The sequence below is a fragment of the Seohaeicola nanhaiensis genome, from assembly GCF_042654245.1.
Lineage (GTDB): Bacteria > Pseudomonadota > Alphaproteobacteria > Rhodobacterales > Rhodobacteraceae > Seohaeicola_A > Seohaeicola_A nanhaiensis.
Genome location: NZ_JBHSGI010000016.1, coordinates 1 through 56,410, shown reverse-complemented (window position 1 = coordinate 56,410; position 56,410 = coordinate 1). Strand labels below are relative to the sequence as shown.

Here is a 56,410-nt window from a genome sequence, read left to right as displayed (position 1 = left end):
TGCCGGAAATCCCCCGACCTGCCGCGGCTCCGTCCTCTCGCACTTCGCGGCGCAGTTTTATCGTCGCATTTACCGCCGCTAGATAGTTCTTCTCGGCAAACTCCAGAAGAACATCCAGATCCCTTTCGGAGTAGCGCGCCAATTCCCGCATCCAGGAATGAAACGCCCGACGGTTAATCGCGCGGATTTCCTCGATCCGGTCGGCCACCGGCTCGAGGAAGAGACGACGGCGGTCATTGGTATCGCGCACGCGCCGGATGTAGCCGGCGCGCTCGATACGGTCGACCACGCCGGTGATCGCGCCCGAGGTCAGCCCGGTTTCCTGCGCCAGCCTGCCCGGCGTCACCTTTTCGCCCAGCGTGATGATGAACAGGCATTCAAGGTCGGTCTGGTGCAGACCCAGCTTGCTGGCAAGCACGCCGGAATACAGCGTGCGCTGCGCGCTGGCGGCCCGGATCGTGCGATCCAGCCGTTCCAGCCGGGCCACCCGGTCTTCGGTCTGGGTCGGCGTGCTTTGCGGCTTGACAGACACTGCGCCCATTCTCTTAACTGCTGGTTATCTTAGTTGCTAAGATAAATTCCGGCGCCGAGCAAGCGCCAAGGCCGGGGGGCTGACCGGGACGGGCATGACCAAGCGCATCATCATCGACACCGATCCGGGCCAGGACGACGCTCTGGCGATCCTTCTGGCGCTGAGCGTGCCGGACCGCCTGAATGTCGTCGGCGTCACGGCGGTGGCTGGCAATGTCGGCGTGGCCCAGACCTGTGCCAATGCCCTGAAGATCTGCCAGTTGGCCGGGCGCGGTGACATCCCTGTCTATGCCGGCGCAGCGCAGCCGATCCTGCGCCCGTTGCACACCGCCGAGTTCATCTGCGGTGCCGACGGTCTGGCCGGAATGGCCCTGCCCGAGCCGACCGAGACGGCGCGGGGGCTTCATGCGGTGACCTACCTGGCCGAATACCTGAGCGCCAGTTCCACTCCCACGACCATTTGCGCTCTGGGGCCGCTTACCAATATCGCGCTCGCGCTGCGCCTCGCGCCGGAAATCGCCGGCAAGATCGAGCGGCTGGTGATCATGGGCGGCGCGCGCGATCTCGGCAACATGACCGCCGCCGCCGAATTCAACTTCTTCGTTGATCCCCACGCGGCCGCCATCATCTTCGGCTCGGGCATCCCGATCACGCTTTTCCCTCTGAATGCGACCTATCAGGCCGTGGCCTCGCCCGCGCGTCTGACCCGGTTCGATGCGACCGGACCGGTTCAGGCGCAGATCCTGTCTATGCTGCGCCGCGAACGGCCGGGCGGGGCGTCGCTCGGCGGTGGCGAGGGGCATCCGATGCACGACCCCTGCACAGTCGCGTGGCTGCTCTGGCCCGAACTGTTCGAAGGGCGCGACTGCCATATCGATATCGAAACCGCCGAAGGACCGACCGTCGGGCGGTCGACCATCGACTGGTGGGGCCGGGGTGGGCAGCCTGCAAACGCCCACGTGATTGGCACGCTGGACGCCGATGCGATGTTCGAAAGGATCGCGGACTGCGTGGGAAGTCTCGACAATTTCAACGCAGTAGGAAAGAAGGCGGCGTCATGACTCATATGCTCGCGGAATTCAACGCCCAGGCCGACCGCTCGATCGAAGCGATGAAATCGGCTGCGGAACAGGCCCGGCGCGATCATGCCGCGGCCGAGCTGACGCGGCACATGCTGCTGACCACCGCCCGTTTCGCCGATCTGGGTCGCGCGGGCGCCATCGAGGCGGTGGTGGCCGACTGGCTGGGCGCCTGGCATCTCAAGCGCGACGAATGGCCCGAAATCGCCGCCGAGATGGAGGCCCTGACCGGCGCCTTCTTCGACTATATCGCGACGCCCAGCGACGCGACCGACAAGGCGGTCCGCACCGCCTGGGCCGCGCTGAAGGCGGCGCATGACACGCCCGAACGCACGCTCGAGGATCAGATGGCCTGGCGGAGCATGTGCGCCCACGGCTGGTGGGGCGAGGTGAACCCTGCCCCTGCCGGCTATCGCGATCATGACACCACCCGCCCCACCGAACCATTCTGGACCAAGAGCTGCCCGCCGCAATGCCTCGGATGACGTCCACGCCGGAACAGATGAGATGACCCTGAAGAAACTCGTCGAAGTCTACGGAACCTTCGTGGCCGGGATCGTGCTGTTCCTGTTCCTGCTGTCCTTTGCGCCCAACTTCGCCTCGACCGCCAACCTGCTGAACGTGCTCAAACAAGTCAGCTTCCTGTCGATCCTGTCCTTCGGCTTCACCTTCGCGCTGATCTCGTCCGAGCTTGATCTGTCCTTTGCCAACGTCTGCAGCCTGTCGGCGGTCGTGATCGGCAGCCTGATCTCGACCGAGGTCGCCTGGCCCCTGGCCGTCGCCGCCGGGATCGCCTGCGGCATCGCGGCGGGCCTGTTGAACGGCTTTCTCGTGACCATCCTCAAGGTGCCCTCGCTGATCTCGACGCTCGGCACCGCCTCGATTGCCAACGGGCTGGCCTTCATGATCACCGGCGGCGTTGCCTTCGTGGGGCGCTGGGACGCCAACTTCCTGTTCCTGGGGCGCGGCAAGCTGGGCGTCGTACCCGTCATCATCCTGTTCACCCTCGTCATCCTGGCGGCCGCGCTGATCCTGTCGACGCAGACCCGCACCGGCGTCCACATCCAGGCCACAGGCGAGAACGAGGAGGCCGCGCGCCGCTCGGGCATCAATACGCGCAACTGCAAGATTCTGGCACTGACGATCTCGGGTCTGGCCGCCGGCGTGACGGCGGTTTTCCTGGTGGCCAACCTGTCGTCCGCCGCGCCGCAGATGGCGGGCGACTTCATGCTGAACGGCATTGCCGCGACGCTGCTCGGCATGACCATGTTCACCCCGGCCAAGCCCAATATCCTCGGCTCTTTCGTCGGCGCGCTGATCATCGTCATGCTGTCCAACGGGCTGGTACTGCTGGGCGCCCAATACTACATCCAGGACATCATGCTTGGCATCATCATCATTGCTTCGGTCGCCGTCTCGGCGTCCGTCTTGAAAAGAGCGGCCTTCGCTCTCTAACAAAAACAGGGAGACTCACCATGAAGACATTCAATGCCCTCCTCGCCGCCGCCGGTCTTGCCGGGGCGCTTGCCGCCACTCAGGCCACTGCCTTCGAACTGGGCGTCGTCGCCTTCCAGATGTCGGCCGAGACCCAGGCCCGCTGCGCCAATACCGTCGGCGCCGAGGCCGAGAAGCTGGGCTGGACCACGCAGGTCCTGAACTCGAACGGCGCGCTGGAAACCCACGCCTCGCAGCTCGACAACCTGATCCAGAAGGGCGTCGACGGCATGATCCTGTGCATGTCGAAGCCGGTGCAGTTCGACGCGCAGTTCCTTGCCGCGAAAGAGGCCGGGATCCCGGTCATCACCATTTCGTCCGGCGCCAGCCCGCATACGCTGTTCGACGTGACGCCCAACGAATACGTGATGGCGTCCGAAGCGGCGATCTATCTGCTGGGTACGATGAACTTTGAGGGCAGCGTTCTGCTGCAGAAATTCGAATCCAACACCGGCGCGCGGATTCGCGGCGAGGTGACAGATGTGGTTCTCAAGGAAAACCCGCAGGTCACGGTGCTGGGCGAGCATTCCATGGCGCGCACCAAGTCCTGGCAGGATGACGTGCGCAACGGGATGAGCGCGCTGATCCTTCAGAATGCAGGGAAGTTTCAGGGCATCTGGGCCAGCTTCGACGGTCAGGCGCTGATCATCGACGACCTGCTGAAGGAATCGGGGCTGAACAAAGGCGACGTCTCGCTGGTGTCCATCGACGGTGGGCAGGAAGTCTTCCGCCGGATCAAGGACCCCGAGTCGATGATGACCGCCACCGTCGCCATTCCCTTCGAGGACATGGCCGCCAAGGCGGTGGACATGATGAAGCAGATCGCCGTCGACGGTAAGGCCAAGGCCGATCTCGTCCCCGGACCCTATCTGTTCATCCCGGCCACGCTCGTCGACAAGAACAACGTCGACCAGTTCATCAAGTAACCGGCCGCCTGCGCCGCCCTGCCCCCGCGAGACCCGCATGATCAAGATCTCGGCCCGCAACATCTTCAAGAATTACGGCGCAGTCGAAGCCCTGCGCGGTGTCAGCCTTGATGTGGCCGAGGGCGAAATCCATGCGATCTGCGGAGACAACGGCGCAGGCAAGTCCACCCTGATCAAGATCCTGGCCGGGGTGGAACAGCCCGACCGGGGCGACCTGCTGGTCGACGGCGAGGCGCGGCGGTTCGAGTCGCCGACCGCCTCGCTGAAGGCCGGGCTGGCGACGATCCATCAGGATCTGGCCGTTGCGCCCGACATGGCGATTTATCAGAACATCTTCATGGGGGCCGAGCTGACGCGCAACGTGCTGGGGCTGCGCCTGCTCGACAAGGCGCGGATGCGGCGCGAGTCGCTGGGCTACATGGCACAGCTGAACGACACGATCACCGACATGAACGCCAAGGTGAACGCGCTATCGGGCGGCCAGCGGCAGGCGGTGGCGATCTGCCGGGCGCTGCGTTGGAACGCCAATGTGGTGATCCTCGACGAACCCACAGCCGCGCTTGGCGTGCGCGAGACCGAGCAGGTGCTGCACCTCGTCCGATCGCTCAAGAAGGCCGGAAAGACGGTGATCCTGATCAGCCACGCGATGAAGGATGTGGCCGCCCTGGCCGATCGCGTGACCATCCTGCGCACGGGCGAGAACCAGATCACGCTCGACGGCGGCGACCTGACAGCCGACAACCTCGCGCATTATATCCTGAGCGGCGAGGTCAACCGGGTCCACTGAGACCCGAATTGCCCCGCGCCCGTCCATGCCCTATTCCATCAGCCAAAGCAGAATGGGGCCAACCGACATGCCACAGATACTCGCCTTCGATCTTGGCGGCAGCAGTCTGCGGCTGGCCCTGGTCGGCGATGACGGCGTGTTTCACGTCTCGGTCCGCAAACCGCTGAGGATCGCCGGCGACGGCAAGGCGCGGTTCGAGGCTGATCCGATGGCCTGGTGGCAGGCCTTTCAGATCGCCTGCCGCGATCTGGTGTCCCAGGGCGCGGACTTCAGCCGCGTGATCGCCGTCGCGGGCTGCGGATTCACCCGCAGTCAGGTGTTTCTGGGTACGGGCAACACCGTCCTGCGCTCTGCCATCACCTTTCAGGATTCCCGGGCAGCCGAGGTGCTGGCCACACTCCGCGCCACGACGACGGGGCTGGACACCGTCGGCCCCTTCGACCCGCTGGCCCGCCTGCTTTGGGTGCGGCACCACCAGCCAGAGGTCTGGGCCGGCCTGCGGAAGGTCGTCGAACCCAAGGATTTCCTCAACCTGATGCTGACCGGCGTGGCGGTGTCCGACAGCATCTCGCAGACGCCGATGTCCCGCGTATTGGACGCCGACGAGACCCTGCTGTCGCGGCTGGAGATCAACCCCGCCATCCTGCCCGAAACGCGCGCGCCCTTCGACGAGGTCGGGCGCGTTCAGCCCGGGTTGCCCGGCCCGCTGGGCCAGATGGCGGGCATTCCGGTCTATTGCGGATCGATCGACACCTGGGCCTGCGTGCTCGGCTCGGGCGCGCTGACGCCGGGCGTTGCCTATTCGATCTCGGGCACCAGCGACGTCTCCGGGGCGATCTCGGCCTGTCGGCACAAAGCCGAGGGATTGCTGACCGTCGAATGGGGACCAAACCTTTGGCAGCTCGGTGGCCCGAGTCAGGGCGCCGCGACCCGGCTGAACTGGGCGCTGGAGCGGCTGGTGCCCCGGTCGACCCGACACAGCGCCCTCGCAGCAGCCCTTGTCGACAACCGCCCAGCGCCGCTGTTCCTGCCCTATCTCGATGGCGAACGGACGCCCTTCTGGGACGCCGACCTGCGAGGCGCCTTCCTGGGCCTCAGCGCGGCGCATGACAGCCGCGACATGCTGCGCGCGGTGGCCGAGGGCATGAACTATCTGGCGCGCGACATCCTCGATCGGGCGGAGACGGCAATTGGCACGCCGGTCTCGCATGTCTGCTTCTCCGGCGGCCTGGCTGCCACACCCGCCCTGTGCCAGTTGAAGGCTGACGTGCTGAACCGACCGGTGCTGGTGCCCGACAACCACGAGACCGGCCTGATGGGCGCGGCGCGGGTGGCACAGGGGCGCACCGCCGGGGCACAGCCGCCCGCTGCGCGCCGATACGACCCCGATCCGCTGCGACGCGCCCGGCACGACGACCGCTTTGCCCTGTTCCGGAAGGCGACGGCCGCGCTGCGCACGGTCTCGCACGCTCTGGCCGGTCTGGATCGCTGACCGACAACACAGCTTTCAGATACCTGCCGCCCGTGCGATCAAGAGCAGACTGACAGGGAGACTTCAGATGGACGATGGACACCGCAGATTTACCAAGGTCACCTCCAGCCACTGGGGCGCCTTCGAGGTCGAGGTCGAGGGCGATACCATCGTCGCCACGCATCCCTTCGCGCCAGACCCGAGCCCGTCGGCCATTCCCCGGATCATCCCCCAAGCCGTCCACCACCGCAGCCGCATCGCGCGCCCGGCGATCCGGCGCGCGTGGCTGGCGACGCGCGACAGCAGCGGCCGGGGAGACGGCGACTATGTCGACCTGCCCTGGGACGAGGCGTTGGACATCGCCGCGGCCGAGATCGACCGCATCCGCAAGACTCATGGCAACGAGGCGATCTTCGGCGGTTCGTACGGATGGTCGTCGGCCGGGCGCTTCCATCACGCGCAAAGCCAGGTGCACCGCTTCCTGAACGCCGCCGGAGGCTATGTCGCCTCGTTCGGCAGCTATTCCACAGGTTGCGCGCAGGCGATCATGCCGCATGTCTTCGGCAAGGAATTCCTCGCCTTCCTGTACGAACATCAGGACAGCTACCAGACGATTCACGACAACACCCAGACGCTGGTGATGTTCGGCGGGATCAACCCGAAGAACTCGCAGGTCAGCATGGGCGGCGTCAGCGAGCATGTCACCGCACCCTGGTTCGAACGCTTCCACGCCAAGGGCATCACCTGTCTGAACGTCTCGCCCCAGCGGGTCGATGCGCCACCCGGCTGCGACTGGCTGGCAATCCGACCGGCCTCGGACACCGCTCTGATGCTGGCGCTGGCCCATGTGCTGGAAACCGAGGGGCTGGCCGACCGGGCCTTCCTGAACCGCTGCACCGTCGGTTACGACCGCTTCCGCCCTTACCTGCTGGGAGAGGGCGACGGCACGCCGAAGTCGCCGGAATGGGCCGCGCCGCTCTGCGGCACCGACGCCGACACCATCCGCGACCTTGCCCGCAGGATGGCCTCGACCCGCACGCTGATCACCGTGGCCTGGTCCCTGCAACGCGGCGAGCATGGCGAGCAGCCCTACTGGATGGCCTCGGTGCTGGCGGCGATGCTGGGCCAGATCGGTCTGCCGGGCGGCGGTGTAGGCTTTGGCTATGGCGCCATCGGCGGCATAGGCAAATCCTTCCGCGGCATGCGCGGCATGACCTTCTCGCAACTGTCGAATCCGGTGAAGCGGGTCATTCCCGTGGCCCGGATCGCCGACATGCTGCGCAACCCCGGACAGCTTTACGATTTCAACGGCCGGCGTGAACCTTACCCCGATATCCGACTGATCTACTGGGCCGGCGGCAACCCCTTCCACCACCATCAGGATCTGAACCGCCTGCACGAGGCCTGGACAAAGCCCGAGACGATCATCGTCAACGAACCCTGGTGGACCCCGACCGCCAAGCGCGCCGATATCGTCTTTCCCGCCACCACGCCTTACGAGCGTGAGGATATCGGCCGCTCGCCGCTCGACGACTATCTGTTCCACATGCCGCGCCTGATCCCGCCAGTGGGAGAGGCGCGCGATGACTATGCCATCTTTGCGGGTCTCGCCGGGCGAATGGGTATTGGCGAGACATATACCGAAGGTCGCACGGTCGATGACTGGCTGCCGCTGCTCTACGCCGAATATCGCAGCAACGCCGCCGAACAGGGCATCGAGTTGCCGGACTATGAGGGGCTAAAAGAGCAGAACTGGCTGAAGCTGCCGATTGGTGCGGACGACATCCAGCGGTCCATTTTCCGACCCTTCCGCGATGATCCGGCCGCCGCGCCGCTCGGCACGCCCTCGGGCAAGATCGAGATCTTTTCCGAGCGTATCGCCGGTTTCGGCTATGACGACTGCCCCGGCCACCCTGTCTGGCTTCCGCCGCAGGAATGGCTGGGGGCAGCCACGCCAGCCGCGCCGCTGCACATGGTCTCGCCCCAGCCGTCGGACAAGCTGCACAGCCAGCTCGAGGCGGCGCTCGCCGATGTCGAAGGCGCGCGGCCCGAGAAACTGGTGATCCACCCCAGGGACGCCGCCGCGCGGGGCATAGCCACCGGCGACCTGCTGCGCGTATTCAACGCGCGAGGCGCGGCTCGGGCGCGGGCCGTGGTGTCGGAGGATATCCGCGAAGGCGTGGTCGCCCTGCCGACCGGCGCCTGGTTCGGCGATCCCGGCGGCAACATAGACCCGCACGGCAACCCGAACGTGCTGACGATGGACGTCGGCACCTCGCGCCTCGGGCAGGGGTGCAGCGCCCATACCGCGCTAGTCGAGGTCGCGCGGGACGAGCCCTAGGTACGCGTCGCGATGAACAGCACCTGACCGCGCGGCAGCATGCGCTCCTGCCGCGCGACATGCCAGCCATGCCGGGCCGCCAGATCAGCGACCTCGCTTTCCAGCACGTGGTAGGGCGCGCGTGAGCGGTGGGTCACAACCCCGTCCGGCTGGCGCACCGGCCCGGCCGCGGCCTCGGCCGAGGGCGCGAGGAAGACAGTGAAGAGGAAGCACTCCAGCCTTGGGAATCGCTTGAGGCTGTCGAGCGCCTGCTCCAACCGTTCCAGGCGCAGATGCGGGAAGACCGCGAAGGCGATGGCGTGGGTGATATCCTCGGACACGCCCGGAAAGGCGAAATCGGCATCCTGCACCAGCTGCGACGGATCGAGCCGCGACGGGTTATCCAATTCCGCGCGATGCCCCGCTAGCAGAATCTCTCGCGAAGCATCCGTCGCCCAATAGTGGCCCGGATCGAGATAGGACACCGCCTTGCAGCCCAGCCGCAGCGACCCCGCGCCGACGTCGAGCAGCACGTGATGTGGTTGCAGCCCCGCGTCCAACAGCGCCGCCATCTGCACCCGCCCGGTTTCGTCCCAGCGGCCGCCGACGATCTCGCGATGCCGTCCGGCGGCAATCGCGGCGTCATAGAAACCTGGGGCTTCGTAGGGGGACTCGGGCAAACGTTCGGCCTTTCGCGCGCATCGGCGGCGACCAATCGGACGCGCCGCCCCGCAAGTCAAGCCGCCATCTGGCGGCTGGCAGAATCGGCGCGATCCATGCTAGGTCTGGGGCCATGTCCCGCACCAACCCCAATATCCGCGACTCTCGGCCTGTCATCCGGCAACTGGATGACTCCGCGATCAATCGTATCGCGGCGGGCGAGGTGGTCGAACGTCCGGCCTCGGCCGTCAAGGAGCTGGTGGAAAACGCCATCGATGCCGGGGCCACCCGGATCACCGTGGATGTCGCGGATGGCGGCAAGACCCTGATCCGGGTCAGCGACGACGGCTGCGGCATCGGCGCCGACGACCTTCCGCTGGCCCTGGCCCGCCACGCGACCTCCAAGATCGACGGGTCGGACCTTCTCGACATCCACACCTTCGGCTTTCGGGGCGAGGCTCTGCCCTCGCTTGGCGCCGTCGGCCGCCTGACGCTGACCAGCCGGGTCGCCGGGGAAACCGCCGCCTCGATCCGCGTCGCCGGCGGCGCGATGGAGCCGGTCCGGCCGGCCGCGCTGCGCGCCGGTACCGTGGCCGAGCTGCGCGACCTGTTCTATGCCACGCCCGCCCGGCTCAAGTTCCTGCGCAGCGACCGCTCCGAGATGCAGGCGATCACCGATGTGATCAAGCGGCTGGCCATGGCCGAGCCCGCCATCGCCTTTAGCCTCCGTGACGTCTCGGGCGGCGGCGAGGGGCGCGAGGTCTTCCGGGCCGACGCCGAAACCGGCGACCTGTTCGACGCGCTGTCCGGGCGTCTGTCCACCATCCTCGGGCGCGAGTTCACCGAGAACGCCCTGCGCATCGACGCGACCCGCGAGGGGCTGCGGCTGTTCGGATTGGCCGCCCTGCCGACTTATTCGCGCGGAGCGGCGGTGGCACAGTTCCTGTTCGTCAACACGCGTCCGGTAAAAGACAAGATGCTCTACGGTGCGCTGCGCGCCGCCTATATGGACGTGCTGGCGCGCGACCGCCACCCGGCGGCGGCGCTGTTCATCGATTGCGCCCCGGAACTGGTCGACGTGAACGTGCACCCGGCGAAGTCCGAGGTGCGCTTTCGCGATCCCGGGCTGGCGCGCGGTCTGATCGTATCGACCCTGCGCCATGCGCTGGCCGAAGGCGGGCACCGCGCCTCTTCGACCGTGGCCGCCGGAGTCCTTGGTGCGGTGCGGCCCGAACCGCAGGGCGCGCGCATCTATCAGATGGATCGCCCTTCGATGGGCGCGCGCACCGCCGCCTATGCCGCGCAGGCGCCCGCCCCTGCGCCGGGCTTTGCCGAGATCGCCCGCGACTGGTCGGCCCGCACCGTGGAACCGGCACCCGAACCGGAACCGGCGGCGGAAGCCCTGCCGCTGGGCGCCGCACGGGGGCAGGTGCACGAGAACTACATCATCGCCCAGACCGCTACGGGCATGGTCATCGTCGACCAGCACGCGGCGCACGAACGGCTTGTCTACGAGAAGCTCAAGCGCCAGATGGCCGAGAATGGCGTCGCGGCGCAGGCCCTGCTGATTCCGGAAATCGTCGATCTGTCGCCCGCCGACTCTGCCCGCCTGATGGAGGTCGCCGACGACCTTGCCCGGCTGGGCCTGACCATCGAACCCTTTGGCGGCGGCGCCGTGGCCGTGCGCGAGACGCCGGCGATCCTGGGAGAGGTCAATGCCGAGGCGATGCTGCGGGACATTCTGGACGAGTTGGACGACATGGGCTCCAGCCAGATGGTGCAGGCCCGGATCGAGGCGATCCTTTCCCGCGTCGCCTGCCACGGCTCGATCCGCTCGGGCCGCCGGATGCGCGCGGAAGAGATGAATGCGCTGCTGCGCGAGATGGAGGCGACGCCCCATTCCGGCCAGTGCAACCACGGCCGGCCCACCTATGTGGAACTGAAGCTGGCGGACATCGAACGCCTTTTCGGCCGCACATGATACGCCTGGCCGGGCAGGACTATGCGCTGGACGATCCCGCCGTGATCGCGGCGCTGGCGGGCGGGGCTTTTGCCCTGCTCCTCCTGCTCCTTCTGATCCTCGCCATCCGCGCCGCAGGCCGCTCGGCCCGCGCAACAGAACCGCTGGCCCGGCAGATGGCGGCGCTCGCCGCCCATACCCAGCAGCTGGGACTCGGACAGGAACAGCTGCGCGGCGGCCTGCAGACGGTGTCGGACACCCAGGCCAATGCCCAGGCGGCGATGATCCAGACGATGGAGCGCCGCCTTGCCTCGGTGCAGCAGCAGATGGCCGACCGGCTCGCCGAAAACGCCCTGAAATCTTCCACCATGCTCTCGGAGATGCAGGAGCGCATGCGGGAAACGCTGCACGGCAGCTCCAAGGCCACCACCGCCTCGCTCACCCAGTTGCAGGAGCGGCTGGCCACTATCGACAAGGCGCAGGGCAATATCGAAAAGCTGTCGGGCGATGTGCTGTCGCTGCAGGATATCCTGTCGAACAAGCAGACCCGCGGCGCCTTTGGCGAGATTCAGCTGAACGACATCGTGTCCAAGGCGCTACCGCGCGACAGCTATGCGCTGCAGGCGACTCTCTCGAACGGCAAGCGGGCCGATTGCCTGATCCACCTGCCCAATCCGCCTGGACCCATTGCGATCGACTCGAAATTCCCGCTCGAAGCCTATGAGGCGCTACGCCGCGCAGCCAACCCGGCCGAGGTGAAAGAGGCCCAGGGCCTGCTGCGCGCATCGGTGCGCGCGCATATCCGCGCGATCTCCGAGCGGTATATCATCGAGGGCGAAACCGCAGACGGAGCGCTGATGTTCCTGCCCTCGGAAGCGGTCTATGCCGAGTTGCACGCCAACTTCCCGGAACTGGTGCGCGAGGGCTTTGCCGCGCGGGTCTGGATCGTCTCTCCCACAACCTGCATGGCGACGCTGAACACGATGCGCGCGATCCTCAAGGACGCGCGGATGCGGGAACAGGCGGGCGCGATCCGCACCACCCTGCGCCAGTTGCATCGCGACGTGGAACTCGTCGTGCAACGAGTCGACCGGCTGAACAGCCATTTCCATCAGGCGCGCGGCGATCTGGATCAGATCACCACGGCCGCCGAACGCGCCGGCAAGCGCGCCGCGCGGCTCGACGCTTTCGATTTCGAGGAACTCGCGCCCGAGGCTGACAATGTCGTCCCGCTGGGTCAGAACGAGGGCTGACGCGCACCGGGCATCATGTCAAGAAAGCCCAACCGCATAGCCCCGTTCGAGGTCGATCAACCTCTGCTTGCGCCACAGCCCGCCGCCATAGCCGGTCAGCGACCCATCCGCGCCGATCACCCTGTGACAGGGGATCAGCACCGCAATCGGATTGGCGCCGTTAGCGCGCGCCACCGCGCGCACCGCGTCCGGCCGCCCGATCTGTGCGGCCACTTCGGTATAACTTCGCGTCTCGCCGGCCGGGATGTCTCTCAGCGCCTGCCAGACCCGCTGCGCAAAGTCTGCACCTGAGGGTGCCAGCGGAACCGTGAACCGAGCCGACCGCCCTGCAAAGAACGCCCCCAGTTCCTCCGCCGCCAGCGCCACCACGTCGGGCCGCCCCAGACCGATCCCGCCGAAACTTGCCTCCAGCCGTTTCAGTTCGGCGGGCAGGATTTTCCGCTCAACGAACTCCAACAGATGCAGCGCCCTGTCGTCCGCCACCGCCACCATCGGTCCAAGCGACGTGTCGATCCAGTCGGCCATCAGCCGCGCCCCGGCAGGAAAGCTATCGGGCCCGACCCCCATCAACCGGGCAAGAGTCCGGCGAAAAGCGCCGGGCGAATCAAATTCCTCATATCGCGGCTTATCGTTCATGGGCACCCTCTCCTGCCGCACCCTCTTCGGCATGATACCTCCGTAGCGCCGGCGCGACGGATCGAATTTTTCGCCCACCAGCGCGGAAATCCGCGTCGAACCCTTCGCCTTGCGCCAAAAGGTTTGTCTCAGATCAAGGTTCAGACCGTCTGGTCATGCTGAGTGCAGGGGAAGGACAGCATCAGGGACACGCAGATGATCGAACTTTCCCCCCGCACAGCGGCACAGGTGGCGCTGATGGCACGCGAACTCGACCGGGCTGAGCCCGAGCTGCGCGCCTTCATCGACCGTCTGAGCGAGGACGAACAGGCCGAACTGGTCGCCGTCATGTGGATCGGCCGCGAGGTCTTCGAGCCCGAGGACCTGGCAGAAGCCATCGCCACCGCGCGGGCCGAAGCCACGACGCCCTGCGCCGACTATCTCATCGGCACCCCGCATCTGTCGGATCATCTGGAAACCGGGCTCGAGGCGCTGGGGATCGACGTCGCCGATGCGGAAGACGGCCTGCTCTGACCCTCAGATCATCCCGTCGGCGCGGGCCTTCGCGACCGAAGGCCGCGCCTCCATCGCCGCCACGAAACCAGTGAGCTTGGGGAAGGCGGTCATATCGACCTGATCGCCGGGCAGCCAGGTGCAGACCACATACAGATAGACATCGGCCAGGCTGATCCGCTCGCCCAGAACGAAGGGGCCTGCCAGCACCTTGTTTTCCAGATAGGCGGCAGAGGCGGTCATCGTCTCGGGCACCTTGGCGGCCATGTCGGCGAAGGACGTTTCCTGCGTCGCCCAGCGCGCGCCGCGCATCTTGTGGGCGTGGTTCACATGGGCAGTCGAGGCCAGATAATACATCGCCTCGCGCATCCGTGCCGCCTGCAGGGCGTCCGCAGGTACCAGCCCCGCCTCGGGTGCCAGCGCCGCGATATATTCCAGGATCGCCCCTGTTTCCGTCACCACGCCCTGGTCCGTCACCAGCGCCGGCACCCGGCCCTTGGGGTTGATCGCGTGATAGTGCGGGCCGGCCTGCTCGGCCTTGGAGAAATCGACCTTCACCGCCTCGAACTCCACGCCTGCTTCATGCAGCGCGAGGACAGCGGCGATCGAGATGGTCTTGGGAAAGTAATAGAGCTTCATGTCGGGCCTCTTACAGATGAGTCTGGGCAAAACGGCGGTCTGGCGTTTCAAGATGCGGAACGGCGTTGAACAGGGTCGGGGTCAGCTGCTCGCCGATCGGAAACAGGCGGTGGACCGAGGTATTGAGGATCGCCAGCGCCAGCCGCGCTGTCGCGGCCATGTCGAGGTTTAGGAACCGGCGCATCGCCATCGCGATCAGCCCGCCCGAGGTCACAACAAGGGCCGAGCCTGTCCCGGCCGCGATCTCGTGCAGCACATCCTCAATCCGCTTCTCGAAGGCGGCAAACCGTTCCGGCGCGCCTTCGATCCGATCCTCCGCCCAGGCGGTGAAGACCTGGGGCAGATGGCGGATGAACCCCTCGCGATCCGCCGGCACTGGCACGCCATGCTGGATGTCCAGCAGATGGGCGAGAGTAAAATACTCCAGCTCGTTCAGCCGGGCATCGCGGGTCGCCTCGGCAAAGCCCATGCTTGCGGCGGTCTCGACATGGCGGTTCAGCGTGCCGCAGAACAGGCGCGGCACATGGCCGCCGGTCTCGCGCAGATGGGCGCCCAGCCATTCCGCCTGGCGGTGGCCGAGTGGCGACAGCCGGTCATAGCCGACTTCGTCGCGCGCGCCCGAATTGGCCTGTCCATGACGGATGAGCGTGATTTCGGTCATGCATGGCCCTTTCGCGCGGCGGTCTGCCACAGCCCTCTAGCGTGACTCGCGGCCAGAGGCCATGCCACTGTGTGGCGAAAGTGCGCCCCACCTATCGGCTGCGTTCGTCCAGCCAGCGCGCGGCGCCCAGCCCCGCCTGCCGCCCGGTCGCGAGGCAGGCGGTCAACAGATAGCCCCCGGTCGGCGCTTCCCAGTCCAGCATCTCTCCCGCGCAGAAGGTTCCGGGCATCGCCTGCAGCATCAGTTGCGCATTCAGCGCCGCCGCCGGCACGCCACCGGCGGTCGATATTGGTTCGTCAAGGGGCCGCAGTCCGGCGTGGCGGATGGTCAGCTCCTTGACCTTCGCCGCCAGCAGTTCGGGCGCGAGCGGCAGAGGACGGCCGAATTCGTTCAGCAGCGCTGCCGCCGCAGGCCCCGGCTTCAGCGTCTTTCGCAGGTGGTTGCTCAATGTGTCCCGGCCGCGCGGCCGGGCAAGACGCTGCGCCACCTCGTCCAGCGGGAGATCGGGCATCAAATCGACATTCAGCGAATGCCCCTCGCGCACCCCCCGGCTGACGGCATAGATCCCGCTGCCCTCCAGCCCCTTGGCCGAAATCACTGCTTCGCCGCGCGAGGTGTAAGGCCCTGCGCGAAAAGCCACGCCTTTCAGCGGCTGACCGAACACCGCCGGCATGTGCCGCGACCAATCGACCGACACCCCGGCATTGGCCGGTGCAAAGGGGGCCAGCATCACGCCCCGCGCCGACAACAGTTCCGTCCAGGCCCCGTCCGATCCCAGCCGCGCCCAGCTGGCTCCGCCCAGCGCCAGAACGGTTGCCTCGGCGCGGAGGTGTTGCGGGCCTTGGGGAGTTGCAAAGCTCAGCCCGGCGTCGTCCCATCCGGTCCACCGCCAGCGGGTGAGAAACCTCACGCCCAATCCGGTCAGCCGCCCGATCCAGGCGCGCAGCAGCGGCGAGGCCTTCATCGCCACCGGGAACACCCGCCCTGTCGAGCCGGCGAAGGTCTCCTGACCGAGGTCAGCGGCCCAGGCGCGCACCTCCGCGGGGCCGAAGTCTTGCAACATCGGGGCAAGCCAGCAACCGGCTTCGGCATAGGCCGCGAGAAAGGTCGCGCCCTCCTCTTCCTTGGTCAGGTTCAGGCCAGACTTGCCGGCCATCAGCAGTTTGCGCCCGAGCGACGGCTTTGCCTCGGCCACCGTCACCGCGTGGCCCGCGCGCGCCAGCATCTCTGCCGCCATCAGCCCCGCCGGCCCGCCGCCGATCACCACCGCTTGGGCCATCCCGATCTCCCGTCTTGCCATCTGCTGGGCAAGCTCCACACTTGGACTGTCCGCCCCAAGGGTTCAAGCGCCATGTCCGATCCGATCTGCCCGCTCTGCCTGCGCCCGATCCCGCCGGCCGCGCCGCAAAGCCTGCATCACCTGGTGCCGCGCCTGAAGGGCGGCAAGGGCGGGCCGACTGTGCTGCTGCACCACATCTGCCACAAGGAAATTCACGCCACCCTCACCGAGGCCGAACTCGCGCGCCGCTACAACACAGTCGAGGCGCTGCGCACACATCCGCGGCTGGCGGGTTTCATCGCCTGGGTGGCAAAGCGGCCGCCGCAGTTCCTGTCGCGCGTGCCCGGGAAACGGCGGTAGGTGTCGCGTCCGGAACAGATCGTGGCGACATCGCACATAGGCTTGCACCGAAAGGAGACCCGCCATGCCCAACCGCCCAAACGTCGTGCTGATCCTCGTTGACGACATGGGTTTCGCCGATCTCGGCGTGACCGGATCGGAGATCCGCACCCCCAACATCGACGCGCTGGCGAAGGGTGGCGCGCTGATGACGGCGATGTACAACTGCGCGCGCTGCTGTCCGACGCGGGCCTCGCTGCTGACCGGGCTCTACCCGCATAACGCGGGCGTCGGGCACATGGGGGCCGACCTCGGCACTCCGGCCTATCGGGGATTCCTGCGAAACGACAGCGCCACCATTGCCGAGCATCTGCGCGCCGCCGGGTATCGGACGCTGATGAGCGGCAAGTGGCATGTGGCGGGCGACTTCATGGCGCGCGAGGTGGACAGCTGGCGCGTCGGCGACGTGGACCACCCGACGCCACGGCAACGGGGCTTCGACCGCTTCTACGGGATCGTGGATGGCGTGACCCACTTCTTCTCGCCGCATTTCATGCTGGAGGATGACAGTCGCGTCGACGTCTACCCCGACGATTTCTATTTCACTGACGCGATCACCGACAAGGCGATCGGGATGGTCGAGGACGCAACCAAGGACGACGTGCCCTTCTTCCTCTACCTCGCCCATGCCGCCCCGCACTGGCCGCTGCACGCCCTGCCCGAGGATATCTCGCGCTATGACGGCGTCTACGACAAGGGCTGGGACGCGATGCGCACCGCCCGGCACGAGGAGATGAACGCCAGGGGGCTGTTCCAGACCAACTGGGACATCTCGCCCCGCGATTCCGAGGTGCATCCCTGGGCTGACGACAAACACAAGGACTGGCAGGCCAGCAAGATGGCCACCTATGCGGCAATGGTGGACCGGATGGACCAGTCCATCGGCCGTTTCGTCGCCGCGCTGAAGCGGCTGGGCCAATATGACAACACGCTGATCCTGTTCCTCTCCGACAACGGCGGCTGCGCCGAGTTCATGGCCGAGGACGGCTGGGCCAAGTTCTTTCCCGACCAAACCCACGACGGGCGCACCATCCTGATGGGCAACCGGCCCGACATCCGCCCCGGCGACGCGCTGACCTACCAGAGCTATGACAAGCCTTGGGCGAATGTGTCAAACGTGCCGTTCCGGCTGTTCAAGCATTACGTCCACGAGGGCGGCATCTCGACCCCGCTGATCGCGCATTGGCCCGGCCATATCCAGCCGGGCCAGGTTGCCCATCAGGCGGCGCATGTGGTGGATATCCTGCCGACCATCCTGGAAGTGACCGGGGCAACCTACCTGGGTGAACTTGGTGGCGAGGCGATCCAGCCCTGCCAGGGAGAATCGCTGCTGCCGCTGCTCAAGGGCGCGGACTGGAGCCGCGAGGCGCCGATCTTCTGGGAACATGAGGGCAACTCGGCGGTCCGGATGGGTAACTTCAAGCTGGTGCGCCAGCACGGGAAGGCGTGGGAGCTGTTCGACATGGAGACGGACCGGACAGAGCTCCACAACCTCACCGGCAAGGGCGGCAGGTTGGAAACCGACCTGCTGCGCCGCTACGACGATTGGGCGGCCAAGACCGGTGTCATGGACTGGAACATCGCCCTGCCGCGCCTGCTGGCTGCCTGGGATATGGACAACGCCGAGGGCTGACCGGCCTGGTTCAGTGACACATCGCTTTGATCGCCTGCGCGATCTCTGCCTTTGCCGCGCAGGTGTCCGCCGTCAGCGCTCTCGCCGTCTCCATCAGCGCCTCCGGCTCAACGATCCGGTCGATCAGACCAAAGGCCAGCGCTTCCTCGGTGCTCAGTTTCTGTCCTCCCATCAGCACCAGCTTTGTCCGCGCCGGGCCGATCAGCGCGGCCATGCGCATGGGGTCCGAAGGCTGAGGCAGAAAGCCAAGCTTCATGACCGGGTAGAAGAACTTGGCCCCAGGAACGGCAATCCGCAGGTCGCAGGCCAGCGCCATTCCCATCGCGCCCCCCGCCAGAGTCCCGTTCAGGGCGGCGACGGTCAGCCTCGGCAGCGCGGCAATTGCCCCGGACAGACGCTCCCACAAGGGCGAGGTCGCCAGACCGGCGCGGGCTGCGTCCAGATCGGCACCGGCGCTGAACACCTTTCCCATCCCGGTCAGGATCAATGCGCGCGCCTCGCCGGCACTCTCGGCAATCTCCACCAGCCGCTCCAACATCTCGGGCGTCAGGGAGTTGGCCTTGTCCGGACGGTTCAGCGTGACGGTCCAGAGACCATCGGCCTTGTCGAGTTCGATCATGCCAGGCCCGCCTTCGCGCGGATCGCCGGGTCGCGCAGCGAAATCTCGCCGCCCAGGAATTCGTCCGCCTCGGGCGAGCACATCCAGAGCAGCGCCTTCGCCGGCCAGTCCGCCGGGATGTGATCGGACCAGTCCAGCTGGCTCACCGGATTGATGCGCGACGCCTTGATTTCTTTCTGCATCTGCGTGGCCACGGTGCCCGGCGACAGGCCGATGGCCCGGATTCCGTTGGCGCGTTCCTCGTGATCCAGGCATTGGGTCAGCATTGCCGCACCGGCCTTGGACGAACAATAGTGGCTCCAGGCCTCGATCGGATAGTGCGCCGCACCCGAACTGACGGTCAGCACCGTCCCGCCCTTGGCCCGCATGTAGGGCACCGCCGCCCGCATCCCGTGGAACACGCCCTTGAGGTTGATGTCCGCCGCATGGCCCCATCCCGCTGGATCGGCCTCGGCCAGCCGTGCGATCGGTTCGATCACCCCGGCGTTGTTGATCAGCACGTCGATCTGCCCGAAGCGCCCCAGCGTCGCGGACACCGCCGCTTCGACCTGAGCGTAGTCGGCGACGTCGCAGGCCAGCCCCAGCGCCTGCGTGCCGATCTCGTCCGCCAGCGCCTCGACCGGCGCGGCGCTTCGCGCGAGCAGCACGACATTGGCTCCCGCTGCGGCAAAAACCCGCCCGGCCTCGGCCCCGATTCCCCGGCTCGCCCCGGTGACGATCACCGTCTTGCCTGTCATGTTCATGCCTGATCTCCTGCATCTGTCCGCCTTCTGGTAGCTGCCCCCGTCACAGTGGTCCAGCCTCAAGGCAGATTGTTGCGCCGCCTCCGCTCCCCCCTTGACGCCGCGCGGCGCGCGGATGACCATGCGCGCAGACCTCAGCGAAGAAGGGTACCTTTATGTCAATTCATTTCCGGCGCGGCGCCAGCGCGGCCGCGCTTTGCGTATTTAGCACTTCGGCCGCCTGGGCCGACATCTCGGCCCAGGACGTCTGGACCGATTGGCGCGATTACATGACCTCGACCGGTTATCAGGTCAGCGGCACCGAGACGATGTCGGGCAACACGCTGACCGTGACCGACATCACGATGTCCCTGCCGATCCCGGAAGAGGACTCGACGCTCTCCATCGTGATCCCCTCGATTTCTTTGATCGAGAACGGCGACGGCACGGTCAATGTCGACTACCCAAGCCCGCTGCCCGTGCGCTTCGACGTGACCGGCGGCAGCGAGCCCGCCAGCGGCGAGGTGGTGGTGACGCACAGCGGCAGCACCATGAAGATCTCTGGCGATCCGCAGAACATGACCTACGAGCACAGCTCGGACAACACCACGCTCACTCTTGGCCAGGTCACGGCCAAGGGCGAGCCGGTGCCGGCCGACACCGCCCGGGTCGCGATCTCGATGGACAATACCGCCGGGACCACGAAGACCACGCTTGGCGACCTGCGCGGTTTCGATCAGAACTTCACCGTCGGGCAGCTTTCCTATGACATGGCTTTCAAGGATCCCGAAAGCGCCGACAACGGCACCTTCAAGGGTCAGCTTCAGGGCCTGACCTTCTCGGGAACCGGGTCCATTCCGAAGGACATGGACACCACCAACATGAGCGCGATGCTCAAGGCCGGCTTCGCAGTCGACGGCGGCTTCAGCTACACCGGCGGCAACAGCGCGCTGGAAGGCACTGGCGACGGACAGAGCTTTGCGGCCCAGACCTCGTCGCAGGGCGGCAGTTTCGAATTCGGGATGAACGCCTGGACCCTCACATACGGCGTGACCGGAAAGGCGACGTCGATCTCGGCCAGCGGCAGTGACCTGCCCTTCCCGGTCGAGCTGAGCCTGGCCGAAACCGCGCTGCGGTTTGTCTTCCCGATTGCCAAGTCGGACGATCCGCAGGACTTCTCCTTCCTGCTCAAGCTGGGCGACTTCACCATGTCGGATATGATCTGGAGCATCTTCGATCCGGCCGGCAACCTGCCGCGTGATCCGGCGACCATCGGGCTTGATCTGGCCGGCAAGCTGAAGATGCTGGTCGATATCATGGATCCGGCCGAGGCCGAGGCCATCGCCAATTCGCCCGTGCCGCCGGGCGAGATTCATGCCGTCACCATCAACAGCCTGCTGCTGCAGGCCGTGGGCGCCAAGCTGACCGGCCAAGGCGCTTTCACCTTCGACAATTCGGACATGCAGACCATCCCCGGCATGCCGCGTCCGGAAGGGGCTATTGACCTTGCCCTGAACGGCGCCAATGCCCTGATCGACAACCTGATCAAGATGGGAATCATCTCGGATCAGGAAGCAATGCCGGCCCGCATGATGATGGGCATGTTCGCTGTGCCCGGCGACGGGCCCGACAGCCTCAAGTCGCGGATCGAGATCAACGCACAGGGCCATATCCTGGCCAATGGCCAGCGCATCAAGTGAAGCCATGACAAACCTTCCAAAAGGGCCGCCGCGTGCGGCCCTTTTTCTTTGCCCCCGGTTTTCGTGCCGAGCCCTTGCGGCCCGCCCCTCGGACAGCTACCTCGGGCGCATGAGCATCATCAGGCATTTCCCATGACGCAATCCCTCGAAGAGCTTGGCCAAGCGCTCTTGGCGCAGGCGCGGCGCGCCGGGGCCGATGCGGCCGACGTTCTGGCCGTGCGCGGCACCTCGGTCTCCATCGACGTGCGCGGCGGCCGTCTGGAACATGCCGAACGCGCCGAGGGCACCGACCTAGGGCTGCGCGTGCTGATCGGCAAGCGGCAGGCGATCGTTTCGGTCTCGGACACGTCCGAACGGACCATGGCCGACATGGCGGAACGCGCTGTCGCAATGGCCCGCGAGGCACCGGAAGACCCCTATGCCGGTCTGGCCGATCCCTCCGAACTGGCCCGGGACTGGGATATCGACGCGCTGGAACTCGCCGACCCCGCTCCAGAACCCGATCCCGCCGCGCTCCAGGCCGACGCGGTCGCAGCCGAGGCCGCCGCGCTGGCGGTTGACGGCGTCTCGCAGGTCTCGGACACCTCGGCCGCCTATGGCGCCCATGAGATCTGGATGCTCGCCACCAACGGGTTTTCCGGGGGGTATCGCCGTACCAGCCGGGGGCTGTCCTGCGTGGCCATCGCCGGCAGCGGCACCGGAATGGAGCGCGACTATGACGGCGACAGCCGCACCTTCCAGTCGGACCTGCGCAGCCCCGAAGAGATCGGCACCACCGCCGGCCATCGGGCCATCGAGCGGCTGAACCCGCGCAAGCCAAAGACCGGCACCTACCCCGTGCTGTTCGATGAACGCATCTCCTCCTCGCTGATCGGCCACCTTCTGGGCGCCGCCAATGGCGCGGCGATTGCGCGCGGCTCATCCTGGCTGATCGGCCGGCTGGGCCAGCAGGTCCTGCCCAAGGCCCTGTCTCTGATGGAAGACCCGTTCCGCCCCCGCGCCGCCGGATCGCGCCCCTTTGACGGCGAGGGCCTGCCGACACAACGCCGCGCGCTGGTCGAGAACGGCATCCTGACGGGCTGGACGCTCGACCTGTCCTCGGCCCGCAAGCTGGGCCTGACCTCCACCGGCAACGCCGCGCGGGGTGCCAGCGCACCGCCCTCGCCCGCCAACTGGAACCTGGAACTGACGCAGGGCGCGCAAAGCCGCGCCGACCTGATCCGCGACATGGGCACCGGCCTGCTGGTCACGTCGATGATCGGCAGTACGATCAACCCGAACACGGGCGACTATTCGCGTGGCGCCTCGGGCTTCTGGATCGAGAACGGCGAAATCGCCTATCCGGTCAACGAATGCACCATCGCCGGAAACCTGCTCGAGATGCTGCCGCGCGTGGTGCCGGGCAATGACGCCCGCCCGTGGCTGTCACGCGTGGTGCCCTCGCTGCTGATCGAAGGGATGACGCTTGCCGGCGGCTGACCTGCCCCTGCTGATCGAGGCCGCATATGAGGCCGGGCGCATCGCCCGCAGCTTCAACGGCGCCGCGAAAAGCTGGAACAAGCCCGACGATGCCGGCCCGGTCACCGAGGCCGACCTCGCCGTGAACGATATGCTGGAAGAGACGCTTCAGGCCGCCCGCCCAGATTATGGCTGGTTGTCGGAAGAAACCCAGGACACGCCCGCGCGCCTGTCCCGCGAACGGGTGTTCATCGTCGATCCGATCGACGGGACCCGCAGCTTTGTCGAAGGCGACGACAGCTGGGCCCATGCCCTGGCCGTCACCCAAAATGGCATCGTCACTGCCGGCGTGGTCTATCTGCCGATGCGTGACCTTCTGTATGCCGCCGCTCTGGGGCAGGGCGCCACGCTGAACGGGCAGCCGATCCGCCCGACCGAGCGCACCGACCTCGCCAGTGCGGAAATCCTGGCCACCCGCCCGATTCTGCATGCCTCGAACTGGTCCAGCGGCACCGCGCCCACGTTCCGCCGCGCCTATCGCCCGTCGCTGGCCTGGCGCATGGCGCTGGTGGCCGAGGGGCGTTTCGACGGCCTGCTGACCATGCGGCGCTGCTGGGAATGGGACATCGCCGCCGGCGACCTGATCCTGCGCGAGGCAGGCGCGATCAGCACCGACGCCCGCAACGCGCCGCTGCGCTTCAACAACCCCGACCCGGTCCGCCCTGGCCTGATCGCCGCCGGACCCGGGCTTCACGCCCAGATTGCCGCCGCGGTGCGCCCGCCCGCGGCCTGACATCCCCGCTTAACTTGACCGTTACAGCCAGAGGTTTAGGCTCGACCGGCAAGACGACCCTCCCAGCCGAAGGACAGATACAGACATGCCGCAGAAACTGCACCTTGTGTTCGGGGGCGAGCTGATCGACCCCGCAAAGTCCGCCTTCAAGAACGTGAACGACATCCATATCGTCGGCATGTTCCCGAACTACGCCACGGCCTACGAGGCCTGGAAGGCCGAGGCGCAGCGCACCGTCGATAATGCGCACATGCGGTATTACATCGCCCATATCCATCGCCTGCGGGACGAGGAAAAGGAAGGGTCCGTAACCGAAAAACTGGGCTGAGGCTTGGTTCGCTCGCTCAGTTACGCGGCCTACAGGGCCCTGTCGCGCCGCCATGCGCCGGCGACGTTTCAGGAGCCGCCCGCGCGGCCCGAGACCGAACTGATCTGGCTGCACGCCACCAGCGCCGCCCGCATGTCGGCGCTGAACGACCTCGCACGGCGGCTCAAGATGATGCGCCCCGGCATCGCCGTCCTGCTGACCCACGCGCCCGACGCCCGGGCCGAGGGAGCGCCGCTGCCCGGTGGCGCCAACTGGGTCATGCTGCTGGACAGCGATCACCCGGCCTCGGCCCGCCAGTTCGCCGCCCACTGGCATCCCGACTTCTGCCTCTGGGCCGGCGGCGTGCTGATGCCCAATGTGATCGCCGCCGCGAACGAGATCGGCGTGCCGCTCTGCATCGCCGACCTCGGCAGCGCCGAGCTGCAATCGAGCCGGCACAAATGGCTTCCTGACCTCACCCGGTCCTGCCTCGACCGGTTCTCCTGGATCCTGACCACCAACCAGACCACCGCGCGCACCCTGCGCCGCATGGGCATTGCCCCGGCCAAGGTGACAGTCGCGCCCCGGCTGCGTGGCAGCGCGCTGGCCCCGCCCTGCAACGACGATGATCTCGAGGCGGTGGTGCAGGATCTGGCCGGCCGCCCGGTCTGGCTGGCCGCCCACGCGCGGCCCACCGAATTCGCCGCCATCCTCTCGGCCCATCGCGCCGCGCTGCGCCTGTCGCACCGCCTGCTGCTGGTCATCACCCTGACCGATCCCGCCAGCACCGACACGCTGAAATCCGCGTTGACCCTCGCCCGCCTGCGCTTTGCCGACTGGGACTCGGGCGACCAGATCGAGGACGGGGTTCAGGTGGCCATCTCGACCGACCCGGCCGACCTCGGGCTGTGGTATCGCGTTGCTCCGCTGACCTTCCTTGCCAGTTCGCTCGCCGAGGGCGCCCGTGGCGTCAACCCGATGGAGGCCGCTGCCCTGGGTTCGGCCCTGCTCTATGGCCCCAACGTGCCAGATCATGCCGATGCCTATGCCCGCCTCGCCGCGGCCGGCGCTGCCAGCACCGTCGCCAACGGCGACAGTCTCGGCTCGGCCGTCGTCCAGCTGGTCGCGCCCGACCACGCCGCCACGATGGCGCTGGCCGGATGGGAGATTGCGACCGAGGGGGCCGATCTGATCGACATGCTTATCGACCGCATCCAGGACGCGCTCGACCGCAAAAGGGTCTCCGATGAAGTCTCCTGACTTCTGGAACCGCCCGGCCGGGTGGCGCGCCCGCGCCCTGGCTCCGCTCGGCGCGCTCTACGCTGCCGCAACGGCCCGCCGGCTGGCTCGGGGCACGCCCGTCGCGCCCGGTGTGCCAGTGATCTGCGTTGGCAACCTGAACGCCGGCGGCACCGGCAAGACACCCACCTGCATCTGGCTGGCCGACGCCCTGCGCGTCATGGGGCACGAGCCGCACATCGTCAGCCGCGGCTATGGCGGCTCGATGGAAGGACCGGTGCGCATTGATCCCGCGCGGCACAAGGCCGCCCAGACCGGCGACGAACCACTGCTGCTGGCCGCCTTCGCCGAGGTCTGGGTGGCCCGCGACCGCGCCGCCGGCGCCCTTGCGGCCGCGCGCGCCGGAGCCAGCGTGATCCTGCTTGACGACGGGTTCCAGAACCCGTCCGTGGCCAAGGATTTCTCTATCGTCGTGGTCGATGCCGCCGTCGGTTTCGGCAATGGCCTCTGCCTGCCCGCCGGTCCGCTGCGCGAGCCGGTGGCCACCGGCCTCGCCCGGGCAGATGCCCTGCTCTCGATCGGCGACGCCTCCCAGCAGGCCGGTTTCGCCGACCGCTGGGGCGCACAAATTCCTTGCCCGCATTACCTGGGCGAGATGAAACCGCTCCAAACCGGCATGGACTGGACCTGCACGCCGGTCCTTGCCTTCGCCGGCATCGGCCGTCCGCAGAAATTCTTCGACACCCTTACCGCCCTCGGCGCCACCCTGCTGCGCGCCGAACCGCTGGACGACCACGAACCGCTGACCCCGGCGCTGATGGGCCGGCTCGAAGCCGAGGCGCGCAGCCTTGGCGCGCAGATGGTCACCACCGAAAAGGACGCGGCTCGCCTGCCGCCCGCCTTTCGCGGCAAGGTTTTGACCCTGCCGGTGCGTCTGGAACTGGCCGAGGCAGAGACCCTGACCCAACGCCTGCGCGCCGTCGCGCCGCCACCCTAGGCAGACGGGCTATCCGCCCTCGTGGAAGAAGTTGTAGATCGTCTCGGCCATCGAGCCCGAGATGCCGTCCACCGCCTTCAGGTCGGCCAGATCGGCGCGCGCGACCGCCTTGGCCGATCCGAAATGCGCCAGCAGCGCGCGCTTGCGCGTGCCGCCGACGCCCGGAATATCGTCCAGCGGATTGGCCCCGACCGCCTTTGCCCGCTTGGCGCGATGGGTGCCGATGGCAAAGCGGTGCGCCTCGTCGCGCAAACGCTGCACGAAATACAGCACCGGGTCGTTGTGGCGCAGCGCGAACGGCCGCTGGCCCACGCGATGGAACTCCTCCTTGCCCGCGTCCCGGTCCACGCCCTTGGCGACGCCCACCATCGGGATGTCCTCGACCCCGTGCTCGGCCATGATCTGCGCCACCGCGCTGACCTGCCCCGCACCGCCATCGATCAGCAGCAGGTCCGGCCAATGCCCCTTGTCGCGATCGGGATCTTCTTTCATCAGCCGGGCAAAGCGGCGGTTCAGCACCTCTTTCATCATGCCGAAGTCGTCGCCCGGCGTCAGCTCCTCGCCCCGGATGTTGAACTTGCGATAGCTGTTCTTCATGAACCCATCCGGCCCGGCCACGATCATCGCGCCAACCGCGTTGGTTCCCATGATATGGGAGTTGTCATAGACCTCGATCCGCTGCGGCGGCGCATCCAGCCCGAAGGCCTCGGCCAGACCAGCCAGCAGCCGGCCCTGGGTCGCGCTTTCCGACATCCGCCGCGCCAAGCTTTCGCGCGCGTTGCGCAGCGCGCCGGCCACCAGCTCGGATTTCTCGCCCCGCTTCGGCACCAGGATTTCCACCCGCCGCCCGGCCTTCTGCGCCAGCGCCTCCGCCATCAGATCCGGGTTTTCCACCTCGTCCGACAATATCACCTGCCGGGGGGGTTCCTTGTTGTCGTAGAACTGGCCCAGAAAGGCCTCCATCACCTCGGCTGCCGACACATCCGCACCGACGCGGGGATAGAAGTCCTTGTTGCCCCAGTTCTGGTTCGCGCGGATGAAGAAGACCTGCACGCAGGCCTGCCCCTGCTCCATATGCAGCGCGATCACATCGGCCTCGGCCACGCCGCGCGGATTGATGCCCTGCGCGCCCTGCACCGTGGTCAGCGCGCGGATCCGGTCGCGCAGCGCCGCCGCGCGTTCGAACTCCATCGCCTCAGACGCCGCCTGCATCTGCGCGGCCAGGTCCTCCTGCACCTTGGTCGACCGCCCGGACAGGAACCGCTCGGCATCGGCAACGGCTGCGCCATAGGTCTCGGCCGAGACCAGACCGACGCAGGGACCCGAGCATCGCTTGATCTGATAGAGCAGGCAGGGCCGGGTACGGCTCTCGAACACGGAATCCGTGCAGTTGCGCAGCAGGAAGGCCTTCTGCAGCTGGTTCAGCGTCCGGTTGACCGCCCCCGCGCTGGCAAAGGGGCCGAAATAGGCGCCCTTCTCGCTCTTGGCGCCGCGGTGTTTCTTGATCTGAGGAAACGCGTGCCCCTTGGCCACCAGGATATTGGGAAAGGATTTGTCGTCACGCAGCAGGACATTGTACTTCGGCTTGAGCTGCTTGATCAGGTTCTGTTCCAGCAGCAGCGCTTCGGTCTCGGTCCGCGTCGTCAGGAACATCATCGAGGCGGTGTCGCGGATCATCCGTTCGATCCGCGGCGTATGCTGTCCGGGCCGGGCATAATTCGACACCCGCGCCTTCAGATTGCGCGCCTTGCCGACGTAGAGCACCCGAGCCTGCGGGTCGAGCATCCGATACACCCCCGGCGAGCCGTCGAGGGTTTTCAGATAGCCCTGAATCACCGCATGACCGGTGGCAGGTTTCGGTTCGTCGGGTGTCTTTATGCTCATGTCAATCGAATCGCTTCACAACCTCTGGCTGCACAGATGCGGTGGCAGGATCAAGGGTGAAGGCATCCACCCTTTCTGTGGATAACTGTGCGGACAACTTCGGGGCTAGGCGAAATTTCCGTTGTTCTGGGCCGCTTTCGCTGATCTGCACAATTTTTAAGCGCATTTGCAACCCTTTGATTTTACTTGAAAGATTTATCGACGCCTGGCAAGATCATGAAAAGACTGACAATTTTGTAACGCTTCAGTGACCGAACCATGAAGGTCGAATAACTTGCCGCAAAGTTGCCTCATTCGACCCCCTGAACGTCCGGTGTCCGCCAGCCCAGATGCTGGCCGCCGTCCACACACAGCAGTTGCCCGGTGACCGCTGGCGCGTCGAGGAAATAGCCCAGCGCAGCGTTGATGTCGGCCGGATCGCCGCCCCGGCCCAGCACGGTTGCGGCGCGCTGATTGGCGAAATGTTCGGCACTTTGACGTTCCGCGCGCAGCGTCGGTCCGGGGCCGATCGCGTTGACTCGGATCGCCGGGGCCAGCGCCTGCGCAGTGGTGCGCGTCATCGCCCAGAGCGCCATCTTGGCGATGGTATAGCTCATGAACTCTGGCGTGGGTTTGAGCACCCGCTGGTCGATGATGTTGACGATCAGCCCCGCGGCCACGGGCTCTCCGGCCGCATTGCGCGCGGGAGCCAGCCCCTGCGCCCCCATCGCCTGCGTCAGCACGAAGGGCGCGCGCAGGTTGCTGTCCAGATGGCGGTCCCAGCTGGTGCGCGTCGCCGTGGCAACCGTGTCGTATTCGAAGATGGAGGCATTGTTGACAAGGCAGGTGATCGGACCATCCATCGCCGCGACCGCGCGGGGGAACAGCGCCTGCACTTGAGCCTCATCCAGGAAATCCGCCTGCAAGACCTCGGCCTTGCGACCCAGTGCGCGGATTTCCTTCGCCGCGGTTTCGGCCCCGTCCTTCGAACCGGCGTAATGCAACGCCACGTCAAAGCCGCGCCGCGCCAGATACAACGCCATCTCGCGGCCCAGCCGCTTGCCCGCGCCGGTGACAAGGCATCGCGTCATTCCCAACTCCTTCTGCCGGTCACGACTATATGAAAAGAATCGCCAGATAGACCAGATAAAGCGCGGTCAGGCCCAAGCCCCAAAGCCGCGTGATATCGCGCCGGAACATGACGAAGGGGATCAGCAGCAGCGCCGCGACAAGCATGACGGCCAGGTCCAAGTTGAATTCCGCGCCGGTCGGGATCGGACCGAACAACAGCGCGATGCCGATGATCCCAAGCAGGTTGAAGAAGTTCGACCCGATCACGTTGCCCAGCGCCACATCCGCCTTGCCGTGCCGCGCCGCCATCACCGTTGTCGCGAGTTCCGGCAGCGATGTGCCCACCGCGACCAAGGTCAGGCCGATCACCGCCTCGGACACGCCAAGCGAAAGGGCGATGATCGTGGCGTTCTCGACCAGCAGGCTCGCGCCAATTGGCAGACCAACCAGACCGGCGACCAGAAACACGCCGATCCGCCAACCCGGCATCGTCGGGTCTACGCCGTCCAGATCCTCTTCCTTGCCTGAATCCCGGTGCGCCAGCGCATCGCGGAACATGATCGCCAGAATCGCGGCCAGCGCGGTCAGCAGGATCAGGCCCGACACCCAGGTCAGCGTGCCCCACCAGGCCAGCGCGATGAAGAGCAGAGTCGCGCCCAGCATGTGGAAATAGCCCTTGCGGGTGTCGCACTGACTGGTGTGCAGAACCGAGATCATCGCGGGGATGCCCAGCACCAGCAGGACATTGGCGATGTTCGACCCGACCACGTTGCCCAGCGCGATCCCCGGCGCATTGTCGATTACGGCACTGACCGAGATCAGCAGCTCGGGCGCCGAAGTGCCGAAGGCGACGATGGTCAGACTGACGATCAGCGCGGGAATGCCGATGCGCAGCGCCAGATTCACCGCACCGCGCACCAGCGCGTCGCCCGCGAACAGCAAAATCACAAGGCCAAGCGCCGAAAGCAGCCAGGGCATCATCCCTTCCTCCCACAGCCGCAGGGGCCTTTGCCGATCCGATACCGCCCGCATCGCGGACATTTGGCCGCCTCCAGCCGGGCCTGACCGGGAAAGCGCAGCTTGCCGAAGAACGCCAGCACCACCATGCCCAGCAGAAACAGAAGGATGATCTTAGCCAGCACGTCAGAGACCGAACCGCGCGAATTCGGCGCGCTCTTCGATGGCGGCCACCGCGTCCATCGCCATGGTGGCGCCAAAACGCGACCAGAACGGCTTTTTCAGTCCATAACGGCGGAATTGCACCTTGTCACCGAACCGGTCGATCATCTTGGGCCGCAGATGGCCGATGCCGTCGATCAGCCCCAGCTCCAGCGCCTTGCGCGCCAACCAGATGTCGCCAGTGAACAGATCGGCCTTGAGATCCAGCCGGTGGCCGCGCCGCGACTTCACATGTTCGATGAAATTGCCGTGGATCTCGTCCAGCAGGGTCTTCAGCCGCGCCACGTCCTCGGGCTTTTCCGGCTGAAACGGGTCGAGCATCGACTTGGACTTGCCCGCCGTATGCACCCGCCGCTCGACTCCCTGCCGCGCGATCAGCACCTGCGCGCCGAACCCGGCCGAGATGACGCCGATGGACCCCAGCACCGAGCTTTCGTCGGCCCAGATCTCGTCGGCAGCCGCCGCCAGCCAATAGCCGCCAGAGGCCGCGACATCCTCGACAAAGGCGATCACCGGCACTTTGGTTTCGTCCGAAAGCCGCCGGATGCGGCTGCCGATCAGCGAGGATTGCACCGGAGAGCCTCCGGGCGAATTGAGTTCCAGCGCCACGGCAGAAGGCTTGCCCCGACGGAACGCACGATCCAGCACCGGCGCCAGAGCCGCATCGCTCAGCGAGCCCCGGCCGGACATCCCGATGGCACCGGCCAGCCGGACAACCGACACCAGAGGCGGGTTATTGAGAAAGGGTAGCCGCACACGCATGGGCAGGGACATAGACTTCGCACCCCCCCTCTACAAGGTGCGCCTCAGACGAGCGCGGCGCGAATTTTCTCTGCATACCCCGCGATCGCGTCGAAATCGCCCATCTGGCCCGGCGCGCGCATCTTCACACCCTCGCGCATCGGCAGCACATGGAAATGCAGGTGGAACACCTCCTGCCCCGCCGGCGCCTCGTTATACTGCTCGATCACCACGCCATCGGCATCGAGCCCCGCCATCACCGCCTTCGCCAGCTTCTGCGCGGTGGCAATCACCGCCGCCAGCTGGTCGGGCGTCGCGTCCAGCGCGTTGCGGCAGGGCGTCTTGGGGATCACAAGACAATGGCCGTCGGTGCGCGGCATGATGTCCATGAAAGCCAGCGTTTCGGCATCCTCGTACAGCTTGGTCGAGGGGATTTCCCCGCGCAGGATTTTGGCAAAAACATTGTCGTTGTCGTAGCTCATCGCAAGCCTCCATGATTGCCCGACTCATCGCGGCCCCGGCATGGCGCGTCAAGCCCGATAGGGGCCTGCAGGGCATTGCAGGGAGGCGAAAAGCTGCAAGGGGGGCGCGGCAATTTATCTTGATCGAGATCAATATCGCCCATTGAGTCACCCCTACAGTCATTCTAAAACCTGAATGAATTCACGCCCTCCCCGCGAGGGCGTCAACTAAGGCTTTATCAGGAGGTGCCTTATGGCGGACGCAGCCATTCATGGTCACGGGCATGAGGATCACCGCGGATTCTTCACCCGCTGGTTCATGTCCACGAACCACAAGGACATCGGGATTCTCTATCTCTTCACCGCAGCGGCGGTCGGCCTCGTTTCGGTCGCCTTCACCGTCTACATGCGGCTCGAGCTGATGAACCCGGGCGTCCAGTACATGTGCCTCGAAGGCGCGCGTCTGATCGCTGACTCCACTGCTGCCTGTTCGCCCAACGGCCACCTTTGGAACGTTCTGGTCACCGCCCACGGCATCCTGATGATGTTCTTCGTGGTCATTCCCGCGCTGTTTGGCGGTTTCGGCAACTATTTCATGCCGTTGCAGATCGGCGCGCCGGACATGGCCTTCCCGCGGATGAACAACCTCAGCTACTGGATGTATGTCGCCGGCACCTCGATGGCGGTCTGCTCGGTGCTCGCACCCGGCGGCGACGGCCAGCTTGGTTCGGGCGTGGGCTGGGTTCTCTATCCGCCGCTGTCCGTGAAAGAGGGCGGGATGTCGATGGACCTCGCCATCTTCGCCGTCCACCTCTCGGGTGCGTCGTCGATCCTTGGCGCGATCAACATGATCACCACTTTCCTGAACATGCGCACCCCGGGCATGACCCTGTTCAAGGTGCCGCTGTTCGCCTGGTCGATCTTTGTCACCGCCTGGCTGATTCTGCTGTCGCTGCCCGTTCTGGCCGGCGCGATCACCATGCTGCTGATGGACCGCAACTTCGGCTTCACCTTCTTCGATCCCGCCGGCGGCGGCGACCCGATCCTGTACCAGCACATCCTGTGGTTCTTCGGTCACCCCGAGGTCTACATCATCATCGTGCCGGGCTTCGGTATCATCTCGCACGTCATCGCGACCTTCTCGAAGAAACCGGTTTTCGGCTATCTGCCGATGGTCTGGGCGATGATCGCCATCGGCGCGCTGGGCTTCGTCGTCTGGGCGCACCACATGTATACCGTCGGCATGACGCTGAACCAGCAGGCCTACTTCATGCTGGCCACCATGGTCATCGCGGTCCCCACCGGCGTGAAGGTGTTCAGCTGGATCGCCACCATGTGGGGCGGATCCATCGAGTTCCGTACTCCGATGCTCTGGGCCTTCGGCTTCCTGTTCCTGTTCACCGTGGGCGGCGTCACCGGCATCGTCCTGAGCCAGGCCGCCATCGACCGCTACTATCACGACACCTACTATGTCGTGGCGCACTTCCACTACGTGATGAGCCTTGGCGCCGTCTTCGCCATCTTCGCCGGCATGTATTTCTACCTGCCCAAGATGTCGGGCCGGATGTATCCCGAATGGGCTGGCAAGCTGCACTTCTGGATGATGTTCATCGGCGCCAACCTGACCTTCTTCCCGCAGCACTTCCTGGGCCGCGAGGGGATGCCGCGCCGCTACATCGACTATCCCGAGGCCTTTGCCTACTGGAACCACTGGTCGAGCATGGGTGCCTTCCTGTCCTTCGCCTCGTTCCTGTTCTTCATCGGGATCATTTTCTACACCCTCACCCGCGGCGCACGGGTGACCGAGGCAAACCCCTGGAACGAATATGCCGACACGCTGGAATGGACCCTCCCCAGCCCGCCGCCGGAACATACGTTCGAGATCCTCGCCAAGCAGAGCGACTGGGACAAGGGCCACGCGCACTAAGCGCCGGGCCGGTCGAGAAAAGGGGGCTCCGGCGCAAGCCGGGGCCCCTTTCCTTTTTGAGGCGCTGACAGGTGACGTGGATCATCGCGAAAGCAGTCGGATGGATGGCCATGCCCTTTGCGGCATGGTGGACAGCGCGCGCAGCCTTCGGAGCCCCGGACCGCTGGAAGTGGACAGTTCGCTTTCTTGCAGCGTCTCTGGTCCTCGGGGCCGTGGGTGTGTCGCAGCTGGCCGATGCGCCGGTCGTCAGCATTTGGCAAAGCCCCGAAGGCGTCATTTTCACACTGCCCGGATTCGGTTTCAACAACGTCGCGCGCGGCGGCGTGACCCTGGTCATCTGCTGCCTGCATGCCCTCGCAGCCGTCTGGCTTGTTCTGAGGCCGGGTTGGGCGGTCGCGCTGCACTTCTGGCTCTGGCACATCTTTCTGGCCCTGGCCCTTCTTCGCCCGGCGCTGGCCGACGCACTCGTCCCGCGCCGCTATGTCGACTACCCTCCGTACATGACCATGATAACGCGGCTCGGCCAGGCCGGTGCCTGTGCGGCCGCTGTCTCCGCCCTCATACTGCTCGTCCTCTTGGCGATCGCCCTTCACCGCAGAGTCCTCCGACGCGAGTTGCCCCCCGATGCCCTATGAATGGACCTCCTCCGACACCGGAAACGGCCAGACGCTGACGCTCTGGCCGCACCAGTCGCTGCCTCCCCGTGGCTTCGTGCTGTTCATCGGCGTGACGGCGGCAATGATCTCGCTGCCACTTTTCGCCCTGCTCGGCTCGGTCCTGCTCTGGGCGCTGCTGCCCTTTCTCGCGATGGCGGTGGGCGGTATCTGGTATGCCATCCACCGCAACCGGGAAAGCGCCCGCATCCTCGAAGTGCTTACCCTTGACGCCGACACCGCGCGGTTGGTCCGCACCGGCCCCCGCGGACTGACGCAGGAATGGGACTGCAACCGCTACTGGGCCCGCGTCACCCTTCATGCCAAGGGCGGCCCGGTGCCCAATTACGTCACCCTCAGCGGCAACGGCCGCGAAGTCGAAATCGGCGCCTTTCTTTCCGAGGAGGAGCGGCTAACCCTCTCGCAGGATCTCCCGCGTCACATAAGGGCGGAACTTTAGGCGATTCTTTGCGTTTAGCTGGCAGAATATCGCGCATAGGGAGAACTGCCATGACCCGCCCGCAACACGCCATCGGAATGCTCGCCACCGCTGCCATCGCGGCAGCCGCCACATTGTCTCTGGCCATGCCGACAGATGACTTCGGCCTCCCCTCGCGCAGCCTTGCGGGCACCGGCGTGATTCCCGAAGGGGCAATCCTGGTGTTTGACGACAACGGTCTCCTGGAAGAGGTTCGCACGGATCAGCAGACCGCCCAGATTCAGGCTGACAACACGCCGCTGCATCCCCTCACCGACTGAGTTTACGTTCCTCTCTCGCCTCCGCTTCCCTTCCCGACTGCGCCTTGACGCCAGCGGCTGCCCGTCGCACTGTCCGCCGACCCCGCAACCGGAGCAGTCATGGCCGTCACGCCCCCGCCTTTCGCGCCATTCGAATGGATGATCGCCTGGCGCTATCTGCGGGCGCGCCGGGCCGAAGGCGGGGTCAGCGTGATGACCTGGATCAGCCTGATCGGCATTACGCTGGCGGTGTTTGCTCTCATCGCCACACTCGCCGTGCGGTCGGGATTCCGGTCGGAATTCGTCAGCACCGTTCTGGGCGCGAATGCCCATATCACGATCTATACGGCGGGGGATGTGAATCCGCTCGGCGCGATTGATCGCACGATCCCGGACTATGACGAAATGGCCGGCCGTCTGCGCGCGGTCCCCGGCGTGACCCATGTCGCGCCGCTGGTGCGCGGTCAGGTCCTTGCCAGCTTCCGCGGCCAGAACAGCGGAGTCGAGGTCATGGGCATCGCGCCCGAGGATCTTGCCGGCCTGCCCGGCATCGCCACCCCTGAAGATTCCGCCGGATCGCTTTCCGATTTCCCGAAAGGCATCGCCATCGGCTCGGGCATCGCACGCGCGCTTGGAATTTCTGTGGGCGACCGGATCAAGCTGATCTCACCCGAGGGGCTGAAGACTGCCATGGGCACCAGCCCGCGCGTCAACGCCTACGACGTGGTCTATATCTTCACCGCCGGCCGCTATGACATCGACCGCACCCGCGTCTACATGCCCTTCGCCGAGGCGCAGTCCTATTTCAACCGCGAAGGCGTGGCGGACGAGTTGGAAGTGCGCATCGCTGACCCCGAACATCCCGAACAGCTGACCCTTCCGCTGCTCAAGGCGGCCGGCGACAAGGCCCTGCTCTGGTCCTGGAAGGACAGCCAGGGCGGCTTCCTGCGCGCGCTCGAGGTCGAGGACAACGTGATGTTCGTGATCCTGTCGATCCTCGTGCTGATCGCCACCATGAACATCGTCTCGGGCCTCATCATGCTGGTCAAGAACAAGGGCCGCGACATCGGCATCCTGCGCACCATCGGCCTGTCCGAAGGCTCGGTGCTGCGGGTCTTCTTCATCTGCGGTGCCTTCACCGGCATCATCGGCACGCTGTTCGGCCTCATCCTCGGCTGTCTTTTCGCCATTTACATCGACCCTATCTTCTCTTTCGTGAACTACGCGATGGGCGGCGGGGTCTGGGATCCTTCGATCCGGGGCATCTATGCCCTGCCCGCCGAACTGCACCTGACCGATGTGCTCAAGGCGGTGGGTCTTTCGCTGGGCCTGTCCTTCATCGTCACCATCTTCCCCGCCCGCCGCGCCGCGCGGCTGAACCCGGTCGAGGCGCTGCGGTATGAATGATCCGGCGCTGCACCTGGACAACATCGTCAAGACCTACAACCCCGGCACGCCGGGCGAGGTGCGGGTACTCCATGGCATCGACCTGACCTTGACGGCGGGCGAGGCCGTGGCGCTCGTCGCGCCCTCGGGCGCCGGCAAGTCCACCTTGCTGCATATCGCCGGCCTGCTCGATACGCCCGACAGCGGCACCGTCGCCATCGGCGGGCAGGACATGACCGGCCAGCCCGAGGCGCGCCGCACCGCCGTGCGCCGCCAGGAGGTTGGCTTTGTCTACCAGTTCCACCACCTGCTGCCCGAGTTCACCGCCGCCGAGAACATCATCCTCCCCCAGCTCGCCAACGGCATCCCGCGCGCTACTGCCGAGGCGCGGGCGAGTGAACTTCTGACCCTCGTCGGTGTTGCGCCCCGCGCCACCCACCGCCCCGCCGCGCTGTCGGGCGGCGAGCAGCAGCGTGTCGCCTTCTGCCGCGCCATGGCCAACCGTCCCCGCCTGCTGCTCGCGGACGAGCCGACTGGCAACCTCGACCCCGAGACCGCCGATCAGGTCTTCGCCGCGCTGATGACCCTCGTGCGCACCACCAGCATGGCCGCCCTCATTGCCACGCACAACCTCGACCTCGCTGCACGGATGGACCGGGTGCTGCGCCTGAACGCGGGACGACTGGAATCGTGACGCTTGTCACCCTCGATCAGCTCTCTCATGTCACCCGCACCGCGCTGATGAAGCATGGCGCGGCCGAATGGGTCGCCGATCAGGTGGCCCGCGCCGTGGTCGAGGCCGAGGCGACCGGCGCCCCGGCTTACGGTCTCAGTCGGCTGGAGGTCGTCTGCGCCGATCTCGACGCGGGCCGGATCAACGGTCATGCCGAACCGAAGGTGACGCAGCCCCACGGCGACACGATTGTCGCAGATGCCTGCGGGGGCTTCTCGACTCCCGCCTTCGCGCGCGGCCTGCCCCAGGCGGTAGAGCACGCCCGCCAGACCGGCGCCGCGCTGATTTTGGTCCGCGACGCAGCCACCGCCACGATGCCGGGTTTTTTTACGGCCCAGATCGCGCGGGCCGGAATGATCGGTCTGGCGCTGGCCGATGCCGGCACGCGCAGGCTGGCCGTGTCATTGCCTGATGGTGCCGGCGGCGTCGCCCGCCAGTTCGAAACCGACCCGCGCAATCTCCCCGCCGACACCGGTCTGCCAGAGGCGGAAGCTAAAACCGCACTTCATCGGCTGGTCAGCCCGGCCGACGCCCCCGAACTGGTCGCCCGGCTGCTGACGCTCGGCGCCGACCAGCCGCGCCAGTTCAGCGACCCGGTCGCGGTGCCAGACGGCCTCTGGAGTCGCGCGGAACAGCTGGCGCGCTAGGCGGCCCGCCCCTCGCCCATGTAAAGCTTCTGCATGTCGACGAAGGGGCCGTTGGTCAGCCGCGCCCGTATTTTGGCCCAGCCCGCCTCGTTGCCGGCCACCTCGTCATAGAGCATCCGGTCCACTGAAAAGCTCTGCTCGGCGGTTTCGCCAACCGTCTCGATCCAGGCAAAGTTCAGCGCGGCGTCGCCGCCGCCCGTCAAGCGCAGCTCGGTTCCCGGCGCCAGCGGAACCTCGGGCAGGCGGCGCATCAGTTCCATCTTCAGCATCTCGACCTTGATGTCGTCCAGCCCCAGGCCGTCGATCACCAGCTTTTCCTTGACCGCCGGCCAGCCGAAGGTCACGCGGGGCTTCAAGTCCTGCCCGATTGCCTTTGCCGCCGCCGGGGCGCCCGATCCGTAAGAGGTGTCGAACACCGCCGACATCCGGTCCTCGACCTCCAGGAAATCCGGCATGTCGCGTCCGGGCATGGCGGCAATCCACAGGCCCTTCTCCACCTCGAGATAGTTGAAAAGCGGCTCGAGCCTGAACTCGGTGCCGCAATCCTCGCAGGCCATCATCTGGAAGGTATCGTCCAGGATCGCCGCCCGCAGGTCGGGCCGCCGGTCGGCATTGACGCTGCCCACGGCGGCGATGTTCTGCGTGGCCCCGCAACTCGGGCATTGCACGTTCATTTGGGAAAAAAGTGACATTGTTCAGCCTCCTTCGGGGCGTCAGAGGTCCTTGATCCAGCCATAAGCCGGGTGGCTCGTCTTCATCTTGCCGCTGTGATAGGCGGCATAGAGTTCGGCGAACCACTCGCCCGGCGCGCGGAACTGGTATCCGCTGACGCCTTTCGACCGCTGCGCAATCGGATAGCTGGTCCAGGTGCCGTCATAGCTCTCCTGATAGACGATCCCGTCGATCTCGCCCGCCTTCGCCGCGCTGGCGGTCTGCCAGGGGTCCTTCTTGTGTCGGATCCGGTCGACCCAGATGGCCACCCCGGCGCGGCGGCGCTCCCATTCCTCGGCGTCGCAACCTGCCGGCTCCGGCACCGCGGCGTTGCTGTCGCCGCTCATGATCGCCGCGACATAGCCCGCATCGAAATCCAGCTTCTTGGCAATCGCCGTCGCGGCGGGCAGCACATTGCCGCCATAGTTCTCCCAGCCGGCCAGCGTCTTTCCGTTGCGGTCCATATAGCTCGCCCGGTCGTCGACGGCATGGCCGACCTCGTGCAGCGTGTTCCAGGCGAAATAGGTCATCTCTTCGCCCGGATCGAGTTCGCAGCCCGGATCGATCTGTTCCAGCTCGTGCGGCAGCGCCACCCCGTAGTACCCGCTGTCGGTCGCGTTGCCCTCGCGCATCGTGACTTCCTTGTAGGTCGGGTGGTAATCCGAACTATCCGAGGGGCCCTCGAGGGTCGAGAACTGGATCATCGAGTCATTGTCCAGTGTCGCGCTCTCGGGCAGGTCTTCCATTGCCTCGTAGAAACGTTTGATGTTCGGCCCCTTCTTGCCCAGATCGTTCGACACATTTGCCGCCCGCAACTGGTCGCGCTTGTTGTTCCGCTGGGTCTCCGTGGCATTGGGGTTGGCCTTCGACCAGGTCTCGAAGGCGGTCTCGTGCGACTTGTCCTTGAAGATGTTCAGCTTGCAGCCATAGCGCGCCTCGAAGGCGGCGCGCAGAACGGTGCGCTGTGCCGTGGGGTCGAGCGACTCGACAATCGCGTCGAACCGCTCGATGCCGTCCGGCCCTTCCATGATCGCCTTGATCTCGTTCGCCGCCGGCACCGCGCCGCGGCTCATCTTCGCCTTCATAAGCGCGTCCAACTGATCGGCCCGCGCCTGACCGATCACCCGCATCGCCCGGGCGTGATCGCGCGCGTCCGAGGCCGTATCAGCGGTTTCAAGTTGCGTCTTCACCGCGGCGATCTGGTCGGTGATGGCATAGCGGGCGTCGTCGCGCTCCATCGACAGGATGTCGTTCGACACCTTGTCGCGCAGTGGCAAATAAACCTTGCGCGCGTCTGCGATGCCGCGCAGGCGGTGGAACTCGGCCATCACCTCTTCGATGGCGGTCTGCGCCGCCCCGCGCGTCGACGGATCGCCCCGCAGCGTCAGGATCGTCGCATCGACCTTGGCGCGCAGCGCCTCCATGTCGGCCTTCACGAAATCCGCGGCCGAATGGTTGGTCAGGAAGTCCGACACATGCTGACGCGCATAGTTGGCCGAGCCGACGATCTGGGTGTAATACCCGATGTTGACCCGGCCCCGCGCGCAGGCGTCCATTGCCTCGGTCACTTTCGTCTTGGCCGTATCGTCGGTGCTGCCGCCGCCCAGCGCCGCCTCGGCCGCCTTGATCGCCGTCTCGGCCGCGATCACATCGGCCATGACATAGAGCCCCTCGGGCAGCGCGCGCAGCTCGGCCACATGCGTCTTGGCCTTGTCCACTGCCTCGCGCAGACCCTGCGTGTCGGTCCCCGCGAGCGATTTCACCTCTTCGTTCAGAACGAGGTATTCCGCATGCTTTTTCGCGGCATCCAGGGCGATCTGGCAATCCGCCTTGATCTCGGTGAACATGGTCTTGGCGGTTGGAAAGGTTCCCGCATTGAACAGGTCGATGGCGTTCTGCCGCTTGCCCTTGAGCCGCGCGACCAGCGGTTCGATGGCCGTCTGGTTGGCCAGCTTGCCGATATCGGCCATGGCCTGTCCGGCCTCGTCGCGGACTTTCTTGCAATCCTCCATGGTCGCCAGGAACGGCTCGATCAGCAGCGCGGTCGCAATGACCTTGTCCATCCAGGCCTTGGCCGTCTTGAAGTTGCGCTCGTCCGCCGCCGCATTGGCCTTGGTGTATTCGCTGTCCATCCGGTCGACCAGCGCCTCGATGGCCGTGATCCCGCCCGAGTTGCGCGTGTGGACGCCCTTGTAGGCCGCATCTCCGGCCGTCTTGCTCGGCTGCCAGACGGCGAAAGCCTCCTTGATGTAATACCCCTTCACCACCACCTGCGAGGCATTGCCCGCATAGGCCGCCGCGGCTTTGTAGGCGCGCGCATCCATCAGCGCCTGCGCTTCGACGGCCATGGCCTGCACCTTGGCCAGTTCGTCTGCGCAAGCCGGAGAACCAGTGATGAACTTCAGGTTGTCGGTGATGAAGCGTTTGATCTCGGCCTTCGCGGTGATGTAATCCGCCGCAATCACGCGATAGCCCGCATCCAGGCCCGCGCCTTCCTTGGCCTTGGCCTCGGCGGTGGCAAAGTCGCGGGCGGTGATCGCATCCGCAATCGCTTTCTGGATGTCCTTCAGCCGGTCGATCTCCTTGTCCACACCGTCCTTGCGCGTCGGATCCTCCAGGAACGTCCGCAGGGTCGCGATCTTGGTGCGGTTGGGCTTCAGCCGGGCATAGGCTGCTGCATTCACCTCGGCCTTGCGGATGGTCGCCAAAGCCGCCGTCAGCTTGGCGTCGGCACCCCGGAAATCCAGCGTCGGAGCCTTGGCCAGCGTCTCTGCCTCGGTGATCGCCGTGCCGATGTCGTCGATCTCGGGTTTGATGCAATCGTCCGTATTCTTGCCCGGCAATGTGCCGGTATGCGCCGCTTTGACCAGAGCCAGCCGGTCGGCATAGCCACGTTTCAGCGCGATCTCTTCGAATACCGCCTCAGCTTCGGCCAGCGCGGCCTTGATGCCCTCGGCCGCCTTGGTGGGATCGGGCAGCGCCTTCGCGGTGGTCGCGGTCTGCAGGATGGTACCCAGCCTGGCCGCGAAGGTGCCGTCGTCTTTGGACAGAACCTTGCCATGAACCGCCTGGAAGTTGGCAAAGGCCTTTTCGACACCCGGCCCATCGGTCACGCCCTCATAGGCACTGTCGTCCTTGGCCGAGGCAATGTCGGTCGCGTCGGTGATCAAGGTTTCCGCCAGCTGCGCCTGTTTCTCGGCGGCAGCGATGGTGCTTAACCCGCCCGCCCAGTTCTTGGCGGTCACCGCCGTGTCGGTCGCGCTTGCCACCAGTTCGGCAACGCGCGCAACAGCGGACTCCGCCTTGTCGGCGTTCGGCAGCTTGCGCAGCACCGCGATCTTGTCGTTCAGGTCCTTCTTGCGCTTGATGAAGTCCTTGGCCAAATCCGCCAGCGCAATTGCATCGGTCTGCGGCTTGCCCTCGCTGGCTTTCAACACCTTGGCGGCAAAGGCCCAGTCGCCACGCGCGGCCTTGTCGCGGGCAAAGGTCTCGTCCGCCTGCAGGCGCAGGTAGTATTCCTCGATGGCCACGCGACCGTTGTCACCGTCCCGGTCGGCCACGGCCTTGAGGCGCCCCTTGAAGTCCTTCAACGCCGCCAGATAGGCCTCGGCATCGGCCACCTGCGCTGTCAGGCTCGTCGTGGCGCCCCAAAAGCCGGTCAGCTTCTGCATCGCCGCGGTCAGGTCGCCGTCGGCGGCACAGGCGTTCGCAGTCCAGTAGTCCCGCGCCTTCTTGATCGCCGCGCTCAGCGTGGTCACGATTGCCACATCGTTGATCGCCTTGACCTTGGTCTCGCAGGCGGTCAGGGCGTTCCCGTAATTGGTGTAGCGCGATGTGTAATCCTGCGACAGCGACGCCAGCTTCTCGGCGGTCTCCACCGCCGGCGGAATCTTGTCGAGCACGGCGGTGCACTTCGGAATGTCACCAGCCACAAATTCGCGGCTGGCTTCGGCATCCAGATCCTTCGCCGCCTGTATCGCATTCTTGGCCTGATTGTGCGCGAGTGTCGTCGGATCGGGCAGGTTCTTGACCGAGTCGCTGCGCTGCTTCGCAATCGTGCGCAGCTTGGCAAATGCGTCGGCCTTCTCGATTGCCGCCTGAACCAGCGCCGGCAGCGGCGCAAGCTCGGCGATGGCCCCGGCAAAGTCCCAGGTCGTCAGCTTGGCCTTGGCGGCGGTGAAGGCGGTGGTGATTGCCGTCACATCCGGCGCGACCTTGACGAAGCCCTTTCCCGGATGGCGATTCAGCGTGTCGAACTTGGGCTGGAAGGCGGCCAGATCTGCCTTCCACTGCGCGAATTCCGCCAGCGGCGTCTTGGCCGCGGCATCCAGTTCGTTCAGCTTGGTCACCGCCTCCCCGGCCGCCTTCAGCACCGTATCGGCGTGAGCCTGGATCGCCTGCGCCTCGGCCGCCAGATCGCCGCCCGTCTTCGATCCGTCCACCTTGGGAACCCCGTCGATCAGGGTGCGGGTCTCGCCGATCTTCTGGACGAGTACCGCCGGCACGCTCTTGTCGAACCCGGTCGTCAGCGCGGCCTCGGTCTGGGTCAGCCGGCCTTCGGCGGCCAGCAGGTCGGCCAGCGCCTTGGACTGCGCCGTCTTTGCCTGCATCACCGCCTGCGCGCCATCCTTGACCCCCGACAGATCGAGCGGTGCCGCCGGCACCGCTGCCGCGATCACCTCGGGCAGTTTGGCAAGCGCGGCCATGGCCGAATTCATCTGATCCATGTTCAGCGCGCGGATCCCGGCATCGGCCTTATCGTTGGCATAGGCCCAGAGCATGGAAATCTCGTCGTATTTGTCCAGCTTGACCCCGGTCAGCGCGGTTTCCGCCATCGGCTGGACCACCGCCAGCCGGGCGCGCAATTCGAGGATCTTCTTCTGCTTGTCGATGACCTGATCGACGAGAACCAGATGCCGGTGGCCGCCATCGAAATCCGGAGTCTTGCCGCCGGCCATAATGATGTTTTCGGCCTTGCCGAGTTCCTGTTTCAGCCGCCCGACCACATCCTTGTCGGCGATGGTATCGATTCGCTCGGACACCCAGGCTCTGCGGATGTTGAATCGATCGAACTCTACCTCGTATTGCTCACGCAGGGACTTGGCCTTGCTCCGACCGATGAGTTTGGGAATACCGACGTATTTCTCGAGAAAGGCAATCTGCTTCGGGGTAAGATTCTTGTCGGGCATGGCTGTCCTCTCGCGGGCGGGCAATGGCACGGAAATATCGTTGACAGCGCTAACTTACGCACGCCCGCCAACGCGCGTCCAGCACAACCAGAACGCGCGTTGACCAAAGGTCAGCCTTTATCCACGGAACCCCCGGTAGATGGCCGGGATCACCAGCACTGTCAGCAGGGTGGAACTGAGCAACCCGAACAGCAGCGAGATCGCCAGCCCCTGAAAGATCGGGTCGGCCAGAATCACCACTGCCCCGATCATCGCCGCCACAGCCGTCAGCAGGATCGGCTTGAACCGGATCGCCCCGGCCTCGATCAGGATATCCACCTGGCTGCGCCCGGCAGGGTCGGTGTGGCGGATGAAATCCACCAGCAGGATCGAGTTGCGCACGATGATCCCCGCCAGCGCGATGAACCCGATCATCGAAGGCGCCGAGAAGGGCGCGCTGAACAGCCAGTGCCCGGCCATGATGCCCAGGAAGGTCAGCGGAATCGGCGTCAGGATCACCAGCGGCAGCTTGAACGACCCGAACTGCGCCACCACCAGGATGTAGATCCCAAGCAGCGCCACGGCGAAGGCCGCGCCCATGTCGCGGAAGGTGATCACCGTCACCTCCCATTCGCCATCCCACAGCAGCGTCACGCCCGACTCGTCCTCGGGCTGCCCGGCCAGCTTGATCGTGGGTTTCATGCCCTCGGGCCAGTCCATCTTGTCGATCTCGTCCGCCACCGCCAGCATCCCGTAAAGCGGCGCCTCGAAATCGCCGGCCAGCTCGGCCATCACCATCTCGGCCGCGCGGCCGTTGTGGCGGAAGATCGGAAAAGACGCCTGTTCCTCGGCCACGCTCACCACATCGCCCAGTTCAACCACCCCGCGCGCGCCCGGCAGCACGTTCGCCGGGATCGGAGTGGACAGGAACCGTTCGTCCACCACCCGATCGGACTTGTCGCGCGCCATGACGATGGGAATGGGATAGCGCCCTCCGCCACGGTGCGAATACCCCACCGTCTTGCCCTGGTTCAGCACCGCCAGCGTGGTGAAGACGTCCGACTCCTCGACCCCGAAGAACTCGAGCTGATCGGTCGAGATCGTCGCCCGAAGCCGCCGCGCCTGCACGCCGAAGCCGTCATCGGTATCGACCACGAAAGGCACCTTTTCGAAGGCCGCGCGCACCTGGGTCGCCGCCGCCCGCCGCGTTTCGGCGTCGGGGCCATAGACCTCGGCCAGCAGGGTCGCAATCACCGGCGGCCCCGGCGGCGGTTCGACGGTCTTCAGGCTCGTCCCTTCGGGCACTGCCACCCTGGCTACCAGCGCCCGGATCTCCAGCGCGATGTCATGGCTGGTGCGATCGCGTTCGCCCTTGGGCGTCAAGTTGATCTGCACGTCGCCCAGGTTCGGCTCGGCTCGCAGATAGTAATGGCGCACCAGCCCGTTGAAGTTGAACGGCGCCGCGTCACCCGCATGGGTCTGCACCGACATCACCTCGGGCACCTGCAACACTGCCGCCGCCACGTCCTGCGCCACCCGGTCCGTTGCCTCAACCGAGGCGCCCTCGGGCAGGTCGATCACCACCGCCAGCTCCGACTTGTTGTCGAAGGGCAGCAGCTTGACCGTCACGTCCTTGGTGTAAAGCAGCCCGAGCGAGCCGAAGCTCAGCGCCACCGTGACCAGCAGGAAGGTCAGACTGCGCCCCTTCGTCGCCAGGATCGGCCGCGCCACGGCGGCATAGATCCGGCCCAGCCGCCCGCCGCCGTGGGCATCCTCGCCACCATGCGTCGGCGCATTGCCGGCGATGCGTGTCATCAGCCAGGGCGTGATGATCACCGCGACGAAGAAGGAAAAGACCATCGCCGCCGAGGCCACCGCCGGGATCGGGCTCATGTAGGGCCCCATCAGTCCCGAGACGAAGAGCATCGGCAACAGCGCCGCCACCACCGTCAGCGTCGCCACGATGGTCGGGTTGCCTACTTCGGCCACGGCGCGGATCGCCTTGGCCGTCCGGCTCGCACCGTCGGGCATCGCCCAGTGTCGGGCGATGTTCTCGATCACCACGATGGCGTCATCCACCAGGATCCCGATGGAGAAGATCAGCGCGAATAGAGAGACGCGGTTCAGCGTATAGCCCATGATCCAGGCCGCGAAGAGCGTGAGCAGGATCGTCACGGGGATCACCACCGCCACCACGATGGATTCCCTCCAGCCGATGGCCAACAGCACCAGCCCAACGATGGAAACCGTCGCCAGCCCAAGGTGGAACAGCAGCTCGTTCGCCTTCTCGTTGGCGGTCTCGCCATAGTCGCGAGTCACGGTCACATGCACGCTGTCCGGAATCATCCGGCCCTCCAGCATTTCGACCCTGTGCAGGACTTTTTCGGCCACCGTCACCGCATTGGCCCCGCCGCGCTTGGCCACCGCCAGCGTCACCGCCGGCACCCGGTTCACTCCTTCGGGACCGCGGGTCACATGGGCGACAAGGCTGTCCGAGGTGTCGGGCACAAAGCGCACCGTCGCCACGTCGCGCACATAGACGGGACGGTTGTCGCGCGTGGTCAGCAGCAGGTTGCCGATCTCGTTTGCGCCCTGCAACGTCTCGCCAGCCACCAGTCCGATCTGCCCGCCGCCGTCCCGCACCGTCCCGGTCGAGAAGGTCTTGTTCGCGCTCTCGATCTTTCCCGCCAGCTGCTGCAGCGTCACGCCATAAAGCGCCAGCCGTTCCGGGTCCGGTTCGACCCGGATCGCCTCCTCGGCCGCACCGACGATATAGGTCAGCCCGACATCGGCGATCTTGGACAGATCGACCTGCACCTCGCGCGCGATCCGGGTGAGGTCGTTGGCGCTCGCCTCCGCCCCTTCGGCGGGTGAGAAGGTCAGCGCCACGATGGCCACATCGTCGATACCCCGCCCGACGATCAGTGGTTCGGCGATGCCCACCGGGATGCGGTCAAAGTTCGCACGGATCTTGTCGTGCACCCGCAGGATCGCCGCATCGGCCGAGGTGCCGACGACAAAGCGCGCCGTCACCATCGCGTAGTCGTCGCGCGTCTGCGAATAGACGTGCTCGACTCCGCCGATGCCCTTGACGATGGCTTCCATGGGCTCGGTCACCAGCTTCACCGCGTCCTCGGCCCTGAGGCCCGGTGCCTGGATGTGGATATCGACCAGCGGCACCGAGATCTGCGGCTCCTCCTCGCGCGGCAGGCTGATCAGGGCCACCAGCCCCACGGCCAGCGCGGCCAGGATCATCAGCGGCGTCAGCGCCGAACGGATGAAGGCGCGGGTCAGCCCGCCGGCCAGCCCCAGCTTTTCCGGAAGCTCATTCATGGCGCACCAGCCTGTCGCCCTCGGTCAGCCCCGACAGCACCTCGACCACCTGCGCCCCATCGAGTTCGTGCCGCTGGCCCAGAACCACCGCGCGCTCGCGCGGCGTGCCGTCCGCCGCTGCGACGGTCACGAAATCCAGCCCCATCCGGCTCTGTACCGCACCTTCCGGCACCACCAGCGCTTCGGTCGTTCCCACCGGCAGGCGCACCGGCACCCGCGCATCGACAAAATCGGTCGGCAGCCCCTCGACCTCGACATCGGCGATCACCCGTCCATTCTCGATCAGGGGATAGATCTTGGCCAACCTGCCTTTCCGATCCTCGCCCACCCGGATCTCGGCGCCCTCTGTTAGCGTCGCCGCATGGCGCTCGGGGATCGCCAGCCGCAGAAAGAACCCGCCGCCCCCAATCTGCGCGACGACATCTCCGCCCAGCACCACCGAGCCCGAGGTCACCGGCACGTCCAGCACCGTACCGGCAATCGGCGCGATCACCGTGCCCTCCGCCTCGCGCTGCACCAGAACGTCCCGGTCGGCCTGCGTCGCGTCGATCTGGCCTTCCAGAACCCGTACTTCGGTGCGGAGTTGATCCAGGCGCTGCGCGGTGGTCACGCCCCGCTCCAGCAGGCTCTCGCCACGCTGCAACTCCGTCTTCGCGTTCTCCAGCTGCGATCCCAGCGCCCTAAGCTGCGCGTCAATCGCGCCCAGCTGCAGGTCCAGCTTCTCGTCGGTCACCACGCCGATGGTCTGCCCGGCCTCCACCTTTGACCCCTCTGCCACAGTGATCTGCGTCAACGTCCCGCCCAGCCGGGCGCGCGCCGGGATACGTTCGCGCGCCTCGATCCGGCCAAAGACCGACTTCCAGCTGGTCAGGGTGACGCGTTGCACCGTGCCGGCCTCTTCAGCCAGAACCGGGGTGGCACAGACCAGAACGCTCAGGGCAATCGCGGCAAGACGCAACATCGCGGCACTCCTTTTCAAATCAGGGCGGCGTCAGCGGCCCGATAAGACGACCGCCGAATACATATTCAATTTGTTGAAAGTGAATATGCGCCCGCTGGTCTCAGGATGCAATGGCGCTCAGGGCCGATTCAGGATGTAATCCGGATAAATTCCAGCAGCGCGGATCGCGGCGCCCGCGTCTCCCCCTGCGAAGAACCCCCAACCCGCAATGAGGGCCGTGCGGACACCCGCCGTCTCCCCGCCCAGAATATCGGTGTGCAGGCTGTCGCCGACCATCACCGTGCGGTCCTTGTCGACCTCGCCCAGACGAGCGAAGGCCAGGTCGAAGATATTACCGAAGGGCTTGCCGAAGAATTCCGGCGCGACGCCGGTCTCATCCGCCAGCCGATGCGCGAAATGGCCCGGTTCGGCGCTGAACCCGGTCTCGCGCGGAGCAACGATATCGGGATTGCCCACCAGCACGGGCCGCGGGTTGGCCTTCAGCGTCTCGACCAGCAAGGCCTGCCGCGCCTCGGTCCAGACCGCAGCACCGATCATCAGGAACCCCTCGGCAGCATCATAGGCGGCGCGATCCTCGGCCAGATAGGTCAGGTCCAGCCCCTCCAGATCGCCGCGCCCCAGCGACTCGGTGGCCATCACGCCCCAGCGCTGCGCCCCGCGATCGCGCAGCCCGGCCAGCAGCGCCTTGCGGCTGGTGATCACATCCTCGGGCGCGAAGTCGTAACCCAGCCGGATGTATTTCTCCATCAGCGTGGCATGGGGATAGCCGGCCGCATTCGACACCACGAGCACGCGCTTGCCTGCCGCCTGCAATCCGGCGATGCGCTCGGGCACCCCCGGGATCGCCGTCTCGCCGATGTTCAGCACTCCGAAGGCGTCCAGCAGGAAGACATCCATCCGGTCCGCCAGCGCGTCGAGATCCGGAAGCGCCTCGCAGGCTCCGGACCGGCCGCCCGCCGGCAGGCGATGGCGCACGCCCTCATAGGCGGCAAAAGCCGGTTCCAGCTTCAAATGATCGCGCCCCGCACCTTCGCCGAGACCCATTCCGAGATCACCACCGCAAACAGGATCACCAGCAGGATCAGCGAGACCTGCGGCCAGGCCAGCACGTTCAGCGAGGACGACAGCTGCAATCCGATGCCCCCGGCGCCGACCAGCCCCAGCACGGTCGATTCACGGATGTTGATATCCCAGCGGAACACCGCGATACCGGCGAAAGCCGGCAGGATTTGCGGCACGATACCATAAACCATCACCTGCCATCGGCTTGCCCCCGTCGCGGTGATCGCCTCGACCTGGGTCGCGTCGATCTCCTCGATGGCCTCATACAGCAGCTTGGCGCAGAAGCCGATCGACCGGATCGCGATGGCGACTACCCCGGCAAACACGCCCGGCCCGATGATCGCGATGAGCAGCAGCGCCCAGATCAGCGAGTTGATCGACCGGGTCGAAACGATGATCAGCAGGGCGATGGGCCGCACGAACAGGGCCGACGGCGTGGTGTTGCGCGCCGCGAGAAACGCCACCGGCACCGCCAGGACCAGCGAGATCAGCGTCCCCAGAGTGGCGATGTTGAGCGTATCCCAGATCGGCTTGCCAAGCTTGGTGATGTATTCCCACTTGGGCGGGGTCGCCCTGCGCCAGATATCGCCCGCGATATTCGGCGCATCGAAGACGAAGAACCAGGTCGTCGCCTCGGATATCTGCTGCCAGCACCAGACAAAGGCCGCCACCCCGATCAGCCAGCCGCACCAGAGCAGCAGGCTCTCGCGCGAGGTGCGCCGCTGCCAGACCTTCACTCCGTTCCTGTCGTTCACCGGCATTATTGCACCCTCGCCCGGATCACGCCCGACAGATATTCAAGCGCCATGACGATCACGATGATCAGGATCAGGATCGCCGCCGCGGTGTCGTATTCATAACGGTCAAAGGCGGTGTTCAGGGTCGCACCGATCCCTCCGGCCCCGACCAGTCCCAGGATCGCGCTTTCGCGAAAGTTGATGTCCAGTCGGTACATCGACAGGCCGATCAGGCGCGGCATCACCTGCGGCTGCACCCCGTAGTTGATCCACTGTACCCAGCGCGCCCCGGTCGCGCGGATCGCCTCGCCCTGCGAAGGGTCCATGCTCTCGATATCCTCGGCCAGAAGCTTGGCCAGGAAACCGATGGTTGCAAAGCTCAGCGTCAGAAATCCGGCCAGCGGTCCGAACCCGAAGATCGCCACCAGCAGGATCGCCACGATGATTTCTTGCAGCGCCCGGCTGACCGCGATGATCGCCCGGCAGACCAGATAGACCGGCAGCGGCGCCACGTTGCGCGCCGCACCCAGCGCAATGGGGATCGAAATGGCGATGCCCACCACGGTCGAGGCAACGGTGATGATGATGCTCTCCATCATCCCATCCCAGATATCTCCCGCGCGCTGGCTGAAATCCGGGCTCATGAAGGCGAGCACGAACTGCTTGCCCCGCTCCAGCCCCTCGTAGACCCGCGACCAATTGACCTCGATGGTCAGATAGGCCGCCACCAGATAGGCGACAAACCCCGCCAGCAGCACCCAGCGCAGCCAGGCGCGCTGGATGAGGGGCGGCTTGCGCCAGGGGCGGCCGACCAGCGTTTCCAGTTCGGTCATTCCGCGGCCTCGGCGTCTTCGTCCTCGACCTTGCGGATCGTCGCCTCCCAGTCCTCCTCGCCATAGATGCGGGTCAGAACGTCCGGTGTCAGCGCATCGGGCGGCCCGTCGAATTCGACGGCACCAAAGCGCAGGCCGATCACGCGCTGCACGAACATCTGCGCCAACGCCACGTCATGGATATTGATGATCGCCGCCAGCCCCCGCTCGGCGCAAAGCTCGCAGATCAGCCGCATGATCTGCCGGCTGGTCTTGGGATCAAGCGAGGCCGTCGGTTCGTCCACCAGCAACAGCTTGGGGTTCTGGATCAGCGCCCTGCAGATGCCTACCCGCTGGCGCTGCCCGCCCGACAGCTCGTCCGCGCGCTTGTCGGCCATCGCCAGCAGCCCCACACGATCCAGCAGACGAAAGGCCTCGTCCACGTCCGACTGGGGAAATTTCCGCGTCAGCGACCGCCAGAAGCCGACATAGCCCAGCCGCCCCGACAGCACGTTCTCCATTACGGTCAGCCGTTCGACCAGCGCATACTCCTGGAAGATCATCCCCATTTGCCGCCGTTCGCGCCGCAGCGCGCCGGACGACAGGTGGGTCAGTTCGGTATCGCCCAGCCAAACCTTGCCGCTCGTCGGCTCGACCAGCCGGTTGATACAGCGGATCAGGGTCGATTTCCCCGCTCCCGACGGCCCGATCAACGCCAGCACCTGGCCTTCCGGCACCACCAGATCGACCGCCTTCAGCGCCTGATCGCCGGTGCGATAGGTCTTGACCAGCTTTTCCAGCCGCAGCATCCGCATATCCCTGTTCTTGTTGTTTTATGTGGGTCGGGGCGGCCGCAGCCGCCCCGCCAGAGATCATTCGCAGGCGTAGCTGACGCCATTTGCCGCGTCGATCTTGCGGATCACTTCCCAGAATTCCTTGTAGGTCATCGGCAGGAACTGACCCTCGTTCGATTTCTCGAACTCCTTCTGCAGGCTCGACCCTTCCCATTCAAAGCTGAAGAACGCGTCGCGGATCTTGTCCTTGAGCTCGGGCTTGAGGTTGTAGACCACGCCGAAACCGGTGGTCGGGAAGGTCTGCGACGTGTAGATCGTCTTGACCTGATCTGCCTTGATCACATCCCGCTCGATCATCCGCGCCATGACCGAATTGGCGATCGCCGCCGCCTCGTAATCCTTGTTGGCCACGCCCAGGATCGAGTTGTCGTGCTTGCCCGAGAACACCGGCTCGAAATCGCGCTCCGCCTCCAGACCGTAATCCGCCTTCAGGATCGCCGATGGCGCCTTGAAGCCCGAATTCGAGGTCGGTGCGGTAAATGCGATCTTCTTGCCCTTCAGGTCTTCCATCTTCTCGATGCCCGAACCCGGATAGGTGATGATCTCCATCTCATATCCGAAATTGCCGTCCTTCGAGGCCATGATGGTGAAGGGGTTGAAGCCCGCGCAATTCACCGCCAGCGGGTTCGACCCGGTATTGAACCCCGCGATATGCAACCGGCCCGAGCGCATCGCCTCGATCTGCGCAGCGTTGTTCTGCACCGGGAAAAAGATCACCTTCTTGCCCGTCGCCTTTTCCATATGGGTCAGGAAATCGGACCAGGCGGTCTTGTAGACGGCCGGATCCTCGACCGGGGTATAGGCAAAGATCAGTTCGTCGGGGTCGATCTGCTGCGCCGGATCGGTCGGTGTATCGGCCAGCAGATCGCCATCCGCGTCGCAGAACCGCTTGTCCAGATCGCCGCGCGGGCAGTCCTGTGCCGCCGCCGAAGTGCCAAAGGCCAGTCCGAACGCCAGCGCGGCACCGGACAGAAGTGTCGTGATTTTCATTTTTGAATCCTCCCTCCGGCGAAGCTAGACGGGCAGCGGCAGGTTTCACAAGCAGAAATTGTAACAGTTTTATGACGCGTCCTGCCCTCTCCCAAACCGGCAACGCCACTGCCGCGCAGAAAAATGCATGGCTTGCCAAACCGCGCGGCTTTTCGTCAAATCGCGGCCATTGGCAAGTAACTCTCGGAGGAAATCGCGAATGGCAGGCAAATTCGAACTCTACACCGACAAGGCGGGCGAATTCCGCTTCCGCCTGAAGGCCGGCAATGGCGAGGTCATCCTTGCCAGCGAAAGCTACAAGCAGAAGGCCAGCGCGATGAACGGCATCGAGTCCGTGCGCAAGAACGCCCCCACGGACGAGCGCTATGAGCGCAAGGACAGCTCCTCGGGCAAGCCGATGTTCAACCTGAAGGCCACAAATGGCCAGGTGATCGGCACCAGCGAAACCTATTCCAGCACCTCGGCGCGCGACAACGGCATCGAGTCGGTCAAGAAGAACGCGCCCGACGCCGCGCTGGACGACCAGACGTCCTGAACGCACCCCCAAGCGCCCGGATCCGGTTCCCTTCCCCCGGCCGCTCGATTAGAACGGCGGCCAGGATACCACGCAGGAGAAACCGATGCGCAAGGCGCTCTTCGCCGCTCTGGCGGCAATGGTTCTGGGGCCGGTAGCCGCCGCACCGGCGGCCGCCGGCTCGCTCGGCCGGTTCGAGGTTTTCGGCGTCGAGGGCGACGACATGCTCAAGATGCGATCTGGCCCCGGGGTCGGCTACAAGGTGGTGTTGGGTCTGCCCAACGGCACCCTCCTGCGGGTCAACAGCTGTCAGCAGACCGGCAGCACCCGCTGGTGCAGCGTCGCGCTAGACCGCGCGCGAAACCTGCGCGGCTATGTCTCCTGGGCTTACCTGCGCAAGAAGTGACGCGGCGAAATCGTGAGGAACGGCCGGGAATTCGCCGGCCGGTTCCGCATGCCCTATACACGGGCGCCCTTACCGGATAGGGCGATGCCCTTGTCGGCCCGTGGCGTCTGCCCCGGCACCCCCAGCATGTGAAAAGTGGATCTGACGTGAAACAGGCACTCGCAAAGGCCCTCGAAGCCAAAGGCTATACGACCCTGACGTCGGTTCAGGAGGCGGTCTCCAACCCGGAACTGACCGGCCGCGACATGCTGGTGTCCGCACAGACCGGCTCGGGCAAGACGCTGGGCTTCGGCCTTGCCATTGCGCCGCGCCTGTTTGGCGAGGCCGAGGTCTTCGAACCCGCCGGCGCGCCGCTGGCGCTGGTGATCGCACCGACCCGCGAACTGGCGCTGCAGGTCAAGCGCGAGCTGGCCTGGCTCTTCGAACATGCTGGCGCGCAACTCGCGTCGACCGTCGGCGGGATGGACATGCGCGACGAGCGCCGCGCGCTGGAACGCGGCGCACACATCGTGGTCGCCACCCCGGGTCGCCTGCGCGACCACATCATGCGTGGCTCGATCGACCTGACCGCCCTGCGCGCCGTGGTGCTGGACGAAGCCGACGAGATGCTCGACCTCGGCTTCCGCGAGGACCTCGAATTCATCCTCGACCAATCGCCCGCGGAACGTCAGACCCTGCTGTTTTCCGCCACCGTGCCCGCCGCCATCGCCAAACTGGCCACGAATTATCAGACCGACGCGGTGCGCATCTCTGCCACCTCCGGCACCTCCCAGCATGCCGACATCGACTATCGCGCCCTGAACGTGTCGGCCCGGGATGCCGAGAATGCGATCATCAACGTCCTGCGCTATTACGAGGCGCCCAATGCCATCGTCTTCTGCAACACCCGCGCCGTGGTGAACCGGCTGACCACCCGCCTGTCCAATCGCGGCTTCTCGGTGGTCGCGCTGTCGGGAGAGCTGTCCCAGAGCGAACGCACCCATGCCCTGCAGGCCATGCGCGACGGCCGCGCCCGGGTCTGCGTTGCAACCGATGTGGCCGCGCGCGGCATCGACCTGCCCAACCTTGAGCTCGTCATCCACGCCGAGTTACCCAGCAACCAGGACACCCTGCTGCACCGCTCCGGGCGCACCGGCCGCGCCGGGCGCAAGGGGGTCAGCGTGCTGATCGTCCCGCCCGCCGCCCGCAAGAAGGCCGAGCGTCTGCTCGGCTGGGCCAAGCTGCGCGCCGAATGGGCCGAGGCGCCCTCGGCCGAAGAAGTCACCGCCCAGGACGACGCGCGGATGATGGCCAGTTCCGACTGGACGTCCGAGATCGAAGAGTCCCACCAAGCCACGGTCGACCAGCTGACCGGCATGTTCACGGCCCGGCAACTTGCCGCCGCCTATGTCCGGCTCTACCGCGACCGCCGCTCCGCCCCCGAAGAGCTGTCCGACCCCTCCGCCCCGCCACCGCCGCGCCCCGCATTCGGGCCCAGCGTCTGGTTCTCGATTGACGGCGGGCGCGCCACCGGCGCCGATCCGGGCCGCATCCTGCCGATGCTGTGCAAGCTCGGGAAGATCTCCCGCGAAGATGTCGGCGCCATCCGCATTCAGGACACAGCCGCGTTGGTCGAAATCCGCAAGGACGCCGTGGAGGGTTTCCTCGACGCCATAGGCCCGAAGATGTCACTGGAAGGTGCTGCGCTCACCCGGCTGGACACTGCCCCGTCCTTCGAACAGAACCGCCGTCCGCCCACGTCCGCAAAGGCCAAGCGCCCGGCGCCCGACGCGACGCCCATCGACTGGAACGATGCGCCCGCGCCGCGGCCGAAGAAACCGAAACCCTCGCCGAAGGCGGCGCCGGCCAAGGCCAGCGCCAGGGCTCAGGCCTCGGCCGAACCGGCGAAAGCCGAGATCGGCAAACCCCGAAAGCCCCGGCGCGATCCGGACGCCCCGCGTGGCCCCAAGCCTGCGGTGGGCAAACCCTCCAGCAAGAAGAACCGCGCCCGGCAGCAGGCCAGGGCCGCGGGGACCGCTCCGCCACGGAAGCCCCGCACGCCCAAGTGACGCTGGGCTGACAAAACCAGGATGACCGGGCCGCCGATCTTGCTCTAGGGTGCGCCCAAACGCCGGCGCCCGCCGGCCCCGGATGTGAGGTTGCGATGACGATCGAAGCGAAATTCCGCAAACTGGCCACCGACAACGCCCCCGGCCAGGAGGTGCGGCAGGGTACCGGCGATCTCGCCGCACAGATGCGCGGCGACCCGCTCCCGGGCCGTCCGGTGGATTTCTCGCACGGCGACGTTGATGCCCACGCGCCAACCCCCGGCGCCTTCGATCTCTTTGCAGCCGGGGTCGCGCAGGGCGGATCGCAGGCCTATACCGAATACCGCGGCGATATCGGCATTCGCGAGCTGATCGCCCCCCGCCTTGCCGGCTTCACAGGCGCGCCGGTCGATGCCCGCGACGGCCTGATCATCACCCCCGGCACGCAGGGCGCGCTGTTCCTCGCCATCGCCGCCACCGTAACCCGGGGCGACAAGGTCGCCATCGTCCAGCCCGACTATTTCGCCAACCGCAAGCTTGTCGAGTTTTTCGAAGGCGAGATGATCCCCGTTGAGATGGATTATGTAAACGCCGACGATCACGGCGCCGGGCTCGATCTCGACGCGCTCGAAGCCGCCTTCAAAGCCGGCGCCCGCACCTTCCTCTTCTCCAACCCGAACAACCCGGCCGGCGTCGTCTATTCGCCCGACGAAATCGCCCAAATCGCCGCACTTGCGGCCCGCTATGGCGTAACCGTCATCGTGGACCAGCTCTATTCGCGTCTGCGCTACAGCGGTGCCGAATACACCCACCTGCGTGCCGCCGATATCGACGCCGACAACGTCGTGACCATCATGGGCCCGTCGAAGACAGAGTCGCTCTCAGGGTATCGCCTGGGCGTCGCCTTTGGCTCGCCCGCGGTCATCACACGGATGGAAAAGCTCCAGGCCATCGTCAGCCTGCGCGCGCCGGGCTACAGCCAGGCCGTTCTGCGCGGCTGGTTCGCCGAACCCGAGGGCTGGCTGGCGGATCGCATCCGCCGGCACCAGGCCATCCGCGACGATCTGCTGACGGTGCTGCGCGGGATCGATGGTGCCTTTGTCCGCACGCCGCAGGCCGGCAGCTATCTGTTCCCGCGGCTGCCCGAGCTCTCGGTGCGCCCGGCCGATTTCGTGACGTTCCTGAGGCTGCAGGCCGGGGTGACGGTGACGCCGGGCACGGAGTTCAGCCCGCTTGCGGCCAGCAGCGTCCGCCTGAACTTTTCTCAGGATCACCGGTCCGCTGTGTCAGCGGTGCGGCGGTTGGCTGAATTGGTCGACCTTTACGGGGTATGAGGTTTGGTTGTGTTGCTGTGAGTATGATTTGGGGATTTGGACGCAAA

52 protein-coding genes (1 of these 52 cut by a window edge) are annotated in these 56,410 nt (G+C 66.0%); 29 read left to right on the top strand and 23 right to left on the bottom strand.

Going from position 1 to position 56,410, the window contains the following annotated elements:
- Nucleotides 1–541: the 5' portion of a MarR family winged helix-turn-helix transcriptional regulator gene (locus ACFO5X_RS13695; RefSeq protein ID WP_380718043.1), read on the bottom strand. It extends 5 nt beyond the left edge of the window; 541 of the gene's 546 nt are visible here — the first part of the coding sequence; it begins with the start codon at nt 539–541; its stop codon lies beyond the left edge, outside the window.
- An 85-nt stretch (nt 542–626) separates the two neighbouring features.
- On the opposite strand from ACFO5X_RS13695, the gene ACFO5X_RS13690 reads away from it, so the two are divergent.
- The 7 genes from ACFO5X_RS13690 to ACFO5X_RS13660 all read left to right on the top strand — a co-directional run bounded on the left by ACFO5X_RS13690 (nt 627) and on the right by ACFO5X_RS13660 (nt 8,629).
- A complete protein-coding gene (locus ACFO5X_RS13690; protein WP_380718042.1) occupies nt 627–1,592 on the top strand; it encodes a nucleoside hydrolase in 966 nt (321 codons plus the stop codon).
- Entirely contained in the window at nt 1,589–2,095 is a 507-nt protein-coding gene (locus ACFO5X_RS13685; RefSeq protein WP_380718041.1) for a hypothetical protein, read from the top strand. Before ACFO5X_RS13690 ends, ACFO5X_RS13685 begins: the two co-directional genes overlap by 4 nt.
- Nucleotides 2,096–2,117: 22 nt before the next feature.
- Nucleotides 2,118–3,065, top strand: coding sequence for an ABC transporter permease (locus tag ACFO5X_RS13680; protein WP_380718040.1), 948 nt, complete (start codon nt 2,118–2,120; stop codon nt 3,063–3,065).
- A gap of 20 nt (nt 3,066–3,085) precedes the next feature.
- On the top strand, nt 3,086–4,030 hold the full coding sequence (locus ACFO5X_RS13675; RefSeq protein ID WP_380718039.1) for a sugar ABC transporter substrate-binding protein: 945 nt from the start codon (nt 3,086–3,088) through the stop codon (nt 4,028–4,030).
- 37 nt (nt 4,031–4,067) lie between these two features.
- On the top strand, nt 4,068–4,817 hold the full coding sequence (locus tag ACFO5X_RS13670; protein ID WP_380718038.1) for an ATP-binding cassette domain-containing protein: 750 nt from the start codon (nt 4,068–4,070) through the stop codon (nt 4,815–4,817).
- A 67-nt stretch (nt 4,818–4,884) separates the two neighbouring features.
- A complete protein-coding gene (locus ACFO5X_RS13665) occupies nt 4,885–6,309 on the top strand; it encodes a xylulokinase (protein ID WP_380718037.1) in 1,425 nt (474 codons plus the stop codon).
- 67 nt (nt 6,310–6,376) lie between these two features.
- Nucleotides 6,377–8,629, top strand: a complete 2,253-nt coding sequence (locus tag ACFO5X_RS13660; protein ID WP_380718036.1) for a molybdopterin-dependent oxidoreductase — start codon at nt 6,377–6,379, stop codon at nt 8,627–8,629.
- Here ACFO5X_RS13660 and ACFO5X_RS13655 read toward each other — a convergent pair.
- Nucleotides 8,626–9,288 (bottom strand): class I SAM-dependent methyltransferase, encoded by a 663-nt coding sequence (locus ACFO5X_RS13655; protein WP_380718035.1) that lies wholly within the window; start codon nt 9,286–9,288, stop codon nt 8,626–8,628. The two genes, ACFO5X_RS13660 and ACFO5X_RS13655, sit on opposite strands and share 4 nt — an antisense overlap.
- A 113-nt stretch (nt 9,289–9,401) precedes the next feature.
- Between ACFO5X_RS13655 and mutL the strand changes: the two genes are divergently transcribed.
- Together mutL and ACFO5X_RS13645 are read left to right on the top strand one after the other, a co-directional pair.
- A complete protein-coding gene (gene mutL / locus ACFO5X_RS13650) occupies nt 9,402–11,249 on the top strand; it encodes a DNA mismatch repair endonuclease MutL (protein ID WP_380718034.1) in 1,848 nt (615 codons plus the stop codon).
- The gene (locus tag ACFO5X_RS13645; RefSeq protein ID WP_380718033.1) at nt 11,246–12,481 is read left to right on the top strand and encodes a DNA recombination protein RmuC; all 1,236 of its coding nucleotides are present in this window, start codon (nt 11,246–11,248) and stop codon (nt 12,479–12,481) included. Before mutL ends, ACFO5X_RS13645 begins: the two co-directional genes overlap by 4 nt.
- 18 nt (nt 12,482–12,499) lie before the next feature.
- Here the strand turns inward: ACFO5X_RS13645 and ACFO5X_RS13640 are convergent, their stop codons facing one another.
- A complete protein-coding gene (locus ACFO5X_RS13640) occupies nt 12,500–13,117 on the bottom strand; it encodes a methylated-DNA--[protein]-cysteine S-methyltransferase (RefSeq protein ID WP_380718032.1) in 618 nt (205 codons plus the stop codon).
- A gap of 195 nt (nt 13,118–13,312) precedes the next feature.
- On the opposite strand from ACFO5X_RS13640, the gene ACFO5X_RS13635 reads away from it, so the two are divergent.
- Nucleotides 13,313–13,630 carry a DUF3775 domain-containing protein gene (locus tag ACFO5X_RS13635; RefSeq protein WP_380718031.1) on the top strand — a complete coding sequence of 106 codons (318 nt, stop codon included), beginning with the start codon at nt 13,313–13,315 and terminating at the stop codon, nt 13,628–13,630.
- A 3-nt stretch (nt 13,631–13,633) separates the two neighbouring features.
- On the opposite strand, the gene ACFO5X_RS13630 is transcribed toward ACFO5X_RS13635, so the two are convergent.
- The 3 genes from ACFO5X_RS13630 to ACFO5X_RS13620 all read right to left on the bottom strand — a co-directional run bounded on the left by ACFO5X_RS13630 (nt 13,634) and on the right by ACFO5X_RS13620 (nt 16,188).
- A complete protein-coding gene (locus ACFO5X_RS13630) occupies nt 13,634–14,248 on the bottom strand; it encodes a glutathione S-transferase family protein (protein WP_380718030.1) in 615 nt (204 codons plus the stop codon).
- A 10-nt stretch (nt 14,249–14,258) separates the two neighbouring features.
- Nucleotides 14,259–14,909, bottom strand: a complete 651-nt coding sequence (locus tag ACFO5X_RS13625) for a histidine phosphatase family protein (protein WP_380718029.1) — start codon at nt 14,907–14,909, stop codon at nt 14,259–14,261.
- Between the two features lie 91 nt (nt 14,910–15,000).
- Nucleotides 15,001–16,188, bottom strand: a complete 1,188-nt coding sequence (locus ACFO5X_RS13620) for a TIGR03862 family flavoprotein (protein ID WP_380718028.1) — start codon at nt 16,186–16,188, stop codon at nt 15,001–15,003.
- Between the two features lie 72 nt (nt 16,189–16,260).
- Here ACFO5X_RS13620 and ACFO5X_RS13615 point away from each other — a divergent pair, with 72 nt between their 5' ends.
- Both ACFO5X_RS13615 and ACFO5X_RS13610 read left to right on the top strand, forming a co-directional pair.
- Nucleotides 16,261–16,548 (top strand): HNH endonuclease, encoded by a 288-nt coding sequence (locus ACFO5X_RS13615; protein WP_380718027.1) that lies wholly within the window; start codon nt 16,261–16,263, stop codon nt 16,546–16,548.
- Between the two features lie 64 nt (nt 16,549–16,612).
- Nucleotides 16,613–18,220, top strand: a complete 1,608-nt coding sequence (locus tag ACFO5X_RS13610) for an arylsulfatase (protein WP_380718026.1) — start codon at nt 16,613–16,615, stop codon at nt 18,218–18,220.
- 10 nt (nt 18,221–18,230) lie between these two features.
- Here the strand turns inward: ACFO5X_RS13610 and ACFO5X_RS13605 are convergent, their stop codons facing one another.
- Together ACFO5X_RS13605 and ACFO5X_RS13600 are read right to left on the bottom strand one after the other, a co-directional pair.
- Nucleotides 18,231–18,839, bottom strand: a complete 609-nt coding sequence (locus ACFO5X_RS13605) for an enoyl-CoA hydratase/isomerase family protein (RefSeq protein WP_380718024.1) — start codon at nt 18,837–18,839, stop codon at nt 18,231–18,233.
- A complete protein-coding gene (locus ACFO5X_RS13600; protein WP_380718023.1) occupies nt 18,836–19,582 on the bottom strand; it encodes an SDR family oxidoreductase in 747 nt (248 codons plus the stop codon). Before ACFO5X_RS13600 ends, ACFO5X_RS13605 begins: the two co-directional genes overlap by 4 nt.
- A 155-nt stretch (nt 19,583–19,737) precedes the next feature.
- Between ACFO5X_RS13600 and ACFO5X_RS13595 the strand changes: the two genes are divergently transcribed.
- The 6 genes from ACFO5X_RS13595 (at nt 19,738) to lpxK (ending at nt 26,055) form a co-directional block, all read left to right on the top strand.
- The gene (locus ACFO5X_RS13595; protein ID WP_380718021.1) at nt 19,738–21,261 is read left to right on the top strand and encodes a DUF2125 domain-containing protein; all 1,524 of its coding nucleotides are present in this window, start codon (nt 19,738–19,740) and stop codon (nt 21,259–21,261) included.
- A 132-nt stretch (nt 21,262–21,393) separates the two neighbouring features.
- A complete protein-coding gene (locus ACFO5X_RS13590; RefSeq protein ID WP_380718020.1) occupies nt 21,394–22,740 on the top strand; it encodes a TldD/PmbA family protein in 1,347 nt (448 codons plus the stop codon).
- A complete protein-coding gene (locus ACFO5X_RS13585; RefSeq protein ID WP_380718019.1) occupies nt 22,727–23,512 on the top strand; it encodes an inositol monophosphatase family protein in 786 nt (261 codons plus the stop codon). The genes ACFO5X_RS13590 and ACFO5X_RS13585 overlap by 14 nt, the downstream gene beginning before the upstream one ends.
- An 85-nt stretch (nt 23,513–23,597) precedes the next feature.
- Nucleotides 23,598–23,840, top strand: a complete 243-nt coding sequence (locus ACFO5X_RS13580) for a DUF4170 domain-containing protein (RefSeq protein ID WP_380718018.1) — start codon at nt 23,598–23,600, stop codon at nt 23,838–23,840.
- Nucleotides 23,841–23,843: 3 nt separating this feature from the next.
- Nucleotides 23,844–25,079, top strand: coding sequence for a 3-deoxy-D-manno-octulosonic acid transferase (locus tag ACFO5X_RS13575; RefSeq protein WP_380718017.1), 1,236 nt, complete (start codon nt 23,844–23,846; stop codon nt 25,077–25,079).
- The gene (lpxK, locus tag ACFO5X_RS13570) at nt 25,066–26,055 is read left to right on the top strand and encodes a tetraacyldisaccharide 4'-kinase (RefSeq protein ID WP_380718016.1); all 990 of its coding nucleotides are present in this window, start codon (nt 25,066–25,068) and stop codon (nt 26,053–26,055) included. Before ACFO5X_RS13575 ends, lpxK begins: the two co-directional genes overlap by 14 nt.
- Nucleotides 26,056–26,064: 9 nt before the next feature.
- Here the strand turns inward: lpxK and uvrC are convergent, their stop codons facing one another.
- From uvrC to ACFO5X_RS13540, 6 genes are all read right to left on the bottom strand, one after another.
- The gene (uvrC, locus tag ACFO5X_RS13565) at nt 26,065–27,939 is read right to left on the bottom strand and encodes an excinuclease ABC subunit UvrC (protein ID WP_380718015.1); all 1,875 of its coding nucleotides are present in this window, start codon (nt 27,937–27,939) and stop codon (nt 26,065–26,067) included.
- A 290-nt stretch (nt 27,940–28,229) separates the two neighbouring features.
- Nucleotides 28,230–29,009 carry an SDR family oxidoreductase gene (locus tag ACFO5X_RS13560; protein ID WP_380718014.1) on the bottom strand — a complete coding sequence of 260 codons (780 nt, stop codon included), beginning with the start codon at nt 29,007–29,009 and terminating at the stop codon, nt 28,230–28,232.
- 25 nt (nt 29,010–29,034) lie between these two features.
- The gene (locus ACFO5X_RS13555) at nt 29,035–29,970 is read right to left on the bottom strand and encodes a calcium/sodium antiporter (protein ID WP_380718013.1); all 936 of its coding nucleotides are present in this window, start codon (nt 29,968–29,970) and stop codon (nt 29,035–29,037) included.
- Nucleotides 29,967–30,131, bottom strand: a complete 165-nt coding sequence (locus ACFO5X_RS13550) for a hypothetical protein (RefSeq protein ID WP_380718117.1) — start codon at nt 30,129–30,131, stop codon at nt 29,967–29,969. Before ACFO5X_RS13550 ends, ACFO5X_RS13555 begins: the two co-directional genes overlap by 4 nt.
- A 1-nt stretch (nt 30,132) precedes the next feature.
- Complete coding sequence (locus tag ACFO5X_RS13545; protein ID WP_380718113.1) at nt 30,133–30,930, bottom strand: S49 family peptidase; 798 nt, start codon at nt 30,928–30,930, stop codon at nt 30,133–30,135.
- 44 nt (nt 30,931–30,974) lie between these two features.
- Nucleotides 30,975–31,391, bottom strand: coding sequence for an HIT family protein (locus ACFO5X_RS13540; RefSeq protein ID WP_380718012.1), 417 nt, complete (start codon nt 31,389–31,391; stop codon nt 30,975–30,977).
- A 232-nt stretch (nt 31,392–31,623) separates the two neighbouring features.
- Here ACFO5X_RS13540 and ACFO5X_RS13535 point away from each other — a divergent pair, with 232 nt between their 5' ends.
- From ACFO5X_RS13535 to ACFO5X_RS13505, 7 genes are all read left to right on the top strand, one after another.
- Complete coding sequence (locus ACFO5X_RS13535; RefSeq protein WP_380718011.1) at nt 31,624–33,297, top strand: cytochrome c oxidase subunit I; 1,674 nt, start codon at nt 31,624–31,626, stop codon at nt 33,295–33,297.
- Between the two features lie 71 nt (nt 33,298–33,368).
- The gene (locus ACFO5X_RS13530; protein ID WP_380718010.1) at nt 33,369–33,932 is read left to right on the top strand and encodes a hypothetical protein; all 564 of its coding nucleotides are present in this window, start codon (nt 33,369–33,371) and stop codon (nt 33,930–33,932) included.
- Nucleotides 33,922–34,410, top strand: a complete 489-nt coding sequence (locus ACFO5X_RS13525; RefSeq protein WP_380718009.1) for a DUF2244 domain-containing protein — start codon at nt 33,922–33,924, stop codon at nt 34,408–34,410. Before ACFO5X_RS13530 ends, ACFO5X_RS13525 begins: the two co-directional genes overlap by 11 nt.
- 50 nt (nt 34,411–34,460) lie before the next feature.
- Complete coding sequence (locus ACFO5X_RS13520; RefSeq protein ID WP_380718007.1) at nt 34,461–34,709, top strand: hypothetical protein; 249 nt, start codon at nt 34,461–34,463, stop codon at nt 34,707–34,709.
- A gap of 99 nt (nt 34,710–34,808) precedes the next feature.
- Complete coding sequence (locus ACFO5X_RS13515) at nt 34,809–36,095, top strand: lipoprotein-releasing ABC transporter permease subunit (protein ID WP_380718006.1); 1,287 nt, start codon at nt 34,809–34,811, stop codon at nt 36,093–36,095.
- The gene (locus ACFO5X_RS13510; protein ID WP_380718005.1) at nt 36,088–36,768 is read left to right on the top strand and encodes an ABC transporter ATP-binding protein; all 681 of its coding nucleotides are present in this window, start codon (nt 36,088–36,090) and stop codon (nt 36,766–36,768) included. Before ACFO5X_RS13515 ends, ACFO5X_RS13510 begins: the two co-directional genes overlap by 8 nt.
- Entirely contained in the window at nt 36,765–37,454 is a 690-nt protein-coding gene (locus ACFO5X_RS13505) for an Ldh family oxidoreductase (RefSeq protein ID WP_380718004.1), read from the top strand. The genes ACFO5X_RS13510 and ACFO5X_RS13505 overlap by 4 nt, the downstream gene beginning before the upstream one ends.
- On the opposite strand, the gene ACFO5X_RS13500 is transcribed toward ACFO5X_RS13505, so the two are convergent.
- The 9 genes from ACFO5X_RS13500 to phnD all read right to left on the bottom strand — a co-directional run bounded on the left by ACFO5X_RS13500 (nt 37,451) and on the right by phnD (nt 52,082).
- Nucleotides 37,451–38,146 (bottom strand): CpXC domain-containing protein, encoded by a 696-nt coding sequence (locus ACFO5X_RS13500; protein ID WP_380718003.1) that lies wholly within the window; start codon nt 38,144–38,146, stop codon nt 37,451–37,453. The two genes, ACFO5X_RS13505 and ACFO5X_RS13500, sit on opposite strands and share 4 nt — an antisense overlap.
- A gap of 21 nt (nt 38,147–38,167) precedes the next feature.
- Nucleotides 38,168–43,354 (bottom strand): hypothetical protein, encoded by a 5,187-nt coding sequence (locus ACFO5X_RS13495; RefSeq protein WP_380718002.1) that lies wholly within the window; start codon nt 43,352–43,354, stop codon nt 38,168–38,170.
- 117 nt (nt 43,355–43,471) lie between these two features.
- Nucleotides 43,472–46,666 (bottom strand): efflux RND transporter permease subunit, encoded by a 3,195-nt coding sequence (locus tag ACFO5X_RS13490; protein WP_380718001.1) that lies wholly within the window; start codon nt 46,664–46,666, stop codon nt 43,472–43,474.
- Nucleotides 46,659–47,627, bottom strand: a complete 969-nt coding sequence (locus ACFO5X_RS13485) for an efflux RND transporter periplasmic adaptor subunit (RefSeq protein ID WP_380718000.1) — start codon at nt 47,625–47,627, stop codon at nt 46,659–46,661. Before ACFO5X_RS13485 ends, ACFO5X_RS13490 begins: the two co-directional genes overlap by 8 nt.
- Nucleotides 47,628–47,744: 117 nt before the next feature.
- Entirely contained in the window at nt 47,745–48,671 is a 927-nt protein-coding gene (locus ACFO5X_RS13480) for an HAD-IIA family hydrolase (protein WP_380717999.1), read from the bottom strand.
- Complete coding sequence (phnE, locus tag ACFO5X_RS13475; RefSeq protein WP_380717998.1) at nt 48,635–49,450, bottom strand: phosphonate ABC transporter, permease protein PhnE; 816 nt, start codon at nt 49,448–49,450, stop codon at nt 48,635–48,637. Before phnE (ACFO5X_RS13475) ends, ACFO5X_RS13480 begins: the two co-directional genes overlap by 37 nt.
- Nucleotides 49,450–50,259 carry a phosphonate ABC transporter, permease protein PhnE gene (gene phnE, locus ACFO5X_RS13470; protein WP_380717997.1) on the bottom strand — a complete coding sequence of 270 codons (810 nt, stop codon included), beginning with the start codon at nt 50,257–50,259 and terminating at the stop codon, nt 49,450–49,452. The genes phnE (ACFO5X_RS13475) and phnE (ACFO5X_RS13470) overlap by 1 nt, the downstream gene beginning before the upstream one ends.
- Nucleotides 50,256–51,047, bottom strand: coding sequence for a phosphonate ABC transporter ATP-binding protein (phnC, locus tag ACFO5X_RS13465; RefSeq protein ID WP_380717996.1), 792 nt, complete (start codon nt 51,045–51,047; stop codon nt 50,256–50,258). Before phnC ends, phnE (ACFO5X_RS13470) begins: the two co-directional genes overlap by 4 nt.
- 63 nt (nt 51,048–51,110) lie before the next feature.
- Nucleotides 51,111–52,082, bottom strand: coding sequence for a phosphate/phosphite/phosphonate ABC transporter substrate-binding protein (gene phnD / locus ACFO5X_RS13460; RefSeq protein WP_380717995.1), 972 nt, complete (start codon nt 52,080–52,082; stop codon nt 51,111–51,113).
- A gap of 199 nt (nt 52,083–52,281) precedes the next feature.
- On the opposite strand from phnD, the gene ACFO5X_RS13455 reads away from it, so the two are divergent.
- From ACFO5X_RS13455 to ACFO5X_RS13440, 4 genes are all read left to right on the top strand, one after another.
- Nucleotides 52,282–52,617, top strand: a complete 336-nt coding sequence (locus ACFO5X_RS13455) for a YegP family protein (RefSeq protein WP_380717994.1) — start codon at nt 52,282–52,284, stop codon at nt 52,615–52,617.
- Between the two features lie 85 nt (nt 52,618–52,702).
- Nucleotides 52,703–53,002 carry an SH3 domain-containing protein gene (locus ACFO5X_RS13450; protein ID WP_380717993.1) on the top strand — a complete coding sequence of 100 codons (300 nt, stop codon included), beginning with the start codon at nt 52,703–52,705 and terminating at the stop codon, nt 53,000–53,002.
- A 146-nt stretch (nt 53,003–53,148) separates the two neighbouring features.
- Nucleotides 53,149–55,050: a DEAD/DEAH box helicase gene (locus tag ACFO5X_RS13445; RefSeq protein ID WP_380717992.1), complete on the top strand. Its 1,902-nt coding sequence runs from the start codon at nt 53,149–53,151 to the stop codon at nt 55,048–55,050.
- Between the two features lie 95 nt (nt 55,051–55,145).
- A complete protein-coding gene (locus ACFO5X_RS13440) occupies nt 55,146–56,363 on the top strand; it encodes a pyridoxal phosphate-dependent aminotransferase (protein ID WP_380717991.1) in 1,218 nt (405 codons plus the stop codon).
- Nucleotides 56,364–56,410: the final 47 nt, after the last annotated feature.

What these genes read in the sequence shown, in the direction of transcription:
- ACFO5X_RS13690 (WP_380718042.1), top strand. Translation starts at nt 627, where the DNA reads ATGACCAAGCGCATCATCATCGACACCGATCCGGGCCAGGACGACGCT.
- ACFO5X_RS13685 (WP_380718041.1), top strand. Translation starts at nt 1,589, where the DNA reads ATGACTCATATGCTCGCGGAATTCAACGCCCAGGCCGACCGCTCGATC.
- ACFO5X_RS13680 (WP_380718040.1), top strand. Translation starts at nt 2,118, where the DNA reads ATGACCCTGAAGAAACTCGTCGAAGTCTACGGAACCTTCGTGGCCGGG.
- ACFO5X_RS13675 (WP_380718039.1), top strand. Translation starts at nt 3,086, where the DNA reads ATGAAGACATTCAATGCCCTCCTCGCCGCCGCCGGTCTTGCCGGGGCG.
- ACFO5X_RS13670 (WP_380718038.1), top strand. Translation starts at nt 4,068, where the DNA reads ATGATCAAGATCTCGGCCCGCAACATCTTCAAGAATTACGGCGCAGTC.
- ACFO5X_RS13665 (WP_380718037.1), top strand. Translation starts at nt 4,885, where the DNA reads ATGCCACAGATACTCGCCTTCGATCTTGGCGGCAGCAGTCTGCGGCTG.
- ACFO5X_RS13660 (WP_380718036.1), top strand. Translation starts at nt 6,377, where the DNA reads ATGGACGATGGACACCGCAGATTTACCAAGGTCACCTCCAGCCACTGG.
- mutL (WP_380718034.1), top strand. Translation starts at nt 9,402, where the DNA reads ATGTCCCGCACCAACCCCAATATCCGCGACTCTCGGCCTGTCATCCGG.
- ACFO5X_RS13645 (WP_380718033.1), top strand. Translation starts at nt 11,246, where the DNA reads ATGATACGCCTGGCCGGGCAGGACTATGCGCTGGACGATCCCGCCGTG.
- ACFO5X_RS13640 (WP_380718032.1), bottom strand. Translation starts at nt 13,117, where the DNA reads ATGAACGATAAGCCGCGATATGAGGAATTTGATTCGCCCGGCGCTTTT.
- ACFO5X_RS13635 (WP_380718031.1), top strand. Translation starts at nt 13,313, where the DNA reads ATGATCGAACTTTCCCCCCGCACAGCGGCACAGGTGGCGCTGATGGCA.
- ACFO5X_RS13630 (WP_380718030.1), bottom strand. Translation starts at nt 14,248, where the DNA reads ATGAAGCTCTATTACTTTCCCAAGACCATCTCGATCGCCGCTGTCCTC.
- ACFO5X_RS13625 (WP_380718029.1), bottom strand. Translation starts at nt 14,909, where the DNA reads ATGACCGAAATCACGCTCATCCGTCATGGACAGGCCAATTCGGGCGCG.
- ACFO5X_RS13620 (WP_380718028.1), bottom strand. Translation starts at nt 16,188, where the DNA reads ATGGCCCAAGCGGTGGTGATCGGCGGCGGGCCGGCGGGGCTGATGGCG.
- ACFO5X_RS13615 (WP_380718027.1), top strand. Translation starts at nt 16,261, where the DNA reads ATGTCCGATCCGATCTGCCCGCTCTGCCTGCGCCCGATCCCGCCGGCC.
- ACFO5X_RS13610 (WP_380718026.1), top strand. Translation starts at nt 16,613, where the DNA reads ATGCCCAACCGCCCAAACGTCGTGCTGATCCTCGTTGACGACATGGGT.
- ACFO5X_RS13605 (WP_380718024.1), bottom strand. Translation starts at nt 18,839, where the DNA reads ATGATCGAACTCGACAAGGCCGATGGTCTCTGGACCGTCACGCTGAAC.
- ACFO5X_RS13600 (WP_380718023.1), bottom strand. Translation starts at nt 19,582, where the DNA reads ATGAACATGACAGGCAAGACGGTGATCGTCACCGGGGCGAGCCGGGGA.
- ACFO5X_RS13595 (WP_380718021.1), top strand. Translation starts at nt 19,738, where the DNA reads ATGTCAATTCATTTCCGGCGCGGCGCCAGCGCGGCCGCGCTTTGCGTA.
- ACFO5X_RS13590 (WP_380718020.1), top strand. Translation starts at nt 21,394, where the DNA reads ATGACGCAATCCCTCGAAGAGCTTGGCCAAGCGCTCTTGGCGCAGGCG.
- ACFO5X_RS13580 (WP_380718018.1), top strand. Translation starts at nt 23,598, where the DNA reads ATGCCGCAGAAACTGCACCTTGTGTTCGGGGGCGAGCTGATCGACCCC.
- lpxK (WP_380718016.1), top strand. Translation starts at nt 25,066, where the DNA reads ATGAAGTCTCCTGACTTCTGGAACCGCCCGGCCGGGTGGCGCGCCCGC.
- uvrC (WP_380718015.1), bottom strand. Translation starts at nt 27,939, where the DNA reads ATGAGCATAAAGACACCCGACGAACCGAAACCTGCCACCGGTCATGCG.
- ACFO5X_RS13560 (WP_380718014.1), bottom strand. Translation starts at nt 29,009, where the DNA reads ATGACGCGATGCCTTGTCACCGGCGCGGGCAAGCGGCTGGGCCGCGAG.
- ACFO5X_RS13555 (WP_380718013.1), bottom strand. Translation starts at nt 29,970, where the DNA reads ATGATGCCCTGGCTGCTTTCGGCGCTTGGCCTTGTGATTTTGCTGTTC.
- ACFO5X_RS13545 (WP_380718113.1), bottom strand. Translation starts at nt 30,930, where the DNA reads ATGCGTGTGCGGCTACCCTTTCTCAATAACCCGCCTCTGGTGTCGGTT.
- ACFO5X_RS13540 (WP_380718012.1), bottom strand. Translation starts at nt 31,391, where the DNA reads ATGAGCTACGACAACGACAATGTTTTTGCCAAAATCCTGCGCGGGGAA.
- ACFO5X_RS13535 (WP_380718011.1), top strand. Translation starts at nt 31,624, where the DNA reads ATGGCGGACGCAGCCATTCATGGTCACGGGCATGAGGATCACCGCGGA.
- ACFO5X_RS13525 (WP_380718009.1), top strand. Translation starts at nt 33,922, where the DNA reads ATGCCCTATGAATGGACCTCCTCCGACACCGGAAACGGCCAGACGCTG.
- ACFO5X_RS13520 (WP_380718007.1), top strand. Translation starts at nt 34,461, where the DNA reads ATGACCCGCCCGCAACACGCCATCGGAATGCTCGCCACCGCTGCCATC.
- ACFO5X_RS13515 (WP_380718006.1), top strand. Translation starts at nt 34,809, where the DNA reads ATGGCCGTCACGCCCCCGCCTTTCGCGCCATTCGAATGGATGATCGCC.
- ACFO5X_RS13510 (WP_380718005.1), top strand. Translation starts at nt 36,088, where the DNA reads ATGAATGATCCGGCGCTGCACCTGGACAACATCGTCAAGACCTACAAC.
- ACFO5X_RS13500 (WP_380718003.1), bottom strand. Translation starts at nt 38,146, where the DNA reads ATGTCACTTTTTTCCCAAATGAACGTGCAATGCCCGAGTTGCGGGGCC.
- ACFO5X_RS13495 (WP_380718002.1), bottom strand. Translation starts at nt 43,354, where the DNA reads ATGCCCGACAAGAATCTTACCCCGAAGCAGATTGCCTTTCTCGAGAAA.
- ACFO5X_RS13490 (WP_380718001.1), bottom strand. Translation starts at nt 46,666, where the DNA reads ATGAATGAGCTTCCGGAAAAGCTGGGGCTGGCCGGCGGGCTGACCCGC.
- ACFO5X_RS13485 (WP_380718000.1), bottom strand. Translation starts at nt 47,627, where the DNA reads ATGTTGCGTCTTGCCGCGATTGCCCTGAGCGTTCTGGTCTGTGCCACC.
- ACFO5X_RS13480 (WP_380717999.1), bottom strand. Translation starts at nt 48,671, where the DNA reads ATGGGTCTCGGCGAAGGTGCGGGGCGCGATCATTTGAAGCTGGAACCG.
- phnE (WP_380717998.1), bottom strand. Translation starts at nt 49,450, where the DNA reads ATGCCGGTGAACGACAGGAACGGAGTGAAGGTCTGGCAGCGGCGCACC.
- phnE (WP_380717997.1), bottom strand. Translation starts at nt 50,259, where the DNA reads ATGACCGAACTGGAAACGCTGGTCGGCCGCCCCTGGCGCAAGCCGCCC.
- phnC (WP_380717996.1), bottom strand. Translation starts at nt 51,047, where the DNA reads ATGCTGCGGCTGGAAAAGCTGGTCAAGACCTATCGCACCGGCGATCAG.
- phnD (WP_380717995.1), bottom strand. Translation starts at nt 52,082, where the DNA reads ATGAAAATCACGACACTTCTGTCCGGTGCCGCGCTGGCGTTCGGACTG.
- ACFO5X_RS13455 (WP_380717994.1), top strand. Translation starts at nt 52,282, where the DNA reads ATGGCAGGCAAATTCGAACTCTACACCGACAAGGCGGGCGAATTCCGC.
- ACFO5X_RS13450 (WP_380717993.1), top strand. Translation starts at nt 52,703, where the DNA reads ATGCGCAAGGCGCTCTTCGCCGCTCTGGCGGCAATGGTTCTGGGGCCG.
- ACFO5X_RS13440 (WP_380717991.1), top strand. Translation starts at nt 55,146, where the DNA reads ATGACGATCGAAGCGAAATTCCGCAAACTGGCCACCGACAACGCCCCC.